The sequence below is a fragment of the Pseudarcicella hirudinis genome (assembly GCF_900115665.1).
Classification (GTDB): Bacteria; Bacteroidota; Bacteroidia; order Cytophagales; family Spirosomataceae; genus Pseudarcicella; species Pseudarcicella hirudinis.
This window is the reverse complement of sequence record NZ_FOXH01000017.1, coordinates 1-57,671: the sequence shown is the minus strand read 5'-3', so window position 1 is coordinate 57,671 and position 57,671 is coordinate 1. Positions and strand designations below refer to the sequence as shown.

50 protein-coding genes and 1 tRNA gene (1 of these 51 running past the window's edge) are annotated in these 57,671 nt (G+C 37.1%); 29 read left to right on the top strand and 22 right to left on the bottom strand.

The genetic code is table 11. The features are described 5' to 3' along the window. The 11 genes from BM179_RS21860 to BM179_RS21810 form a co-directional block, all read right to left on the bottom strand. Positions 1 to 968, bottom strand: partial view of a hypothetical protein gene (locus BM179_RS21860; RefSeq protein ID WP_143095294.1) — the 5' portion only. The gene continues 166 nt to the left of window position 1, outside the view; the window shows 968 of its 1,134 coding nt (coding positions 1-968); the start codon lies at positions 966 to 968; its stop codon lies off the left edge, out of view. Positions 969 to 1,128: 160 nt separating this feature from the next. Then, positions 1,129 to 2,373 (bottom strand): glycosyltransferase family 4 protein, encoded by a 1,245-nt coding sequence (locus BM179_RS21855; RefSeq protein ID WP_092019309.1) that lies wholly within the window; start codon positions 2,371 to 2,373, stop codon positions 1,129 to 1,131. After that, positions 2,370 to 3,362: a glycosyltransferase family protein gene (locus tag BM179_RS21850; protein ID WP_092019308.1), complete on the bottom strand. Its 993-nt coding sequence runs from the start codon at positions 3,360 to 3,362 to the stop codon at positions 2,370 to 2,372. The genes BM179_RS21855 and BM179_RS21850 overlap by 4 nt, the downstream gene beginning before the upstream one ends. A gap of 29 nt (positions 3,363 to 3,391) precedes the next feature. Next, positions 3,392 to 4,399, bottom strand: coding sequence for a glycosyltransferase family 2 protein (locus BM179_RS21845; protein ID WP_092019307.1), 1,008 nt, complete (start codon positions 4,397 to 4,399; stop codon positions 3,392 to 3,394). Positions 4,400 to 4,454: 55 nt separating this feature from the next. Continuing rightward, positions 4,455 to 5,492 carry a glycosyltransferase family 9 protein gene (locus BM179_RS21840; protein ID WP_092019306.1) on the bottom strand — a complete coding sequence of 346 codons (1,038 nt, stop codon included), beginning with the start codon at positions 5,490 to 5,492 and terminating at the stop codon, positions 4,455 to 4,457. Positions 5,493 to 5,511: 19 nt separating this feature from the next. Continuing rightward, entirely contained in the window at positions 5,512 to 6,483 is a 972-nt protein-coding gene (locus BM179_RS21835; RefSeq protein WP_092019305.1) for a glycosyl transferase, read from the bottom strand. A 63-nt stretch (positions 6,484 to 6,546) separates the two neighbouring features. Beyond that, complete coding sequence (locus BM179_RS21830; RefSeq protein ID WP_177219483.1) at positions 6,547 to 7,689, bottom strand: glycosyltransferase family 4 protein; 1,143 nt, start codon at positions 7,687 to 7,689, stop codon at positions 6,547 to 6,549. A 99-nt stretch (positions 7,690 to 7,788) separates the two neighbouring features. Then, positions 7,789 to 8,919, bottom strand: coding sequence for a glycosyltransferase (locus BM179_RS21825; protein ID WP_092019303.1), 1,131 nt, complete (start codon positions 8,917 to 8,919; stop codon positions 7,789 to 7,791). Between the two features lie 88 nt (positions 8,920 to 9,007). After that, positions 9,008 to 9,997, bottom strand: a complete 990-nt coding sequence (locus BM179_RS21820) for a glycosyltransferase family 2 protein (protein WP_092019302.1) — start codon at positions 9,995 to 9,997, stop codon at positions 9,008 to 9,010. Positions 9,998 to 10,068: 71 nt separating this feature from the next. Then, entirely contained in the window at positions 10,069 to 10,917 is an 849-nt protein-coding gene (locus BM179_RS21815) for a glycosyltransferase family 2 protein (protein ID WP_092019301.1), read from the bottom strand. A gap of 16 nt (positions 10,918 to 10,933) precedes the next feature. Beyond that, positions 10,934 to 11,914 (bottom strand): DNA/RNA non-specific endonuclease, encoded by a 981-nt coding sequence (locus BM179_RS21810; protein ID WP_092019300.1) that lies wholly within the window; start codon positions 11,912 to 11,914, stop codon positions 10,934 to 10,936. Positions 11,915 to 12,267: 353 nt separating this feature from the next. Between BM179_RS21810 and BM179_RS21805 the strand changes: the two genes are divergently transcribed. After that, positions 12,268 to 13,515, top strand: a complete 1,248-nt coding sequence (locus BM179_RS21805) for a BaiN/RdsA family NAD(P)/FAD-dependent oxidoreductase (RefSeq protein ID WP_092019371.1) — start codon at positions 12,268 to 12,270, stop codon at positions 13,513 to 13,515. Between the two features lie 60 nt (positions 13,516 to 13,575). Beyond that, positions 13,576 to 14,394, top strand: coding sequence for a purine-nucleoside phosphorylase (locus BM179_RS21800; protein ID WP_092019299.1), 819 nt, complete (start codon positions 13,576 to 13,578; stop codon positions 14,392 to 14,394). Between the two features lie 92 nt (positions 14,395 to 14,486). On the opposite strand, the gene BM179_RS21795 is transcribed toward BM179_RS21800, so the two are convergent. Further along, entirely contained in the window at positions 14,487 to 14,816 is a 330-nt protein-coding gene (locus BM179_RS21795) for an enzyme of heme biosynthesis (RefSeq protein WP_092019298.1), read from the bottom strand. A gap of 261 nt (positions 14,817 to 15,077) precedes the next feature. Between BM179_RS21795 and BM179_RS21790 the strand changes: the two genes are divergently transcribed. The 5 genes from BM179_RS21790 to BM179_RS21770 all read left to right on the top strand — a co-directional run bounded on the left by BM179_RS21790 (position 15,078) and on the right by BM179_RS21770 (position 20,397). Then, a complete protein-coding gene (locus tag BM179_RS21790) occupies positions 15,078 to 15,380 on the top strand; it encodes a hypothetical protein (RefSeq protein ID WP_143095293.1) in 303 nt (100 codons plus the stop codon). Positions 15,381 to 15,440: 60 nt separating this feature from the next. Beyond that, the gene (locus BM179_RS21785; RefSeq protein WP_092019296.1) at positions 15,441 to 16,175 is read left to right on the top strand and encodes an electron transfer flavoprotein subunit beta/FixA family protein; all 735 of its coding nucleotides are present in this window, start codon (positions 15,441 to 15,443) and stop codon (positions 16,173 to 16,175) included. Between the two features lie 98 nt (positions 16,176 to 16,273). Beyond that, positions 16,274 to 17,239, top strand: coding sequence for an electron transfer flavoprotein subunit alpha/FixB family protein (locus BM179_RS21780; protein ID WP_092019295.1), 966 nt, complete (start codon positions 16,274 to 16,276; stop codon positions 17,237 to 17,239). 321 nt (positions 17,240 to 17,560) lie between these two features. Next, entirely contained in the window at positions 17,561 to 19,120 is a 1,560-nt protein-coding gene (locus tag BM179_RS21775) for a type I restriction-modification system subunit M (RefSeq protein WP_092019294.1), read from the top strand. Between the two features lie 38 nt (positions 19,121 to 19,158). Continuing rightward, the gene (locus tag BM179_RS21770) at positions 19,159 to 20,397 is read left to right on the top strand and encodes a restriction endonuclease subunit S (protein WP_092019293.1); all 1,239 of its coding nucleotides are present in this window, start codon (positions 19,159 to 19,161) and stop codon (positions 20,395 to 20,397) included. A 55-nt stretch (positions 20,398 to 20,452) separates the two neighbouring features. On the opposite strand, the gene BM179_RS21765 is transcribed toward BM179_RS21770, so the two are convergent. After that, positions 20,453 to 21,619 carry a restriction endonuclease subunit S gene (locus BM179_RS21765; protein WP_262503438.1) on the bottom strand — a complete coding sequence of 389 codons (1,167 nt, stop codon included), beginning with the start codon at positions 21,617 to 21,619 and terminating at the stop codon, positions 20,453 to 20,455. Positions 21,620 to 21,698: 79 nt separating this feature from the next. Here BM179_RS21765 and BM179_RS21760 point away from each other — a divergent pair, with 79 nt between their 5' ends. Both BM179_RS21760 and BM179_RS21755 read left to right on the top strand, forming a co-directional pair. After that, the gene (locus BM179_RS21760) at positions 21,699 to 22,622 is read left to right on the top strand and encodes a tyrosine-type recombinase/integrase (protein WP_092019291.1); all 924 of its coding nucleotides are present in this window, start codon (positions 21,699 to 21,701) and stop codon (positions 22,620 to 22,622) included. Between the two features lie 102 nt (positions 22,623 to 22,724). Further along, positions 22,725 to 25,592 carry a type I restriction endonuclease subunit R gene (locus tag BM179_RS21755; protein ID WP_092019290.1) on the top strand — a complete coding sequence of 956 codons (2,868 nt, stop codon included), beginning with the start codon at positions 22,725 to 22,727 and terminating at the stop codon, positions 25,590 to 25,592. Positions 25,593 to 25,740: 148 nt separating this feature from the next. Here BM179_RS21755 and BM179_RS21750 read toward each other — a convergent pair whose 3' ends face one another. From BM179_RS21750 to BM179_RS21740, 3 genes are all read right to left on the bottom strand, one after another. Beyond that, positions 25,741 to 26,319 carry a DUF3347 domain-containing protein gene (locus BM179_RS21750; protein ID WP_092019289.1) on the bottom strand — a complete coding sequence of 193 codons (579 nt, stop codon included), beginning with the start codon at positions 26,317 to 26,319 and terminating at the stop codon, positions 25,741 to 25,743. 27 nt (positions 26,320 to 26,346) lie between these two features. After that, entirely contained in the window at positions 26,347 to 28,674 is a 2,328-nt protein-coding gene (locus BM179_RS21745) for a multicopper oxidase domain-containing protein (protein WP_092019288.1), read from the bottom strand. 144 nt (positions 28,675 to 28,818) lie between these two features. Further along, positions 28,819 to 29,244 (bottom strand): HYC_CC_PP family protein, encoded by a 426-nt coding sequence (locus tag BM179_RS21740; RefSeq protein WP_092019287.1) that lies wholly within the window; start codon positions 29,242 to 29,244, stop codon positions 28,819 to 28,821. A gap of 254 nt (positions 29,245 to 29,498) precedes the next feature. Here BM179_RS21740 and BM179_RS21735 point away from each other — a divergent pair, with 254 nt between their 5' ends. The 6 genes from BM179_RS21735 (at position 29,499) to BM179_RS21710 (ending at position 34,160) form a co-directional block, all read left to right on the top strand. Beyond that, positions 29,499 to 30,092, top strand: coding sequence for a bifunctional nuclease family protein (locus BM179_RS21735; RefSeq protein ID WP_092019286.1), 594 nt, complete (start codon positions 29,499 to 29,501; stop codon positions 30,090 to 30,092). A gap of 167 nt (positions 30,093 to 30,259) precedes the next feature. Further along, a complete protein-coding gene (locus BM179_RS21730; RefSeq protein WP_092019370.1) occupies positions 30,260 to 31,141 on the top strand; it encodes a cell division protein FtsX in 882 nt (293 codons plus the stop codon). Between the two features lie 52 nt (positions 31,142 to 31,193). Further along, positions 31,194 to 31,400, top strand: coding sequence for a DUF3098 domain-containing protein (locus BM179_RS21725; protein ID WP_092019285.1), 207 nt, complete (start codon positions 31,194 to 31,196; stop codon positions 31,398 to 31,400). Between the two features lie 76 nt (positions 31,401 to 31,476). Then, complete coding sequence (locus BM179_RS21720) at positions 31,477 to 32,271, top strand: undecaprenyl-diphosphate phosphatase (RefSeq protein ID WP_092019284.1); 795 nt, start codon at positions 31,477 to 31,479, stop codon at positions 32,269 to 32,271. Positions 32,272 to 32,454: 183 nt separating this feature from the next. Then, positions 32,455 to 33,147: a tRNA pseudouridine(55) synthase TruB gene (truB, locus tag BM179_RS21715; RefSeq protein ID WP_092019283.1), complete on the top strand. Its 693-nt coding sequence runs from the start codon at positions 32,455 to 32,457 to the stop codon at positions 33,145 to 33,147. A gap of 86 nt (positions 33,148 to 33,233) precedes the next feature. Next, the gene (locus BM179_RS21710) at positions 33,234 to 34,160 is read left to right on the top strand and encodes a bifunctional riboflavin kinase/FAD synthetase (protein ID WP_092019282.1); all 927 of its coding nucleotides are present in this window, start codon (positions 33,234 to 33,236) and stop codon (positions 34,158 to 34,160) included. Between the two features lie 76 nt (positions 34,161 to 34,236). On the opposite strand, the gene pheA is transcribed toward BM179_RS21710, so the two are convergent. Continuing rightward, positions 34,237 to 35,313: a prephenate dehydratase gene (gene pheA, locus BM179_RS21705; RefSeq protein WP_092019281.1), complete on the bottom strand. Its 1,077-nt coding sequence runs from the start codon at positions 35,311 to 35,313 to the stop codon at positions 34,237 to 34,239. 50 nt (positions 35,314 to 35,363) lie between these two features. Further along, positions 35,364 to 37,247 (bottom strand): DNA topoisomerase IV subunit B, encoded by a 1,884-nt coding sequence (locus BM179_RS21700; protein ID WP_092019280.1) that lies wholly within the window; start codon positions 37,245 to 37,247, stop codon positions 35,364 to 35,366. A 353-nt stretch (positions 37,248 to 37,600) separates the two neighbouring features. On the opposite strand from BM179_RS21700, the gene BM179_RS21695 reads away from it, so the two are divergent. The 12 genes from BM179_RS21695 to BM179_RS21640 all read left to right on the top strand — a co-directional run bounded on the left by BM179_RS21695 (position 37,601) and on the right by BM179_RS21640 (position 52,035). Beyond that, positions 37,601 to 40,084, top strand: coding sequence for an SLBB domain-containing protein (locus BM179_RS21695; protein ID WP_092019279.1), 2,484 nt, complete (start codon positions 37,601 to 37,603; stop codon positions 40,082 to 40,084). A gap of 30 nt (positions 40,085 to 40,114) precedes the next feature. Continuing rightward, complete coding sequence (locus BM179_RS21690) at positions 40,115 to 41,197, top strand: Wzz/FepE/Etk N-terminal domain-containing protein (RefSeq protein WP_092019278.1); 1,083 nt, start codon at positions 40,115 to 40,117, stop codon at positions 41,195 to 41,197. Positions 41,198 to 41,201: 4 nt separating this feature from the next. After that, entirely contained in the window at positions 41,202 to 42,029 is an 828-nt protein-coding gene (locus tag BM179_RS21685) for an ABC transporter permease (RefSeq protein ID WP_092019277.1), read from the top strand. A gap of 92 nt (positions 42,030 to 42,121) precedes the next feature. Then, positions 42,122 to 43,375 carry an ABC transporter ATP-binding protein gene (locus BM179_RS21680; protein WP_092019276.1) on the top strand — a complete coding sequence of 418 codons (1,254 nt, stop codon included), beginning with the start codon at positions 42,122 to 42,124 and terminating at the stop codon, positions 43,373 to 43,375. 85 nt (positions 43,376 to 43,460) lie between these two features. Beyond that, on the top strand, positions 43,461 to 44,540 hold the full coding sequence (locus tag BM179_RS21675; protein WP_092019275.1) for a DegT/DnrJ/EryC1/StrS family aminotransferase: 1,080 nt from the start codon (positions 43,461 to 43,463) through the stop codon (positions 44,538 to 44,540). A 21-nt stretch (positions 44,541 to 44,561) separates the two neighbouring features. Next, positions 44,562 to 46,601, top strand: a complete 2,040-nt coding sequence (locus tag BM179_RS21670) for a glycosyltransferase family 39 protein (protein WP_092019274.1) — start codon at positions 44,562 to 44,564, stop codon at positions 46,599 to 46,601. 115 nt (positions 46,602 to 46,716) lie between these two features. Then, on the top strand, positions 46,717 to 47,415 hold the full coding sequence (locus tag BM179_RS21665) for a WbqC family protein (RefSeq protein ID WP_092019273.1): 699 nt from the start codon (positions 46,717 to 46,719) through the stop codon (positions 47,413 to 47,415). Between the two features lie 31 nt (positions 47,416 to 47,446). Continuing rightward, positions 47,447 to 48,106, top strand: coding sequence for an acetyltransferase (locus BM179_RS21660; RefSeq protein ID WP_092019272.1), 660 nt, complete (start codon positions 47,447 to 47,449; stop codon positions 48,104 to 48,106). A gap of 51 nt (positions 48,107 to 48,157) precedes the next feature. Beyond that, a complete protein-coding gene (locus BM179_RS21655) occupies positions 48,158 to 49,033 on the top strand; it encodes a class I SAM-dependent methyltransferase (protein ID WP_092019271.1) in 876 nt (291 codons plus the stop codon). 74 nt (positions 49,034 to 49,107) lie between these two features. Next, positions 49,108 to 50,040, top strand: coding sequence for a glycoside hydrolase family protein (locus tag BM179_RS21650; RefSeq protein WP_092019270.1), 933 nt, complete (start codon positions 49,108 to 49,110; stop codon positions 50,038 to 50,040). Between the two features lie 134 nt (positions 50,041 to 50,174). Next, positions 50,175 to 50,990, top strand: coding sequence for a phytanoyl-CoA dioxygenase family protein (locus BM179_RS21645; RefSeq protein ID WP_092019269.1), 816 nt, complete (start codon positions 50,175 to 50,177; stop codon positions 50,988 to 50,990). 70 nt (positions 50,991 to 51,060) lie between these two features. Then, positions 51,061 to 52,035 carry a glycosyltransferase family 2 protein gene (locus BM179_RS21640; RefSeq protein ID WP_092019268.1) on the top strand — a complete coding sequence of 325 codons (975 nt, stop codon included), beginning with the start codon at positions 51,061 to 51,063 and terminating at the stop codon, positions 52,033 to 52,035. A gap of 52 nt (positions 52,036 to 52,087) precedes the next feature. Here BM179_RS21640 and BM179_RS21635 read toward each other — a convergent pair whose 3' ends face one another. Further along, positions 52,088 to 53,356, bottom strand: a complete 1,269-nt coding sequence (locus BM179_RS21635) for an asparagine synthetase B (protein ID WP_092019369.1) — start codon at positions 53,354 to 53,356, stop codon at positions 52,088 to 52,090. Positions 53,357 to 53,498: 142 nt separating this feature from the next. On the opposite strand from BM179_RS21635, the gene BM179_RS21630 reads away from it, so the two are divergent. Both BM179_RS21630 and BM179_RS21625 read left to right on the top strand, forming a co-directional pair. After that, positions 53,499 to 54,737, top strand: coding sequence for an ABC transporter permease (locus tag BM179_RS21630; RefSeq protein ID WP_092019267.1), 1,239 nt, complete (start codon positions 53,499 to 53,501; stop codon positions 54,735 to 54,737). Positions 54,738 to 54,934: 197 nt separating this feature from the next. Further along, positions 54,935 to 55,018, top strand: a tRNA-Leu gene (locus BM179_RS21625). A gap of 345 nt (positions 55,019 to 55,363) precedes the next feature. Here BM179_RS21625 and BM179_RS21620 read toward each other — a convergent pair. The 3 genes from BM179_RS21620 to BM179_RS25425 all read right to left on the bottom strand — a co-directional run. Next, positions 55,364 to 56,479 (bottom strand): hypothetical protein, encoded by a 1,116-nt coding sequence (locus BM179_RS21620; RefSeq protein WP_092019266.1) that lies wholly within the window; start codon positions 56,477 to 56,479, stop codon positions 55,364 to 55,366. Next, on the bottom strand, positions 56,479 to 56,964 hold the full coding sequence (locus tag BM179_RS21615) for a hypothetical protein (RefSeq protein ID WP_143095292.1): 486 nt from the start codon (positions 56,962 to 56,964) through the stop codon (positions 56,479 to 56,481). Before BM179_RS21615 ends, BM179_RS21620 begins: the two co-directional genes overlap by 1 nt. Positions 56,965 to 57,049: 85 nt before the next feature. Continuing rightward, positions 57,050 to 57,671: hypothetical protein (locus tag BM179_RS25425; RefSeq protein WP_177219481.1), on the bottom strand; the 622-nt coding region annotated here is incomplete at its 5' end.

Genomic DNA, 57,671 nt, shown 5'->3' with positions numbered 1-57,671 from the left:
AGGTTTTGCTCTTCTCTTTTCCGGTCAAAGGTTACGGTCTTCTCAGGGTTTGATTCTCTTTCCGGAGTGCTTCTGAAATTGTTAAAATCATCTGCCGGCTTACTGGCTGCTTTTGTCTTCGGAGGTTCCGATTCGGGTTTAGAAGCTTCTTTTTTAGGAGTTGTTACAGTGTTCGGAGAACTTGTTGTTTCTTCGGATAAATTCGAATTATCACTTTGAATTTTTTTCTTCTCCTCATCAAACTCTTTGGCAAGCATTTCACTGGCAATTTCAATAGAATCCTTTGGAATATAATTGATAATGGTATCCTTAGGCAGGTTTTCAGTAGTATTGGTACTGGCAAAAGTCTGGGATTTTGAGAACTCGTTTTTATTGATAATCCAGTAAATAAGTGCACCTATCCCGATAAACAACAATAAACCTAACAGTGGGAAAAGGATTTTACCTGCACTTTTACCGGATTCTGAAGCGGTTTTTTTTGACTTTACAGGTTCCAGATTGACTTTTTTGCTATTCACTACTTCCATCACTACAACGTTATAATTACTCGTTGAATTGGAAGCATAAGCTATTCTTAAAAGGTTCTTGCAACTTGATTCAACTCCCTGACTTTCTCTGAGAATTTCATCGATTTCGTTATCTGATAAATGTTCCCTCAGTGCGTCACTGCAAATAAGTAATTTATCTTTTTCCAATAAGTCAAAACCGATTGTTTCAAGTCTGGAAGGTTTAGATAAAAACTGTAGTTTATGGCCCGGTCTTGAAAGGTAACATCTGCTAAAACTAATCCAGTCAATTAAGGAGGTATCGCCCAGATCCCATGAAATCTGCACTTCATTATCTGCACTGGAGTCTTTTGATAAACGGGTGGCAAACTGATATATTTGAAGAACAGAATCTCTCAAAGCCCTGTAATTAGACTCGGTTTCTCTGTTATCCAAGGTATTTTCCAATGAATTGTTTTCCATAATGGGAGGCTTTTTCTGAATCATTTATATGGATTCAGGTCGCATAATAATCCTACTCACAAAAAATATGCCGAAATTAAAAAACGAGATAACCTGCCAGTCTGATCTGCGGGCTTATCAAGTATTATTTCAAAGAAGGTGGTTGGAATTTTCTTGAAAATCAAGAGATTATCTGGTAGGTTTCTACCGTTTTATCAATAAATTTTTGCCAGGTAAATAACCGGGCTCTTTCAAGCGATTTCTGAGAAAGCGATATCCTGTATTGAGCGTTGTGATAGATCTGATACATGGCATGGCTGATTGCATCCTGGTCAGTCGGTGTTACTAAAATACCCGCATCGCCAACCACTTCCGGTAAGGAAGTTGTATTAGAGGCGATAACCGGAACACCACACTGCATAGCTTCAAGCGGAGGTAATCCAAATCCTTCACAAATTGATACATAGACAAATGCCATTGCACCTGAATAAATAGAAGCCAGGTCTTCATCGTCAGCATAACCTGTAACGATAATTCTGTTTTTTACACTTTTAGCACCATCAATTTCTTCAAAAATTTTATCAAAATCCCAACCTTTTGTACCTACCAGAACCAGGTTTAAATCTTTGATTTTCTCCTGCTCCACAAGGTTAACAAAACTCCTGATTACACTATCAACGTTCTTTCGGGGTTCAAGCGTACAAATGCTCAGGAAATATGGATTTTCTTCCGGAATATGATATTTTTGGAGAGCTTTTCTGATCCGGGAAGGTTGTTTTTCCTGGTAAAAAATATCAGGAGAAGCTGCCAGGTGATTCACAAATATCCTGTCTTCGGTAATATCAGACAACTCACAAAGATCCGCTTTGGTAGATTCAGAAACGCAGAATGCAAAATCATCCGGACTGATACTCTCTACCACTTTTTTAATAACATGATCTGTTTGAAAGCTAAAGAAATGAGGATGCTTGACGGGAATCAGATCGTGAACGGTTACTATTTTTTTGATACCCGGATAAACAGATAAAGGTCTTGGAATGGGGAAATAGGGAGAATGAAAGATATTAGACCCATTAATCAGCGACTTAGCAAGCTGAAAGTCAGCCGGCTGTATTTTAGAGATGATTTTTCTGAACGCTTTTTGCGGAAATGAATTATGCGGAAAGTTCTTCATAATGATGTTTTTCACATTTCCCAGCATGATTTGGTCATTTCTATGGGCAAAGGGAGTTTCTTCATCATTAAGTGTTTCCCGGATATATCGAATCGCAGCGGGTAATTGCTGATTTGCCGAGAAAGTCAAATCAAGCTCATTTGAATCGGCCAGGCCCCCGGCAAGTTGTTCTACTACTCTGAAAACTCCTGTTCTGGATTTTTCATAATAATAACCCAAACCGAGGACTGAAACATCCAGAATTACTTTCATACTTCAAAATTTTCAATAAAATTAATGACCTTCCAACTTCCTTTATCTATTAACTTAGACACTAATCCTTTGGGTTTTGCCGGAGGAGTATAAATTCCGTAGGCCGGTACAATCCCTTTGAAAAAATAGTAATGATTTTCTAAAAGTACTCGCTGATACTCGTTAAATAACTCTTTTAAGACAGGATATCTCTGTATCTGAGTCTTTGGAAGATGTCTGGATATTAAGTTAGGCATTTCCGGACTAAATCCACTAAAATGAAAGAATTTTACGGGATAACCGGCGTCTGCCATATATTGACCTGCCGGATTCAATGAAATTTCCCTTTCATTCAGATTCCAGTAGGCGAGGTTATACCCCGGGTTATATTCCACTAAAACTTTCTCAAAAAATAAAGGGACAAAATTGAGCCAAAGCTGATCAGCTCCCATTCCTTTGCAGTAATCAAGATATCCTCTGTCAAATAGCCTGTTTTCCCACCAATCCAACATTTTTATGGTATTTTCTGTCTTTTTCAAGGCAAAGAATCCGGCATTATATAGTCCGGCATTCAGAAAATTTTTCTCAGACCACTCCTCCTGATCGCCGATTGGACGGGTGATATGTGGTGTAAGAATAATGTCGTAGTCTTTCTCAACCAGATTGGTTATTATTTCATCAATATTATTCATAACCCAAATGTCAGTATCCATGTAAATCAGTTCCGTGTTCGGGAAATAATTTAAAAAATACTTGGCAAAAACAGGTTTACAGGCACAATTCAATTCAATAATACTATATCGTTCGCTCATTTCCCGGAAGGGAGCGTGATGAAGTTCATCGATTGAGATTACTGAAAAAGGGTATTCAAAATCTGTTTGAGGCTTTTTATCGATAAGTCCTATAACAAACCTGTAATCAGGATTTGTTTTCTTTAAGGAGAATCCCAGCGCAAATGCCTGGTAAAGGTTATTAGCTGAACAGATTGTATAAATCAGGCTTGAATTCACAGTTTAAGAAAGAAAGTTTAAGAATTATTTCATTCGAGAATATCACCAAGGAATGCTTTATAAGGAGCAGCCCAGTTCGCACTTTGATCTTTGTAGTGGTGGTAATTTCCTGATAATAAAGCTTTAAGCGCCGGAATGACTCTTTTGAATTTATTTTCAGACAGAGTCCCTCTCATTTCGTAGAAACTTTCTGATTTCTCAATCTTGAGAAAATCAGCATTTCCTGTATCTACTTTTCCGCTTAATGCTTTTTTCAATAAACAAAAATAATCCCTTTTTTCGAGGAATGGTGCAAGTTTTTCTATTCTGGGACGGTTAAATCTGCCGGATAATTGTATTTTTTCACCTTTTTGCTGTGGTCTCGTGCCAACCTGCTGCTGACTATGCTGGCGGTAAGACATCAGAGGTTCGGCAATAAGCCCGACTTTGCCGACTAATGTTGCCAGTAAAGCCAGCCAGCCGTCATGAATCATTTTAGGAATGTGTGTCGGGAACGGTAATCCGTAAGTAAGCAATTCCTTTCTGAACGCAAACATACATCCTGCTACTCTGTTCCCGGCCAGTAATATTCCGGTGGCATCTCCGGCTTTCCATTGGGCAATCTGAGGTTCAAAAAAACGAACTTCCTGCCAGAAAGTACTTCCAAGCTCTTTCAGATTTTCATCCACAATCAGGGCATTTGAAAACACTGCAACAGAATCCGGATTTTTGTTGAAAAAGGAAACATATTCTTCAAGCTTATTCGGATGCCAGTAATCATCCTGATCGCAGGGAGCGATGATATCTCCCGTACATAATGAAATGGCCTTCTCAAAATTTTTGATTACTCCCAGAGATTCGCTGTTCCGGACGATTCTGATATTTAAATTGTGCTGAAAACTTTCAATTTTAGAGATGGTATGATCAGAGGAATTATCATCCACAATAATTACTTCAAACGGGAGATAACTTTGCTGTACGATACTTTCCAGCTGCTTTTCAATATATCGTTCCCCGTTGAATGTACACAACGGAATAGAAACATTTAAGGACTTCAAATTGTAAAAATTAAGGTGACGAGAGGAATGTTACAATACATTCTTCATGACTAATTTACTGAAAAGTTTTAAGTCTTTCAGAAATAGGGAGCCAAACTTCTTCAAAGGTCAATTGCGAGCAAGGCTGCCCTTTTTTGATAATTAACTGAGCATTCTCCTGGGTTTCATATTTACCGGAATAAGGCATATAACCATCAAAAGTATTTAGTTTACCCAGAAGAATGAAACCGAACGTATCAACAGCATTGGCAAAATGAGCCGGGCCACTGTCTATGCCTATAAAAGCAGCAGCATGCCTGATAATTTCTGCGGTCTCCAGCAAGGAGAATTTTCCACAGAAATTATGATAATGGTCGGAATGAATAGTAAGGTTACTTTTCAAACCGATTTCCACGACCTCATAATCGAAATATTCGATCAGGTTATTGATAAGATGTTCCCAATGATGTATTTGCCAGTCTTTGGGCGGGTAATTGGAATGACAATGAACAACGATATATTTAGAAGGCTTCTTCAGCGTTTCAATTTTATGTTTTACCGTTTCAGGAATATAAATTTTGGGAGCCTCGTTAATTTTTTCAAGTCCGCCCAGGAGTGAAAATACCTCAAGAATGTTCCCGAAATTGAAGTAATTTTCAATATTTATCCCAAGATGATCTGCAACAGGATTGATTAGTCTGAAAGGCTGAAAACGGTTAAAAAGTTTAAAAGTTCTGTTAGAGAGATGAAGGTTGTATAAATTGTCAAAAATGCTGCTTTTCTGAATCAGTACTGAATGTAAAACATTTTTTTCAATCAATATTTTATCGATTGCAGGGTTTGAAATCAGAACTTCCTGGAAAGGAGAGCGGACAATCCAATAAATAACAGCATTTGGGTGTCGCCGCCGGATTTCCCGTCCGATTGGTTCACAGGCCACAATATCGCCAAATTGTTCTGCCAGTAAAATACCTACTCTTTCCTGCCTGGGATTACTTAATTTTTGTAATTTAAAGTTTGATTTTTGTATCTGAAAGATTGTAAATGTCGAAACGGCATCCCATATTTTCTGAATGCGATTAGACCAGATTTTTATATTTTTCAGGGTTTTCAAGACTTATTCCAATTCGGATTTAAATTAATTCAATAAGTTTTTTAAAAGGTAGTTGCAGAACTTTTCTAACTCTTTTGTACCTCTTTATTTTGGGAGGCTTAATGTAAAAACATTTAATCTGGATATAGTATTCATTGAAATTGTCGCTGAGTTTCTGTGCATAATATCTAAACAAAGGCACAATATCCGGACGATTTTCAAAACTTGAACGATTCTGATATTTTGAAACTTCCTCCGGTTTTTTAAGCTCATACCCACTGAAATGAAAGAATATCAGAGGTACATTATTGATAAAAAACTTCCCGTTTTCCTGTGTTACTTTTCGTTCATGTAAATTCCAGTAAGCAACATTATAACCCGGATATTTTTCAACTAATACATTTTTATAGAACAAGGGTACAAAATTGATCCAATGCTGATCTACAAATAAGCCATTGCAAAGATCAATCCGACAATCCTTTTTCAGCTTTTCCTTCCACCAATCAATCATTTTTATGGTTTCCTCTCCTCTTCTGACTGCAATAAATCCGAGGTTATAAAGCCCGGTATTCAGATGATCGGTCTCATTAGTATCCAGCCGATCGTTGATCGGTGAACTGATATGCGGTGTAACAACAATTTCATAAGTTAAAAGGCTGTTTTGTAACTTATCAAGTTTGTCATAAACGATGATATCAGGGTCAAAGTATATAATATTGGTAATATCTGCCCTGTTTTTCAGAAAGTAATCGAAGAAAAAAGGCTTTACCGCTGTATTTAACTCTGTTATATTGTAATTCAGACACATTTCCTCAAAGTTCTCTATGTTGATTTTATCAATTTCCAACATTTGAAAAGGAGGAATTTTATCTGCTTCCAATTGTACTTTATCAAGCCTGTCTACCAGCCCGATAACAAATTCCACATCCGGATTCTGTTCTTTCAGAGATTGCCCTAAGGTTTGGGCCTGAGCAAGGTAATTGATAGAACAAATTGTAAAAGCTAAAGTCATACTAATTGCTGTAAAATGTTTTTCAGGTTCAGAATCTTCAGGTTCTGATAAAATTTAAGAATCTTAGTCCGACTTAACATTTGTATTTAGAATATCTGTAAATTTTTGAAAAGCCCTGTCCTGATTATGCAGGGTCAATACTTTTTTTCTTGAACTTGCTCCAAATTGCCGGCATATTTCAGGATTTGCTTTCAGATACAAAACTTTTTCAGCCATTTTATCAGCATCAAGATAATCAATCACAAATCCTCCGTCTTCCCCGATCAGGTCTTTTGCTCCTCCGGCCTGATCAAAACAGATGATAGGTTTTTCAAGCAAAGCTGCTTCCAGTACTACGAGCGGATAAGGATCTTCTCTCGATGAAAGCAGAAATATATCGAAAGCTGAGATATAATCAAGGGCATTTGATACAGATTCCTGAAATAGTATTTTTTTTAGCCCCAGTCTTTCAATATCTATCTTGAAAATCTGAAATTCCGGTTGATTTTTGTTACCGCCAACCCATAAAAACCAGATATCTTCCTGTTCGAGTTTTTGTGCAATTTTTAAAAAAATATCTACTCCTTTGCGAATATCTACAGTTCCCATCCCCCCGACAAGGAAAGCCGTTTCCGGAATGCCTAGTTCTCTTTTAATATACGCGGTATTCTGTGGATTTTTCTGATAGCTTATTGCCACTTCCGGCAATAAGGAAGGAAGTACTTCTATTTTGTTTGCTGAAATGCCGTGTTTGTTAATCAGATTCAGGCTGACTGATTGGGCACAGGCAATAAACAGCCCGGTATTTTGTAAAACCTTTTGAAAATGCTCAGGATAAGTGTACATCCTGATACCCATTTCAAGCTCATGTACATAGGTGAAAATCGGGCAGCCAAATGCTGTCAGGGTATCAAAAATATCCCCGTTTGTCAGTGTATTTGATACAATAAGGTCAAATTTTCGTGTAATGAGCTGATCGGTAACCTGCTTTTTTTCCGAAAACCTGAATTTGATCTTAGCTAAAATCCCGGTTGCTCCGGATTCATTATAAAAAATAAAAGTATCAGTAACTTTTTTGTATTCTTCTAACAGTTCTCCACCATGCTTTAACAATACTGTAAATTCAAAATCAGGATGGTTTTTCAGTAATTTCAGAAAACGGAGTAACAAAATCTGAGATCCGGCTCTGTTAGCGTCATGCCCTACAAATAGTATATTTTTTTTCATCTGATTAGAATTCATTTATAAGCAAAAGGGTATCAGATGGAACGCCATTATTTTCTTTAGATAGTTGAAATTCTTTAAAATTAGATCAAAAAGAACAAACTATAATGACCGTTTGATAAAACTATCAAGTATTTCTTCCCATACCGGAAGCTGATTGCTTATATCAAATTTAAGCGCCCGTTGCTTTGAAATATCTGAATTGGTGCCAGTCATTCCTTCATTTATCGAAACAATTCCTTCTTTTAATTCTTTGGTACTCATTGACTTGGTGACAATTCCCATGCCGGGCTGCATAAATTCTTCTATCCCCCCCGAATTGAAAGCAACAATTGGTTTTCCCAGAAAAGCAGCTTCAATCATCACTAAAGGAAAAGGATCTTCCCTTGAGGTCAGAAGAAAAATATCAGCCAAAGAAAGATAATTAAAATAATCATCTCTCTGAAGACCCGGCAAATGCACCTTTGTAGTCTTAATGGCTTTACATTTTTGTTCAATGTAATAAATTAATCCGCTTTTGGGCTTATTCCCCAGCCAGATCAGATGAGTATTCGGGTCATTAAAGCTTTCTGCAATGGCAGGTAAATAATCGATTCCCTTTCTGGAATTCATTGTCCCGGCCAATACATAGACCTTATCATTTTCCTTGATTCCAAGTTTTTTCCGGAGTGCCCGAGCTTTTTGAAGATCAGGGTTTATTAAGGAAGTGTCAATAAAAGAATAGAATGAAATGGCATTTTTACCGCCTGATTCTATAATTCTCCGGGTGGTAATCTCTGAGCAACCTATCAGTAAATCAGAATGATTTATGATTAATTCAAGGTCGTGGTATTTGAAAGACTCATAAGAAAGACTCAGCTCATGAAAATGTGTAATAAGTTTGATATTGAGCTGTTTAGCCAGAGGTACAATTTCAGGGAGCGTCATGGTATTCATATACCAGATATCGGCTTTGAACTGTTTCTGAGCCTTTTTTATCGATGCATCTATCGGAGCGTATCCTAGTTTAAAGAGAAATTTCTGTAACAAGCTAAAATCTCTGGGGGCAACCCAATAAGGAATATCTGCCGGTAATTCATGAAGTAATTCTCCATGAGCAAAACTTACCAGGCCAGCTTCGAATTTAGAACGATCAAAGTTTTTAAGAATATACCACAGCATCATTTCAGATCCTGTACGCCCGGCAGTGGGAGTAAAGAATAGAATCTTTGTTTTTTGCTGTTCATTTATCATTTGAAGTGCTTCTTTACTCTTTTAAGTTTTATTTTAGTGGATAAGTTAAAAATGTAATTTTATGTGTCTGATTTAATATATTTCAAACCTATTTTATGTTTTCGTGCGGAGAAATCTTATAAAAGTACTTCATTTTAAAGATAGTTTTGAAGAAATACTTTAAAATCACTTTTGTTTTCCGGGCAAAAATCAATTGGTTTTCCAGCTGGAAAAACGGATTCCTGAAACTTTTAATATTTACCATAATTTTCCAAATGAAAAACATTGGTGCAAGCGTCAGATAATGAATGATAAGTACTAAGTAGGCAGCAATGCCATATTGTTTTCTCACCCACAGAAAATTAGAAACCTGCATCTGAACACTAAAGCGATTTACCCAGGAAATGTTTTCTCTTCTGAAAGGATTTTTGTTTTCGAGATGGATAAATCTGATGTCATCGAAATAGCAGAGTTTTCCTGCTTTTCCTAATCTTCCGGACCATTCAACATCTTCTCCGTAAAGAAAGAAGTCCTCATCCATTTTTCCGGCTTTTTCAATAGTTTCTCCTTTTACCATCAGAAAAGCGGCAACAAGCCAGTCAACCTGATTTGGATCAGCATAAAGTGTTTCCGGAATGGTTTTGTGTAATATCTGCTGAAAAAACGGCTTATTGGGCAAAATGAAAAAAGTTCGCCTGATTTCAGCAAAACTTCTGTAAAAAGGCATGGGAGATTTATCTTCGTAAAGCTGAATCCCACCGATGGCAGCAATATCCGGATTTGTTTCCAATCTGTGAAAGCAACGCGAAATGACATCATCAAAAACCAGGGTGTCAGCATTAAGCAATAAAATATGTCTGCCCTGAGCTTCCTTCATTCCGGCATTATTTGCCCTTGAAAAGCCTGCATTACAGGTCATTTCAATCCATTTAATCTGCGGATATGAGCCGACTATCCGTTTTTTACTGTCGTCTTTCGAGTCATTGTCAACCACGATTACCTCAAAAGAAATTCCCCTGGTAAATTCGAATACCGATTTTAAGCAATTAAGCGTGAAATCAGCACATTTGTAGTTGATAATTACGATTGACAAATCCATTTTGCAAAATTACATCATTGATGCGGAAAAGTCATTTTTTATTGATAATTCGGTAAAATCTTTCGCTTTGTTCAGGAAAGGTGCTCCTCTATTTCCTGAATCAGCCTCTGATATTTCTGTACTGTCCGGTTAATTATTTCACTATATATCGGACCATAATCAAGATTAATGGCCTCAAACATCTCCATTCGGTTTTTAAGAAAGAATAAATTGCGGGGCGTATGAATATTCGTCATTCCTCCCTGATGTTTCCGGTAAGCACCCATTGTTTCGGGAATAAATCTGATTTTTCCGGTTTTGGCTACCTGAATAAAAATACCCAGATCGCCACTGGCAGATTTCCACCACCAATCTGTCATCCCATTCTTAAAAACGTTTCTGAAAACTGTGCTGGCGGTTCCTAAAAACCAGGTTTCATCCCTGAACAAATCTTCCAGAGAGGAGTTAAGAGCCTGTTCAGGAGTATTAAAAGGATGAGAAGGTGTATTATCCTCATAAATTACTTCCAGCTGATGATGTGTAAGAGCATATTCAGGATTTTTCGAGAGGAAATCCACCTGTTTCTGAAGTTTGAGCGGGTCGGTCCAGAAATCATCCCCTTCACAAAGCGCAATGTATTCCCCCCTGCATTTCTCAAAAAGAAAAGCTACATTATTTTTCCCGCCTAATTCTCTGGGATTTGAAGGGCCAAGGTTTTCCGGATGTAAAAAAGCCCTGAAAATCTCAGGGTGTTTTTCAGCATATTTTGCAATAATTGCAGCATTTCCATCCTTAGAGGCATCATCTCCGATGACAATCTCGAATGGAAAATCAGTTTTCTGCATCAAAACTCCGTCAAGGGTTTGTGCTATAAACTTTTCATGATTATAGGTTGGAATTAAAACACTTAACTTGGGAACAGCTTCTCCGGAATAGGTCATTTTGCAAGGTATTTACTCAAAACCAATCGTCTGTATTATTCTGAGTTTCAATTTTCTTTTCTAAACTATCAGGTAATTTGGCAAAAAAATCAATTTTTGTCAATTTCTCGATTTCATCAATGCTAACAGTGAACGACTTAATCAGTTCAAATGAAGGTTGATTGGCAATCAGGAAGGCAATGGCCTGTTCTTTTGCCGGATCATAAACTATTTTATAATACTGTTCAGGAACTGCTACCTGATTTCTTCTGCCTATGCTTGGTAAACCTTGTTTCAAAACAGGACCCGTAACCACAATCAGGTTTTGTCTCCTTTTAACCCAGCTCCTGATTTTGTTTTCAATATCGCTCCAGATGCCACGGTTAAAATCCGGTACCTGCGGACTCATATTTGACATATAAAAAGTTTCATCCTGTAAAACCTTATCATGTCTGAAATCTCCGGCCGGGCACAAATGACCTCTGTCATATCCTGATCTTGAATAATCCTGAGGAATAGCTGAACCTGATTCAACCAAAGGATCAGGCATAAATTCGTTAGAACGCAATTCACGTCCGAATGCTGCCTCTTTTACCAGCTTATGTAAAACCCAGGATGCCTGCTCATATTCTTCACAATAATTCAGAATATAGGCTTTATGTCTGACGATTTCTTTATTGGTAGAAGAAACCGGAATAAATTGTTCCAGTGAATTATCATCAGAGGCGACCTCTCCGGGTTCGTCTTTATCTTTAGATTTAAATATGTCAAAAAGAGAACTTTCTTCTTTATTCCCCTTCTCATCTGTCGCTACTGATTCTTCTGTCCGGGTTTTGTCATCTACCGCAATTGTATCACCCCGGCCTGCTCTGGTCCAAGGTTCTGCATTGTTTGATTTTTTATGATTAAAGATTTTTGAAACATCTTTTTTAAAACTGTTCAAAGGATTTGATTTTCCCAGATAATAGAGAAAAATGCCCAGGAAAATTAAAAATATCAGAAATTTGATTTTACTCATCAGGTCGGATTACTTACTGCGTGTTATTTATCAACATTACATTAAACTAATATGAATTATCAGAATCATATCCGGAAACCTCATGTTGTTTATCAGGTAATTTGGTTTTTGACAAAGAATAAGGTTGAGGAAAAAATTTAAGTTTTCGCATGTTTCAGTCAGAACTCGCATCTTTGCAAATTAATTGTGCTAATCCCGGTTTTTAATATGCGTCCGTTTACAAAACTACGCAAAAAACAGGGTTCAGGGTTTATAAATTAAGGGTAAGAATGAGATAAATAAGCCTTTGAATGTAGATGGGATTGGCAATCAATTCTTTACAAAGTTTTAAAAAACAAAGATTGTTTACTCATATGAGTCAAAAACGCATAGTTGTGGTAGGAGGAGGAGCGGCCGGTTTTTTCGGTGCTATTTCAGCAGGTAATTATTTTCCGGAAGCTGAAGTAACTATTCTGGAAAAAAACAGAACGGTTTTAAACAAAGTAAGGATCTCAGGAGGGGGACGTTGTAATGTTACACATGCTTGTTTTGACAATAAGAAACTGGCAAAATTCTATCCCAGAGGAGGGAATTTTCTGAGACCGCTTTTTAATCAGTTTAATGCAGAAGATACCGTGCAATGGTTTGAAAATCTTGGCGTTAAATTAAAAGAAGAGGCTGACGGACGAATGTTTCCAGTTACGGATCATTCTGAAACAATTGCTTCCTGTCTGGAAGAACAAACCAGAAAACTGAAAATAAGGGTACAGACTTCTGCCGGAGTAAAAAGCCTGATTATTGCAGAAGGTAAAGTAACAGGACTGGAACTTTTGTCCGGAGAAAAATTAAGCGCAGATAATGTGCTCATTACCACGGGCGGAAATCCTCAGGCGAGCGGATATGACTGGCTTAGCAGTCTCGGACATGGTATTTTATCTCCTGTTCCGTCTTTGTTTACTTTCAATGTGCCCGGTTCCGTATTTGTTCAGCTGGCCGGAGTAAGCGTGCCGGAGGCCACTGCAAGGATTGCAGGCAGAAAGTTGTCACAGTCGGGAGCATTATTAATTACCCACTGGGGATTTTCAGGCCCGGCGATTCTTAAACTTTCAGCCTGGGCAGCACGGGAGTTGGCTGAAATGGACTATAAATTTTCCCTGTTAATTAACTGGCTGGGAGAGACTTCTGAGAATGAAGCAAAAGAAACAATAGCACAGGTTAAAAAAGATCATCCGAAAAAGTTAATTGCCTCGAATCCATTATTTAATCTGCCATCCAGACTTTGGAAATTATTATGTTCCGTATCTGAGATTGAAGATAATCTGCGATGGATTGATATTTCGAATAAGCAAGGTAACAAACTGACCGAAAATCTGATTAATTGCCAGCATAATGTAAATGGTAAAAGTACCTTTAAAGAAGAGTTTGTCACCTGTGGCGGAATAGACCTGAATGAGATTAATCCTCAGACAATGGAAAGCAAACTGATTTCAGGCTTGTATTTCGCCGGAGAAGTAGTTGACATTGATGCCGTTACAGGAGGTTTTAACTTTCAGGCGGCCTGGACCACCGGATTTGTTGCAGGAAAGAACATGGCTTTATCACTTTCTTCCTCAGTTTCTTAAGTACTAAAGGGTTTTGAAACAGAAATTCAGAAACAATACATCTTTTAATAAAAAGCTATTATGTACTACCATCAAATCATTGAAACGACCAAATTTATTCAAAATCAGCTGCCGGATTTTTTACCGGAATACGGAGTGATTTTAGGTACCGGATTAGGAGCTTTGGTCAATGAAATAGAAATACATCATGAAATTCCTTATGAAGAAATTCCTCATTTTCCGGTTTCTACTGTGGAAACACATAAAGGGAAATTGATTTTAGGAACAATAGCAGGGAAAAATGTAGTTTGCATGCAGGGCAGATTTCATTTCTACGAAGGTTACAGTATGAAGCAGGTAACTTTTCCGGTAAGAGTAATGAAAAAGCTGGGAATTGAAAAACTAATTGTATCAAATGCTTCAGGCGGGTTAAATCCTGACTTCCAGGTAAGCGATTTAATGATAATTGAGGACCATATCAGCCTTTTTATGCCGGAAAATCCCCTTACCGGAAGAAACATTGATCAGATGGGAGATCGTTTTCCGGATATGTCGGAAGTTTATGACCCTGAAATGATCAGAAAAGCTGATAAAATCGCTTCTTCAAAAGGAATTAAAATCCGTAAAGGTGTGTATGTAATGGTTTCAGGCCCGCAACTGGAAACTAAAGCAGAATACAGACTGTTGAGAAATCTGGGAGCAGATGCCGTAGGAATGTCAACTATTCCTGAAATTATCATTGCCCGTCAAATGGAAATGGCATGTTTTGGAGTTTCGGTAATAACTGACTTATGTATTCCTGAAACTTTGGAAAAAGCAGAATTGTCACAAATTATCGCAAATGCAGCAAAAGCAGAACCTGCCCTTACTTTGATTATTAAAGAACTGATCAGTTCATAATTCCGGATAAATAATAGTCATTTTATAATACATTGTCTGAACAAAAGATGTTTTTCCGAAGACTGGGCATCTTTTGTTCTTTTAATGCTTCTTTAATCTTCCGTCAATTCATCCAGAAACAGTTGATAAGCTCCTTTCAATTCTTTTAAAGCTTTATCTTTTTTTTGTATCGTCGCTGTTTCTATTCCTTTCAGATAAGTTGTTTTTGCCAGTTCCATTTCTTCCAGGTCAAAATACAATTGGGCAGCATGATAATAAGTTGCCAGATAATCCGGATGATTTTGAAGAAGATTCTCAAACAACACTCTGGATTTAGTAAGATCTGATTTTAAATATTCTGTAGCCAGCGCATAAATGTTGAAAGGATCATCAGGGTCCTCTTCAAAAAAAGCCAATAAATGAGATAGTCTGTCGTTGTTCATTATTAAAAAATACAGGACCTGCAAAGCAAGACCTGAGAAGTAAGATTTTAAACAAAAGAACAAAGATAAATGAATAAAGACAAAGGGAAATGATTGATAAAAGATTGTGAGAGAAAAGGAGTATGGCCAAAACAGACATTCCGGCTCCATCTCCCTATGTGTCCTATGTGCCTATGTGGTTACAAAAGAGTGTGAACAAAGCAGACATTCCGGCTCCATCTTCACTATGTGCCCTATGTGTCTATGTGGTTACAAAAGAGTATGGCCAAAACAGACCTTGCAACTCCATCTTCCTATGTGCTCTATGTGCCTATGTGGTTACAAAAGAGTATGGCCAAAACAGACATTGCGACTCCATTTCCCTATGTGCCCTATATGCCTATGTGGTTACAAAAGAGTATGGCCAAAGCAGACATTCCGGCTCCATCTCTCTATGTGTCCTATGTGCCTATGTGGTTACAAAATAATCAATTGAAGAAAATAAATTTAGTATGCTTGCATACTATTTTGTTTTTTTTGTTAATATTGCTAAAAATATCATGCTTATTAAGAAAACAAGGTTAAACTTGATTTTTCAAAGGTATTTTTAGTTTTCAAAAGCAAATAAACTCAAATTATAAACAGATGAAAATTTTAGTTTGCATCACCAATGTTCCGGACACGACAGCCAAAATCTCGTTTACGGATTCAGATACAAAGTTTAATAAAGCTGGTGTAACATACATTTGCGGTCCTTATGATGACTATGCACTTTCCAGAGCGGTTGAACTGAAAGAGCAATCCGGTGGAACTGTAACCGTATTAAATGTTGGGGAGGCGGATTCTGAGCAGGTAATTCGTAAATGTCTGGCAATCGGCGCAGATGATGCGATCAGAGTTAACTGTGAGCCGACAGATTCCTATTTTGTTGCACAGCAAATCGCTGCTATCGCAAGTCAGGAAAATTACGATTTGATTTTAATGGGAAGAGAATCAATTGATTTCAATGGAGGAGTGGTTCATGGTCTGGTAGGTGAAATGTTGGGAATACCATCACTTTCTCCGGTTATGAAGCTTGATATTGACGGAAAAACAGCCAGAATTACCCGTGAAATAGAAGGAGGAAAAGAAGATATTGAGGCCACCCTGCCATTGGTTTTAGGTTGCCAGGAGCCAATTGCAGAATGGAAAATCCCGAATATGAGAGGGATTATGACGGCCAGAACAAAGCCTTTGAAAGTAGTTGAGCCGACAGGTGATGATTTAACCGTAACGCGGAAATTTGAACTTCCGGCACCTAAAGGTGCAGTTAAAATGATTGCAGCAGATGAGGTAGAGAAACTTGTTGACCTTTTGAAAAACGAAGCAAAAGTTCTTTAAAACGATCTGTTCCTGAAATTTTCAATTAATCTTTTGCTGAAACCGGAAAGCATATTCAACAGATCTTATCCGGCTTTAGCACTTAAATCCGACATAAAATGAGTGTTTTAATATTTGTAGAATTAGACAACGGAGCGATTAAAAAATCATCGCTTGAAGCAGTTTTTTATGGCTCTGAAGTTGCTAAAGCGCAGGGAACCTCAGCCACGGTTCTTGCCATTGGTGCTTCCTCTGATTCCGAATTATCGAAAGCCGGAAATTTTGGAGCTAAAAAAGTATTACACGCCAATGATTCTAAACTGGATCAGGCTAACATTCAGGCTTATGCTTCAGTGTTGTCTGCTGCGGTAGAAAAGGAGAGTGCCTCTGTTATTGTTTTAGCGAAATCTTCCCTGGGAGATGCTGTAGCTGCCAGAGTAGCCGGAAAACTGAAAGCTTCTATTGTTTCAAATATTACCGAATTACCTGATTTATCCTCTGGTTTTAAAGTAAAAAGAAGTATTTATACCGGAAAGGCATTTGCCGTGGTAGAAATGCTGAGCGACAAGAAAATTCTGGCGATCAAGAAAAATGCAGTTTCTCCGGTAGAAACTGCTGATTCAGCGCAGATTGAAGTATTTACTCCTGAGGTTTCTGAAGCTGATTTTACAGTGAAAATTACCGGAACACATAAAGCCTCCGGAACAGTTTCTTTGCCGGAAGCTGATATCGTAGTTTCCGCAGGAAGAGGCCTGAAAGGCCCAGAAAACTGGGGAATTGTGGAAGATCTGGCGAAAGCTTTAGGGGCTGCAACTGCTTGTTCAAAACCGGTTTCCGATTTAGACTGGAGACCTCATCATGAGCACGTAGGACAAACCGGAATCAAGGTTTCTCCGAATTTATATATCGCCTGTGGTATTTCCGGGGCGATTCAACACCTTGCCGGAGTGAACTCCTCAAAAGTAATTGTGGTAATTAATAAAGACCCGGAAGCACCGTTTTTCAAAGCAGCTGACTATGGTATTGTCGGAGATGTATTTGATGTTTTACCTAAATTAACCAAAGCTATTGAGGCTTCGAAATAATAGACATTGTTTAAAATATAAGGCTATCTCTTTCATCGCCTCCATAAGTTAGATACTTATGGGGGCATTTTTTATGAATAATTGAGCTGTTTGTGGAATATTAACAAACATTACTTGTGTCGACTATGAGAGTCAAACAGTATGGAACGGCTCGTAGTTAGGTAGAAATTATTCATCCAATGTTTTCAGTGAATGAATAATAGCAATTAATTGGTTATGCGCCATTTTTATACTAAGTATAATGTTTAGAAGCTAAAAGTTTACTATTTTAGTCGATTCTTAGGGATTTAAAATCCCTAATCCAAATAACACTTATTTAAAATGTCTGAACAACAAAAGAAAATATTAGAGCAACAGCTCTGGAATATAGCTAACACACTACGAGGAAAAATGAATGCTGATGAATTCCGGGATTATATTTTGGGATTTATTTTTTATAAATATTTGTCTGAAAAAATGGAAATTGAAGCCAATTTCATTTTGGAAAAAGACAATATTCAATTCAGAGATATACAAGAGAATACACCTGAAGGCGAAGAGTTTATTGAAGTAATCAGAGAAGACCTTCTTGAAACATTAGGGTACTTTCTAAAACCTTCAGAACTGTTTAGTGAAATCGCTAAACGAGGGAATAGTGATTCTAATACCTTTATATTAGAAGATTTACAAAAAATCTTGACTAATATCCAATTAAGTACAATGGGTACCCAAAGTGAAGAAGACTTTGACAACCTTTTTGAGGACATGGATCTAAATAGTACAAAATTGGGTAAATCAGCGGAGGCACGAAATGCTATTATTGCAAAAGTATTAGTACACCTCAACGAAATAGATTTCAAACTAGAACATACTGAGCTTGATGTATTGGGGGATGCTTATGAATACCTGATTGGCCAGTTTGCTAGTGGTGCAGGCAAAAAAGCCGGAGAGTTCTACACGCCTCAGGAAGTTTCTAAAATACTGGCAAAAATTGTTACTACAGGTAAAAACAGACTAAAATCAGTCTATGATCCTACCTGTGGGTCGGGTTCATTATTGCTTCGCGTAGCCCGAGAGGTAAAAGATGTCAACAATTTCTATGGACAGGAAATGAATCGTACTACGTACAATCTTGCCCGGATGAATATGATTCTCCACGGAGTACATTACCTCAAATTTGACATCAAGCAGGAAGATACCCTGGAACATCCGCAACATTTGAATGATATGCCTTTTGAGGCTATTGTGGCAAATCCCCCGTTTTCAGCCAATTGGAGTGCAAATCCTTTATTCCTGAATGATGACCGCTTTAGTCAGTATGGCAAATTAGCACCGGCAAGTAAAGCAGATTTTGCATTTGTACAGCATATGATTTACCATCTGGCAGAGAATGGTACTATGGCGATTGTATTACCTCATGGGGTCTTGTTCAGAGGAGCGGCAGAATTACACATTCGCAGGTATCTTATCGAACAGAAAAATTATTTGGATGCTGTCATTGGTTTACCTGCCAATATCTTTTACGGCACCAGTATTCCAACTTGTATTTTAGTATTTAAAAAATGTAAGGAAGACCCAGACCATATTTTATTTATTGATGCCAGCAGGGAATTTGAAAAAGTAAAAAATCAAAATATGTTGCTAGAGGAACACATTGATAAGATTGTGGATACCTATCGTAACAGAACAGTGATTGAAAAATATAGTCATTTAGCTACGCTAGAAGAAGTAGCAGAGAATGATTATAACCTCAACATTCCCCGTTATGTAGATACATTTGAAGAACAGGACGAAATTGACATTCAAGCAGTGATGCAGGAAATCAAATCTTTGGAGTGCAAAAGAGCTCAATTAGATATTGAAATCGATGTATATTTCAAGGAATTAGGACTTGTTTTTTAATTTTTTATATCCTTAATGTTTTTACTAACGAAATTTAAATGAGCAAGATGGAGAATGAAAAATTAAAAGTAGGTAATGTCCCTAATTTACGATTTAAAGGGTTTGAGGAGGAGTGGGAAAGTAAGAAGTTGGGGGAGGTAGCAACTGTTTCTTCTGGAGGAACACCAAATAGAGCTATTGCATCATATTGGAATGGTAGTATTCCTTGGGTATCTACAGGTTTAATAAATTTTAACTTTATTAATAAAGTAGATGAATATATAACAGAAGAAGGTCTTGATAATTCATCAGCGAAACTATTTTCGCAAGGAACTTTGCTGATAGCAATGTATGGACAAGGGAAAACTAGAGGTAAAGTTGCAATGTTAAATATAGAAGCAACAACAAATCAAGCCTGTGGGGCGATAACAACTAATAAAAATATTCTCAATCCTCTTTTTGCTTTTCAAAATTTAACAAAAAGATATGATGAGATAAGAGATTTAAGCAATCAAGGAGGTCAAGAAAACTTAAGTGCTGGAATTATTAAAGGAATTGAAATTAATTTCCCGAAAATTCCTGAGCAACAAAAAATAGCATCATTCCTATCACTAATTGATGAGAGGATAACAACCCAAAACAAAATAATTGGAGAGCTGAACGTACTAAAAACTACTGTTGCCAAAAAGATATTTTCACAGCAATTGAGGTTTAAAGATGATGTTGGAAATGATTTTCAAGAATGGGAATGTAAGAACCTACAAGACGTATGTACAATAATTGGAGGAGGGACGCCAGAAACAAATAAAATTGAATATTGGAATGGAGACATACAATGGTTTACACCAACTGAAATAAAATCAAACTTTGTTTCTAAAAGCGAAAGAACTATTTCTATATCAGGATTAAAAAACTCCTCTGCAAAACTTTTGCCAAAAGGGACAATTCTTTTAACAACAAGGGCTACAATAGGCGAAGTAGCAATCTCACTTGAAGAATGTGCTACGAATCAAGGATTTCAATCTTTAGTTGTTAAAAAAAACTATAACAACGTATTTCTTTTCAATTGGCTAAAAGTGAATAAGTACGAATTGGAAAAACGAGTAAACGGTTCTACATTTCCTGAAATTAGTAAGTCAGAGATTGAAAAAATCGAAATTGTAACTCCTTGTTTAGAAGAACAAACAAAAATTGCTAATTTTCTTTCTTCAATTGACCAAAAAATCCAAACCGAAAAACAAATCTTAGAACTGCTTGAAAAGCAAAAAAAATACCTCTTACAGCAAATGTTTATTTAAAAAGCTTACCAGCAAGAAATGAAAAATATCATTTTCTTGCTGGTAACGGCAAATTTTAAACAAAAAGATTTTGTAATAAAAACTTTTTCTGCTGAATTAATTTGTTCAGGACACCTTGCTCTGTACTACTTTTTTGAGCTATACTATTCAACAATAAAGAAATTGTTTTTATTTGATTTTCATCTGAGGGTAAATAGATTTCTTTATTCAAAAAATTCTGATTGGTTATATTTATAGTATTTTTAGCTCCCTTCTGAATTAAGCTATGGAGATAATTATTTGTGTTTACTGGATTGGAAAAATAGTAATGTAAAATATTAGCTAAATAGAAGCTTTTAGGTTTATAAACTCCATATAGTGGCGAAACAGCAACCATTTCCTTTATAAAACTTTGCTTTATAATCCCGTATGGAAATTCTCCAGTAGGGCTTTTGGTGTAAACAATATCACCATAATGCACTACATTATAATTTGAAGTATCTTTTGAGGCAAAAGCTCTTCCCAAATATTCAATTTGGTTGATAACTCCTTTACTTACTGAAACGGAATGCACAGAATAACTTGCTTTGTTTAATTCCTTTCTTTCGATTATTATATCTTTTAAGTAATGTTTTGACCAACTACTATTTTTCTTTTCATTAAATAATTCTTGACATAGCCCTTTAATTAAGGTTTCTAATTGTTCAATTATTTTGTTTTGGGTTGTTATCCTCTCATCAATTAGTGATAGGAATGATGCTATTTTTTGTTGTTCGCCAAGATTTGGATAATGTATTTGAATATTTCCTAAATCTGTTGAGTTTATGGCAGGGTAACTCGTTCCTGTACATCTTTCAATAACCTTATCAACAAATTTCTGATTGTGTAAGTGTTGGAAAATAAACTGAGAATTCTGATTTGTTCTAATTTGTGCATATCCTGTTGATGCTACATATTCTCCTTCTTTATCAAAAAACAGATTGTTTTTTTGATACGGTCTAACCATTTGGAACAAAATATCATTTCTTACTAATACTCTTTGGGCTCTACTTGGAGCTTCATCCTTATAAATATAATCTTCTTTTAGTAAACGTCCATTAGCTACACTTTCTAAATCTATATAGATAAATAAGTTGGATAAGCTTTCATTTTTAGGGTTTATCTCACATACCTCTCCCAACCTTTTACTTTCCCACTCCTCCTCAAACCCTTTAAATCGTAAATTAGGGACATTAGGATTAATGACTTTAAATCCTCTATGCTGCAGATGAAATATCCTTAATTGTTTTCCTTTGCGCCTTTACAACTTTAATTAAGATAAAATGAACAAAAAACAGCTTTCAGAAGTAATTGGTCTATGGAAAACAGACAAAAAACAGTATGTAAAAAAATCAAGCTTTTCGGCTTATATGCTCTTGATTGAAAATCATTTACTGCCAACCTTTGGGGACAAATATTCAATTGATGAAGCTGATGTACAAAGCTTTGTATTCGAAAAACTGGGAACAGGTTTAAGCCATAAGACCATTAAAGACATTTTAATTGTGCTGAAAATGATTCTAAAATTCGGTGCAAAACATAAATGGCTCGATTATACACCTTTTGATATACAGTTTCCAACCGAACGTGAAAAGCATAATATAGAAGTGCTTACTCGAGCTGATCAGAAAAGAATAATGAACTATATACAGGAACATTTTACGTTTAGAAATTTAGGCGTTTACATTTGTTTAAGTGCTGGGATGCGTATAGGGGAGGTATGTGCCCTGACATGGGAAGACATCGATACTGATAACGGTATTATCAACGTTAACAGAACAATTCAACGTATATATGTTATAGAAGATGGAAATAAAAAAACCGAACTCATTCTGGATACGCCTAAAACTAAAAACTCTATTCGTGAAATTCCGATAAGCAAAGATTTACTAAGAATACTCAAACCCTTTAAAAAGATTGTTAATGCCTCATTCTTTGTTTTAACAAATGATGCCAAACCCACTGAGCCACGGACCTACCGCAGTTATTATAAAAATCTGATGAAAGAGCTCAATATGCCCGATCTTAAATTCCATGGATTAAGGCATAGCTTCGCAACCCGATGTATTGAAAGTAATTGCGATTACAAAACGGTGAGTGTATTGTTGGGTCATTCTAATATCAGTACCACACTAAACCTCTACGTTCACCCGAACATGGAGCAGAAAAAGAAAGCTATTGAACAGATGTTTAAGGCGTTGAGATAAGTTCTGAATTATGAATTAGGAGAAATGAAATAAGAATACTTTATTTTGTTACATTTGTTTGTAAATAAAACTAACACCATTAACTCCTAATTCATAATCACTTTGAGCAAGCAATCTGAACAAATTCTAGAAGAGCAACTTATTGTCCAATTACAAAAACTGGGTTATAAATATGTTACCATAGCTAATGAAACAGCGCTATTAATAAACCTTAAAACGCAACTGGAAAAACACAATAATGTACAATTTAGCAATAGTGAATTTGAAAAAGTATTAAACATCATCAATAAAGGTTCTGTATTTGAGAAAGCCAAAGTATTGCGGGAAAAGAAGCATCATATTATCAGAGATAATGGAGACAATCTATATTTTGAATTGCTGAATGTGGAACATTGGTGTCAGAATGAATATCAGGTAACCAATCAGATTACACAGCAGGGGAAATATGAAAATCGTTATGATGTTACGCTTTTGATTAATGGACTACCATTAGTTCAAATAGAACTGAAGCGAAGAGGCTTGGAAATGAAAGAAGCTTTTAATCAGATTAATCGTTATCAAAAGCACAGTTTCGGAGCAGGACAAGGACTGTTTCACTTTGTACAATTGTTCGTTATCAGTAATGGCGTCAATACCAAATACTTCAGTAATTTCGGTACGCATAAACAGGAGTATCTTCAAACTTTTCATTGGACGGACGAACAGAATAATCAGCTAAGCAATATTCTGAATGATTTTACAGATGCATTTTTAGAGCCATGTCACGTAAGCAAAATGATATGCAAATACATTGTGCTCAACGAAACTGACAAACGCCTGATGGTACTTCGTCCTTATCAATACTATGCGGTAGAGAGTATTATCAAAAAGGTAAAAGAAAATGAAATTTTGAACGGGTATAACGTCGAAAAAAACGGTTATATCTGGCATACAACAGGAAGTGGAAAAACTTTAACCAGTTTTAAAGCAAGCCAGATTTTATCCAGAATTCCAGCTATAAAAAAGGTGGTTTTTGTAGTAGATAGAAAGGACCTGGATTATCAGACCAATCAGGAGTATGATAAATTTAGTAAAGGTTCTGTAAGTTCAGCTACCAATACAGATGACCTTATCAGAAAATTCACAGATCCAAGCGTTCGGATCATCGTTACTACTATTCAAAAACTGAACAATGCTATTTCAGGCAGGAATTTGTTTAAAATGAAAGCTATTCAAGACGAACGAATGGTCTTTATTTTTGATGAATGCCATCGCTCACAGTTTGGCGAAACTCATAGCAATATTGTTAAATATTTCAATAATATTCAATTGTTTGGCTTCACAGGTACACCGATTTTAGCTGAAAATGCAAATGGTGAAAAAACAACAACAAGTCTTTTTGGAAAATGCCTGCATAAATATGTGATAACAGATGCTATTCGAGATGAAAACGTACTGAAATTCTCAGTAGAATATATACAAACTTTCAGGAAAAAAGAACATATTATTGATTTGGAAGTAGAACAAATCAATGAATTGGAAGTCTTTGAAGCACCGGAACGGAAAGAAGCTATTGTAGATTACATCATTCAATACCACAACTCAAAAACCCAGAACAAAAAATTCTGTGCAATGATGTGCACACAGGATATAGATTCTATTATTCAATACTATGAAATCTTCAGACGAAAGAAATTAAATGGTGAACATAATCTGAAAATAACTACAATTTTCAGCTTCGCTCAAAACGAAGATGAAATAGAAGAACAGATTATACCTCAGCTTAATATGGCGGCTGAACCTCAGATAGAATACGGATATAAACCCCATCGCAGAGAATTATTAGAAAATTATGTAGAGGATTTCAATAACTTATTTGGTGAAAAGCAAAATATTAAAGACACAGAAGGTTTTTATAATTATTACAATGCTGTAGCAAAAAAATCTAAGCAAAACGAGACCGATATTCTTTTGGTCGCCAATATGTTTTTGACGGGATTTGATAGTAAGTTTCTGAATACGTTGTATGTTGATAAAAATCTGCAATATCATGGACTGATACAAGCTTTTAGTAGAACTAATCGCATTTTAGATAAGAATAAGACACAGGGAAATATTGTGTGCTTTCGAAATCTGAAAGATAAAACAGACGAAGCAATTGCATTGTTCAGTAACAAAGAAGCCATTGATGAAATTATTGTAGAGCCTTATGAAGTCTATGTAGAAAAATTCAATGAAGCAACACAAAAGTTATTAGAAATAGTTTCAAAAGTAGAGGATGTAGATGGTTTATACACAGAAGAAGACCAATTGGAGTTTATCTTAGCTTTTCGTGCTTTAATGCGCTTACAAAAAAAAATGAGCCATTATACCGAATTTACCTGGGATGATTTGAAAATAGATAAAGATTTGTTCGATGGATATAGCAGCAAATATCAAGATTTAAAAGATTCGATTAACCTTAAAAGTGATGTGCAGAAAACATCTATTCTGAACGATATAGATTTTGAGTTGGAATTGATACGACGTGATACTATCAATGTTACTTACATTCTTCAGTTACTGATTAAATTCAAATCAAAACACAGTGAGAAAGATAAAGAAAGTATTGAAAAAGAGATTTTCAATTTATTGAACACAGAAGTTTCATTAAGAAGTAAAAGAGAATTAATTGAGAAATTTATTCAGGAAAGTCTGCCACAAATTAAAGATACTGATACAATTCCTGATGAATTTGAAAAATTCTGGAATATAGAACAGGAAAATGCATTGCAAGAATTGGTTAAAACTGAGAATCTTTACGAAGAACAAACAAAAAGTTTAATCGATAATTATCTTTTTACCGAGCGTAAACCTTTAAAAAAAGATATTTTAGCACTTCGATTAGAAGGAAGACCCAAACTATCAGAATCTCAAGAAACCAGTGGACGAATCTTAAATAAGATTTTAGGATTTGTAGATACTTTTTTTGATGGTATATATGGGAGTTAATATTGTTTAAATAAGTATTGAGGCAACAATCGTTGATTTACAGTCAACGAATCTAAAAACTATATAGAAGACAATAATAAGGAAATCAACAAAGAAGGCTGTCCTATGCATTAGAGACAGCCTTCTTTGTTTTCTTACAGAATGTATTCTACAACGCCTCCTTTACAGAACCGCATTTCAGCATTTTGTTTCCGAAATAGGGATTGGCAATTTCTTTCTGCTCACTTACCCAATAGCCTCCTTTGTTATTAAATGCCATCGGACAGTAATCATAATAAACCGGGCTTGCATTTGCCTTAAAAACTTTGACCAATTGGAACATGTTTTTGGAAAGATCTGCAAAATGGTCTTTCTGATGTGCCACGTCCTCAGTTTCACTGATATGCTCTGCATCAAAAGCCAGCTCTTTACTTAGTTTTGCATATACCTGCTGCTGTTCCGCATTCAGTTTACTGCTTTCGATGGACTTCAATAATTGACTTAATGCTTTTGCTTTTTGTTTGGCCAGTTTACCATCAGTTGCAACCAAGGCATTTTTTACTTCAAAGTAAGATTGTAAAGCCTTGTCAATCTGTTCTCTGACAGCATTGTCCACTTTCCCCAAATCTTTGATTTCACGCTGAGTTTCTGCTTTTTGATGAGCGGAAGCATGGTGATCATGTTGACTGAAAGCCAGATTTGATAAAGAAATAAATACTATCGAGGCTGCAATTTTTAACGTTTTCATGTTTGTAAATCGGGGTTTATGTTAAAATTAGAATTTAAATGACAGACCGCCGCCAAAAGTGTTGTAACGGGTGTCGTAATTGGTAAAAAGAGAAGTATTTTTTGTCAGGACATAGTCGAGCCCAACGTGCACACGTGTGTAACCCTGAATAAGCCATTGGTATTCAAGTTCTAATCCAAGCTTGCGGGTTAATCTTTGCTGACCAGAGAGTTGAAATCTTACATTTCCTTTGGCATCAAGTTTTACTTCAGAATCGATCAGGAAAGGTAACAGATACCGAAACCCGATTACAGGCCGGATAATTCTGACATTATTGTCAACTCCAATTTCTGATTTTCTCAAAAACAACTCATTTCCGGCATCTAGCCCGCCGAAAACCCTGAAATATTGACTTAGATATCTTTCATAATCAATATCAAACTCATAATCTCCTTTCCAGTTGGCATCCCCGCCTATGATAAAAGCGTTTTTATTGTTTGACAAAGTGAGATTAAGGTAATTACTGGTTACTCCAATATTGGCCGTTCCCCAAAAGAAGAGCTTATTGTCGTTCATTGTTTTGAGGTGTTTATGATGATTTTCTGCCATGTCCGGATCCGGCTCATCACCTTCGTAGCTAACTACTCTGGCCATTCCGCTATCCATATGATAAAGTAAATGGCAATGAAACATCCAGTCTTTTTCATCATCAGCGAGAAACTCAATCGTTTGGGTTTCCATCGGAGCAAGGCTGATGGTATGTTTTAAAGGAGAATATTCACCTTGTCCGTTCAAAACCCTGAAAAAATGCCCGTGAAGGTGAATAGGGTGGTACATCATGGTGGTATTAATCAGGGTAAACCGGACAACTTCTCCTCTCCGGATTTTAATTTTATCTTCAACGGACATAGGTTTTCCATTAAATCCCCAGATATATCTTCGCATATCACCGGTAAGCTTTAAAGGAATCGTCTGTACTTTCCGGTCTTTTGGAAACACAATCGCTTCGGTTGATTTCAGTATACCATAATCCGAATTATTTAATGAATCTAAACCATGGTTCATAGAATGATTGACCGGAGCAGCAGGCTCATGAGTCATGCTCATCTGATGCCCTTCATGTTCGTTCATATCCATGTGTTTCATATCCATATTGCTCATGGCTTTGGTCATCCGGTATAAATCAGGTGCAGGGATTTTGGAAGTAGGTACATTATTACCTTTTCCAAGGAAAACGGAAGCAAATCCGGAACCGTCCTGTGCTGTTGCCCGGAACTCATAAGAATCGTTTTCAGGAATTGTAATCAGGAAATCGTAGGTTTCGGCCATTCCCATTAATCGGTGAGTGGTTTTTACGGGTTGTACATCCACGCCGTCTGCGGCAATTAGTGTCATTGGATTTCCTGCATATGTTACATGGAAATAGGTTGATGCTGAGGCATTAATTACTCTTAACCGTACTTTCTCCCCAGGTTTTAAATCTTCGATTTTATCAGTTTTTTTCCCGTTTATCAGAAAGGCATCGTAGGCAATATCTGAAATATCCATAGGGGGCATTCGGGTGGAAGATTGTTTCAGATAGGCTCCTAAAGCCTTATTTTTCAGGATTCTGTCAAGACTCTGGATATTGTTTTTCCGGATAGAATACCATTCATTCCTGCGTTTCAGATTCCTCAGCACATTGTCAGGATTTTCATTTGTCCAGTCCGATAGAACTAAGACAAGATCTTTATCCACAGGATGATTGACTTTTTGAGGCTGAATAGCAATTGAGCCATAAACACCTCGCTGTTCCTGAAAAGCAGTATGAGAATGGTACCAGTAGGTCCCGGACTGTACAATTGGAAATTCGAAAGTATGGGTTGTTCCGGCCAGAATAGGAGGAGTATTAAGGTATGAAACACCGTCCTGTCGGTTTGGAAGAAGTATTCCATGCCAGTGAATAGATGTTTCTGTGTTGAGTTGATTATGAACTCTGATTACTGCAATATCTCCCTCAGTGAATTGTAAAGTCGGCCCGGGAATCCCACCGTTTAGGGTTACTGATTTTATGGTTTTTCCGGTGAAATTTACCTCCTGTTCGCTGACATAAATATCATATTCTACTCTTTTTCCGGTAGGTTTTACGAATTTCTCAGCAAAAGGTCTCGAAAGCGGTAGGGTAGAGACCATTTTTTCGTCTACAGGTTTTTGCATCATCATTTTTGAATGATCGTGCTTCATTGTTCCGGCAGAATCTCCGGGCATTTTCATCCCTTCCGGCATGGCTGATTCCGTTTTCTTTTCAGCATTTGAGGGCTGATGATGGTGTTCATGCTGGGCAAATACAGTAGTAATGCTCAAAAAAGAACATAGTATGATTAGCAAGTTTTTCATGTTGATTTATCATAATAAGCAGGATTTTAAAAACGCTGCTGTTAATTAAAACATTAGAAATGTGCATTCCGGTGTAATGGAATTACAGCACTTTCGACAGTAATAAAAAGGCTTAATACTGTCTGATCTGTTTAAATTTTACGGCTAAATCAAAAAGGTCTGAATAAAGATCAGCAGATCTTTACCAGCCAGAATCGGAATCTTATTGGTGGGAGAAGTAAGGGATGAATTATAATGATTTATAGAAAGATAAATAGGGGAATTGATACATAATTCCTTAATTTCATGGAAATCCGGAGATTGGAGAATTAATTTATTATTAGAATTATTGGCAGAATTAACGGAAATTCTGGCATAACTCGAAAAATCCTGACAACACTTTGTCTGGTTAAAACCAGCTTTACAGCTTTTCTCTTTCAGATTGGAATGACAGGTTTCAGGCTTAGAGAACAAGTACGTCGTATCACCCGAAATACGGCACATATGCTCTGTTATTACAAATCCTGTACTTGCTATAAGTACCTGAATTGCGATAAAAAGAGACAATATGCGAAGAAACAGCGTTTTCATAAGACTGATTTACCGGATACAAAGGTCGGCATTAATTACAGAGATTATGCTTATATTTTTTTCATAGAATGTTATAAAATTTTCTGAAACAGGTTTCTGAGACAGTCATTTGTTTCTGGTATTCATTGATTTTTGAAAGTTTTGCTCCGTTTATCAAAAACATTTATTTCTGACAGTTTTTTAGAAGGGAAGAATAAAAACTTTTTTTAAAAAAAGTAGGTTTATATCTTTGCAGGAAAAGAAAAAAACAAAAAGTGGAGAAAATTAAATTAGAAATTCTGGGACTTTCACCAAGTTCATCACAAACAGGATCTTTTGCTTTGGTCTTAGGAGAAGAATATGGTAATCGTCGTTTACCTATTATCATCGGGATGTTTGAAGCGCAGGCTATAGCAATTGAAATTGAAAAAATTGAGCCTAACCGTCCGATGACACATGATTTATTTAAATCATTTGCCAAAACATTCCATTATACAATTACTGAAATTGTAATTACTGATATCAGGGAAGGAGTCTTTTTTGCTAAAATTCACTGTTCTGATGGCTTAAAGGATACCTCAATAGATGCCCGTCCGTCAGATGCCATAGCCATAGGATTAAGATTTAATGTACCGATTTATACCTATGAAAGTGTATTGTCGGAAGCAGGAATTTCAATTAATGAAACTGCTGAGACCCAGGAAACCAATGATGAATTTGAAGAAGATCTGGTTCCGCCTAAGTCTTTAAGCGAAGCTTTAAAAGAAAATCCGGTAGATGAATTAAATAAGATGCTGAAAGAAGCACTGGAAAATGAGGAGTATGAAAAAGCAGCAAAAATCCGGGATGAACTCGAAAGAAGAAATTAAAAGATGAAAGGCACGTTATGTAACGTGTCTTTTTTGTTAAAAAGCGTTAAATGGTTTAGCATTTTATGTCCTTTCCGATAAAAATTTAAATAAAATCGTATTTTTGCATCAGTCAATAACCGCTTACAGCCATATTGGCGACTTATCTTCTTCGAAAACCGGATAAAATGGCAAAACCTAAAAGACTTGGCAATTCGCCCAATGGAATGGTTATCGTGAGTCTCACGATTGCACTTTTTCTAATCGGACTTTGCGGCTTATTAACGCTCAATGCCCGAAAATTGACGGGACTTGTGAAGCAAAATGTTGAGATCCAGGTATATCTTGAAAATGGACTGACTTCTGCGAAACTGGATTCGATTTTTAAACAGGTTGCCAAAAACGATTTTGTACTGGTTGAGAATAATTCTCCCCAGATTAATTTTACCTCCAAAGAGGTGGCTGCCCGGGATTTTATCAAGGAGTCGGGAGAAGATTTCAGGAAACTTCTGGGAAATAATAACCCCCTGCATGATTTGTATTCTGTGAAAGTGAAAGAAGAATACTTTTCGGAAAAAAACCTGAAAAATATCAAAAACCAACTTGAGAAAATTTCAGGAGTTCATGAAGTGGGATATGTTGAAAATTTCGTGGATGAAGTAAACAGAAACATTTCCAAGATATATATGGTCCTTTCGGTTTTTGTAGGACTTCTGTTATTTATCATCATAATTCTGGTTAATAACACGATCAAACTTTCACTTTATTCACAAAGAATGCTGATCAGAAGTATGCAATTGGTTGGAGCTACAAATGGATTTATCAGAAAACCATTTGTCATAAAAGGTGCCATTCAAGGACTGATAAGTGGATTTATTGCCTGTGCTTTACTTTTTGCTTCCCAACAGTTTGCCGTGTATAAAGTTGCGGAACTGGCTGTTTTGCAGGAACCCGTAAAAATGCTGATGCTCACAGGTGTGGTATTGATTTTAGGACTTTTAATCGGAGTGGTAAGTACATTCCAGTCTGTAGATCGCTACCTGAGATTGTCGTTGGATGATCTTCACTGATTAAGTTATAACATTGATTCTTTTAAAAATATTTAATATTAAATTTTCAAACATGTCTGAGAAACAGAAACTTCCATTTGGCAAGAGCAATTATACCATGATGCTTATCGGAATTGCGATAATATTTGTCGGCTTTTTTATTATGACACTTGATAAAGAAGAATTTGGTTTTGGATTTTTGGGGCTAACATTAGGACCAATCGTAGTAATGGGCGGGTTTGTTTTTGAGTTTTTTGCTATTCTGAAGAAAAGTGAGTAATTATTGAAATTTGGTTTCTACATTTGACCTGAATTTCTGAAAATCTATCACACTACTTTTATTTCTGTATAAGTTAATGAACTTTATTCAAGCCATTATCCTAGCGATCATTGAAGGAATTACTGAGTTTTTACCGATTTCTTCAACAGGTCATATGATTTTATATTCCTCTTTTGCAGGCATTGCCTCTGATCCGTTTGTAAAACTCTTCACAGTTGCTATTCAGCTAGGTGCCATACTTTCGGTAGTTGTACTTTATTTCAGGAGATTTTTCCGTTCGATCAGCTTTTATATAAAACTGGTTGTCGCTTTTATTCCTGCTGCCATTTTCGGCGTGCTTTTCAGTGATAAAATTGATGCTCTCCTTGAAAGTCCGGTGGGAGTAGCGATCTCCTTGCTGGTAGGAGGAATTTTACTGCTGTTTGTAGATGGCTGGTTTAAAAAGGTAAGAATAGATGATTCTGATGAGATTGACTTTCTGACGGCTTTAAAAATAGGTTTCTTTCAATGTATCGCCATGATTCCTGGTGTTTCCCGTTCCGGTGCCACAATTGTAGGAGGAATGAGCCAGAAACTGAGCAGAAAAGCGGCCGCTGAATTTTCATTTTTCCTGGCTGTCCCGACTATGTTTGCTGCAACAGCAAAGAAATTGCTGGATTTTTACAAAGACGGAGGAAGCCTTACCGGAGAGCAGATTCAATTGCTGGCAGTTGGTAATGTAGTAGCCTTTATTGTAGCCATGCTTGCGATAAAATTCTTTATCGATTTTCTTACCAAATACGGTTTTAAGGTTTTTGGTATTTACAGAATCGTCGTAGGAATTATCATTTTAATTCTTTTGGTAAGTGGCTTTAAACTGGAAATAGTTTAGCGCTAAAAGATCAGGAAACTTTTGAAAGTTGAACACAGTTTAAACTATGAAAGTAAGTCTGAAATAAGGTTTCAATTCCCGTAATTTTCTGAGAGAAATCCGGGGTTTTTAATACATTTTCAACCTCACTGGTTTTATAACCTGTGAGGTTTTCATTTTTGGAAAAACAGATTTTTTAGTTGTATGGCAGAGGAAAAGAATCAGCCCGTTCAGGATCCGGGAGAAGTGATTTTAATTGATAAACCCCTGAGATGGACATCTTTTGATGTGGTGAAAAAGTTGAAATTTGCCGGAAAATTTAAGAAAATAGGCCATGCAGGAACACTTGATCCTTTGGCCACAGGCCTTCTTATACTTTGCACCGGAAAAATGACTAAGCAGATAGATAGCTATCAGGCTCAGGAAAAGGAATATTCAGGTATACTGGTATTGGGTAAAACAACACCATCTATTGATCTGGAAACGGAATTTGATGCTGAGTATCCGATAGACCATATCACTGAAACAGAACTGAATGAGGCGATAGCGAAACTTTCGGGTGTAATTACCCAGATTCCGCCGATTTATTCGGCTGTTTCAGTAGGAGGAAAGCGATTGTATGAAATGGCCAGAAAAGGACTTACAGAAGCTGATGTTGAAATAAAATCAAGAGAAGTTGAAATCAGAGCATTTGAAATAAATACTGAGAGGTTTCCGGAGATAGACTTTAAAATCGTTTGTACCAAAGGTACTTATATCCGCAGTCTGGTGCGTGATTTTGGCCTTTCTCTTAATTCGGGAGCATATTTAAAAGTATTGAGAAGAGAAAGAATCGGAGAATTTCATGTGAAAAATGCATTGACGGTAGAGCAGTTTGTGGAGGCCAGAAAAGTGTAGCAGGTTGGCCTTTTCGTGCCGATCTTTGCTTAAATTTGTTAATTTTACGGAAAATCACTCTTTTGAAAAGAGTAGAAATACAGATAATGATTGTATCACACGGAATTCAGGAATTTCAAAAATTAGAGAATGCGGTAGTTACCAGCGGAACTTTTGACGGAGTTCACCTGGGGCACCAGAAAATACTTAAGCGTCTTAAAGAAGTAGCAGATCAGAATGGTGGTGAATCGGTTGTTATTACCTTTTACCCGCATCCGCGTTCGGTGATTGCCTCAGAAGCACAGACTGTTAAATTACTTTCTACCCTGGAAGAGAAAATAGCACTGCTTGAACAGAACGGGGTAAATCATTTACTTATTATTCCTTTTACCAGAGAGTTTTCGGAGCTTACTTCAGAAGAATTTATCCAGAAAATTCTGATAGACAGTATCGGTACTAAAAAGCTGGTTATCGGATATGACCACAGATTTGGAAGAAATCGTGAAGGAGGATTTGAGTACCTGGAAAAAAACGCAGGTAAATACGGATTCAAAATCGAGGAGATTTCCCGTCAGGACATTGAAAATGTAGGTGTCAGTTCTTCTAAAATCAGAAAGGCTCTCAGCGAGGGAGATGTCAGGACTGCGGAACATTTTTTAGGAAGGAAATATGCCATTTCAGGACTGGTAGTGAAGGGTAAGCAATTGGGAAGAACAATTGGTTTCCCTACTGCGAATGTGCAGGTAAGGGAAATTTCCAAGTTAATTCCTGCAGATGGGGTTTATGCAGTAAAAGTAATTTATAATGAGCAGTCTTTCGGAGGAATGCTGAACATTGGTAACCGTCCGACTGTAGATGGTACTTTTCAAACCATTGAAGTAAATATTTTTGATTTCAACCAGGATATTTACGGAGAAAACCTGACCATTGAATTTGTTCAGAAAGTGAGAAATGAGCAGAAATTCAATGGATTGGAGGCACTGAAAGAACAAATCAATAAAGATAAAGAGCTCATTAAGGAAATTCTTAATTAAGTAAAAGAGCTGCAAAAAGAGCGGGCTGATTTTGTTTTGACACAGAATCAGCCCGCTCTTTTTAATCAGGTTTCGGTTAAATAGTTTTTACATAACTTCCTAACCATTTAATATCTCCGGCATGTTTTTCCATAATGGTCCGGACATTTTCGTCCATGAAATAACCATCAAATTCCATCAGAAACCAGAAATGGAATTTATCTCCCTCTTTAGCCGGGCGGCTTTCAATTTTAATTAAATTAATGCCCTGACTTTCAAAGTCCTGCAAAAATCTAACCAGGGTTCCCGGTTTTCCGTCATCAGTAAGTTTTACGATGATCGTGGTTTTATCATTTCCGCTTCTCTGGTTTACAAAATCTTTACCGATAATAAAGAAACGTGTTCTGTTCTGGGCGGAATCCTGAATATTGTCAAACAGAATAGGTACACCAAAAAGCTTTGCTGCAATATGCGAACAAATAGCAGCAGCTTTCGGATCCTGTTCAGCTAATTTAGCCGCTTTGGAAGTAGAATCAACCTGAATGAAAAACTCCTCGTCTTTTCCTCCGAAATAATCATTCAGGAACTTTTCACATTGTCCGAAAGCAATGTCTTTTGAATAAATTCTTGTAATCTCTGAAAGTTTCTCAGCTTTTGTTGCGAAAGTAAAATGTACCGGAATCGCCACTTCAGATACAATTTTGAGATCTGACTCATTCAGAAAGTCGATTGTTTCTTTCACAATACCTTCCTGGTTATTTTCAATAGGCACGACCCCGAATCTGGCACGGCCCGTATCAACACTTTCAAAAACCGATCTTATGCTGGGTAAAGCCAGGTAGTCGGACATTGCGCCAAATCTGCTTTCAGCAGCCTGATGCGTAAAACTTCCTTCAGGTCCTAAATAGGCAATTCTCTCAGGAAGCTCCAGATTTCTCGAAACGGCAAAAACCTCAAGATAAATGGCTTCAATGGCCGAGCGACTCATTAAGCCTTTGCTAAGCTCTGCCAGCCTGTCAATAATTTGTTTTTCTCTTTCAGGGCGATAAATAACAGTGTTGGTTGTTTTTTTGAGTTCCCCAACATGTTTGACAACCTCCATTCTTTGGTTGAGAATGTTCAGTAACTGATCATCCAAAGAATCAATCTGTTTGCGTAAATCTTCTAAAGTCACTTATTTTTTAAACGTTTTGGATTTTGGCCGGGCCATTATCGGGATAAAAACTAAACTTTTAATAATACATCTTCCATGTCTTTTTCAATGACAAGGTTTTCAATAATAAACCTCTGACGTTCAGGCGTATTTTTGCCCATAAAGTAAGTCAGTATTTTAGGAATAGTCGTGTCTTTTTCAAGAATTACAGGTTCCAGACGGATATTGTCTCCGATGAATTTTCCAAACTCATCAGGAGAGATTTCTCCCAAACCTTTAAATCGGGTAATTTCCGGTTTTGGCCCTAATTTTTCAATAGCCTCTTTTCTTTCTTCGTCAGTGTAGCAGTAACGGGTTTCTTTTTTATTTCTTACCCTGAACAAAGGCGTTTCAAGAATATACAAGTGGCCGTTTCTCACCAGATCCGGAAAGAATTGAAGGAAAAATGTCATCATCAGCAGGCGGATGTGCATTCCGTCCACGTCGGCATCTGTTGCAATTACAATTTTATTATATCGCAGAGATTCCAGACCATCTTCAATATTCAGGGCATGCTGGAGGAGGTTAAATTCCTCATTTTCATACACAATCTTTTTAGTAAGTCCGAAACAGTTCAGCGGTTTACCTCTTAAGCTGAAAACGGCCTGAGTCTGCACATTTCTTGATTTGGTAATTGATCCGCTCGCAGAATCCCCTTCCGTAATGAACAAAGTGGAATCGTAGCGGCCGTCATTTTTTTCATCATCAAGATGTACCCGGCAGTCTCTTAGCTTTTTATTATGAAGATTTGCCTTTTTTGCCCTTTCATTGGCAAGTTTTTTAATTCCGGCAATATCTTTTCTTTCCCTTTCCGACTGAAGAATCCTTTTTAGCAAAGCATCGGCAGTTGAAGGGTTTTTATGCAGAAAATTGTCGAGGGTAGTTTTGACAAAATCTCCGATGAATGAGCGAACTGTTTGAGAGTTCGTATCCGGCGACATGTTATTTGAACCTAACTTTGTTTTGGTCTGAGATTCAAAAACAGGTTCCTGAACCCTGATAACAATAGCTCCCACAATACTGGCACGCACATCTGAAGGGTCGAAATCTTTCTTATAAAATTCCCGGAGTGTTCTGACCAAAGCTTCTCTGAAAGCAGCCAGGTGAGTTCCTCCCTGTGTGGTATTCTGACCGTTTACAAAAGAATAATATTCCTCTCCATATTGATTAGCATGTGTTATAGCCAGTTCAATATCATTTCCTTTCAAATGAATGATAGGATAACGGATTTCATCTTCATTCGTTTTTTTACGCAAAAGATCAAGAAGACCATTCTGAGAAAAATACTTCTGACCGTTAAAATTAATTGTCAGACCCGCATTCAGATAGGCATAATTCCAGATTTGCGATTCCAGAAACTGAGGAATAAAGTGATAATTCTTGAAAATGGTATTATCAGGCTCAAAAAGAATATGTGTTCCGCTCCGGTTAGTACTTTCAGAGTTATCCGGAGATTCAACCAGTAATTCACCTTTTGAAAACTCTGCCCATTTTGTTTTACCATCTCTGAAAGACTGTACCTTGAAATAGGAAGAAAGAGCATTAGTCGCTTTGGTACCCACACCATTAAGACCTACTGATTTCTGAAAGGCTCCTGAGTCATATTTACCACCGGTATTAATTTTTGAAACACAGTCGATTACCTTACCCAAAGGGATCCCTCTGCCATAATCTCTTACCTCAACCCGATGATCTGAAATCTTAATTTCAATGGTTTTTCCATGACCCATCATATGTTCATCGATAGAGTTATCGACGATTTCTTTCACTAAAACATATATACCGTCATCAGCTGAAGAACCGTCTCCTAACTTTCCGATATACATACCCGGACGCAGACGGATATGCTCTTTCCAGTCCAGCGATTTGATACTATCCTCGGTGTATTGAACGGGATTATTGGATGATTCTGCCATAGAAAATTGAATGTAAAATTGAACTAACTAACAAAAATACAAAAAAACGCAGTTTTTGGACACTTGCAAAACATTTAAAAATAATAGTTACTTTTCAGGGTACTCCCGGGATCAGAAACAAGTCTGTAATCAGAAAGAATAAAGATGGAATTAAAGCCTTTCTAAATGTAAAAATTACAATAATCTCTTTACCGCTTAGTAATTTATATAGGGAACGGTCGTTATAAATAGCCAAAAGTTGCTTTACTTTGCATTTAATATTTAGTTCTTGTAAAGCTCATTTTTTTTAAAATGACAGGAATTATTTAATTTCGCAATTAGTGTTTTCTTCTCAAACCATAGACGAAAGTTGTATGTCCAACTACCAGTTATTTTTTAAGTATTTAAAAGTCAATCATATACGTTGTTTTGCCTCTAATTCATTCCATAAAATCTTAAGTATCCTCCTGATTTCGATATTTTCATGGAATAATGAGTTACTTGCCCAAAGCCTTCCGATAGATATCAACAGCATTAAACAACAGGTGAAAAGCTCAGGGTCAACCGGTGGTTCTCAGACTGTTACACCTGCTGCCGGAACTGCTACCGGTACCAGAACAGTGAAAGAAACAGCCAAAGGTAAAACTTTGACGGATTCATTAACTGCGGCAAGGAAAAGTACTATTGACAATGAAAAAACTGAATTGGATTCTGCCACTTTAAGTCTTCGCAAGAAAATATTTGGCTACAGTATTTTTAATAATAAGAACCTTTCTTTTGAAGCCAATTTACGTATGCCTTCCCCGAGAGGGTATATTCTGGGTGCTGATGATGAGCTTTTAATTGATATAAATGGCTATTCTGAAGCGCATTATAATCTTACAGTTACTTCTGACGGCTTCATTAAAATCCCACTGGTCGGTAACGTTTTTGTTTCAGGTTTAACGATAGAAGAAGCGAAAACAAGAATCATTAACCGTCTTTCACAGATTTATGTAGGATTGAAAAATTATCAGGGTGCCGCTTCAAATACAACGGCAACAGTTTCACTCGGAACAATCAGAACGATCAGAGTTACTGTTCAGGGTGAAGTAATAAATCCGGGCACCTATTCTGTTCCTTCTCTGGCAAAAGTTATGAATGTACTTTATCAGGCGGGTGGTCCGAATGAAAATGGTACATTCCGTGATATCAAGGTTATCAGAAATAAAAGAGTTGTTGCGATTCTTGACTTATATGACTTCCTGACGAGCGGGATTCAAAGAAACGATATTGCTTTACAGGATCAGGATATTGTGAAAGTCGGCGTGTATAAATCAAGAATTGAGATAGAAGGGAAAGTTAAAAAGCCGGCGATTTTTGAAATTCTGCCAAATGAGTCTCTTGAAAAAATCATCAATGAATATGCAGGAGGTTTTACCCCTGACGCATACAGGCAGTTGATTAAGGTGTTGAGATACACAGATACAGAACGAAAACTTACTGATTTAAGCGGAGATTTGCTCTCATCTTTTATGCCTAAAACAGGAGATTTGATTACTGTGGATGGCGTACTGGTAACTCGTTTTGAGAATGTAGTTACTTTGTCAGGAGCTGTTTTCCGTCCGGGTAAATATTCAGTAAGCAATAACCAGACGCTGGTGAAATTGATTAAACGCGCAGATGGCTTCCGGGAGGATGCCTTTCTGGGAAGGATTTCAATCACCCGCTTGAGCGAGGATTTACATAAAGAAGAAATTTCAATTAATTATCAGGACATCATCAGTGGAAAAACCCCTGATCTGGTATTGAAAAGAGAAGATAATATTGTAGTTTATTCCAAACTGGATTTAGAGGAGGATTTTACGGTTCGTATTCAGGGAGCAGTAAATATGAAAGAAAATGAAACCGGTTATTATCCTTATGTAAAAAATATGACGGTGGAAGATGTGATTTTGAAAGCGGGCGGACTATCTGAATCTGCTGCTACCGGAATCATAGAAGTAGTAAGAAGAAAGAAAAACGTCGATAAATATGATGTTTCTTCCATTACTCCGCAAATCGGAGAAAGAAAAGTCTTTGCAGTCAGCAAGAGCCTTTCTTTAGATGAGACAGCTTCTAAATTTGTCCTGGAGCCATTTGATGAGATTTTTGTCAGATCTTCCCCTAACTATGAAAAGCAGCAATATGTAAAAATGGAAGGTCAGGTAATATTACCGGGGCAGTTTGCTTTGATAAGTAAAGAAGATAAAATTTCCGACCTCATTGCCAGAGCAGGAGGTTTAAATGCTCAGGCTTATCCTGCCGGAGCTACTCTGATCAGAAAGGTGAAACTTTCAAAGGAGGAAGTAGAATTGAAGAGAAAGCAACAAAGTGAGTTGCAGGATAATTCAAATAAAGTTTCTGTAGAACTGGAACCAATTGCGGAAGAAACAGATCAGTCGATTGGTATTGACCTGATTGAGGTGTTAAAAAATCCTGACGGGCTTGCCGATCTTTTATTACAGGACGGCGATATTATCAGAATACCAAAAGAGCCGCAAACGGTCAGAATGCAGGGTGAGCTATTGTATCCTACGTCTACCAGATACCTTAAAGAAAAAACATTCAAAGACTATATCGCTGAAGCCGGAGGCTTTACTTCTATGTCTGCCAGAAAACGTGCTTATGTAATTTATGCCAATGGTTCTGTTGACAGAACGAGAAGTTTTCTGGGTATTTTTTCAAATTATCCAAAAATTGAACCAGGTTCTGAAATCGTAGTTCCTAAGTCAACCAGAGAGGTGACTCCGCAGCAGGTTCAGATTTTAGTTTCAACAATTGCAGGAACTTTAGGAACACTCTTTACAATCTACGGAATTCTTAGATTGAATAAATAAAGTTTTTTAGATAGAAATAAGACTATAAAAATGCCTTATACAGAACCCCAGATATTACCAGAAGACCAGATGTCGTTAAAAGATATTCTGGTTAAACTGATAAAGTTTAAGAATTTAATAGTAAACAACTGGAAGATCATCGTAATCTTCACCGTACTTGGAATAATAGGGGGAATTATTGTTGAATTTATCAGTAAAGAAGACCCTACTTATGCTGCCAAGATAACCTTTAATATGGAAAACGGAGGTGGTAATACGGCAGGAGGGCTCGCAGATCTGGCCAGTCAGTTCGGGTTTGGAGGGGGAGCTTCTTCCGGAAATACCGGACTTTTCAGCGGGGAGAATTTTAAGGAATTACTAAAAACCAAAGGGATTTATCGTAAAGCACTTTTGTCTGAGGTGAATATTAATGGTAAAAAGGTGATTTTTGCCAATTATTTCCTGAAAAAAAGCGGGGTACTAAAGGATGAATGGGAAGATGATGTTGAAGCAAAGACCTTTCAGTTTAAACATAATAATCCTAAATTACTTAATGTAAAAGAATTGGATTATCTTAACAGAATTTCTGAATTTTTGAAACCGCTTACAGTACTTGGTGCAGATAATTCAAAGTCTTCATTTACCACTTTAACAGTGACGACAAGAAATGATACTTTGTCTTATACCTGGGCAAATTTGTTTCTTAAAACAGTTACCAGTTTCTATATTGAGACCAAAACCAAAAAGACAAGAGAGCTGTTGGAACTGATTGACTCACGTGTGGATTCTCTTAGAAATGCCCTTTACCGTAATCAGGGGGCATTGGCAAGATATAATGATCAGAACCAGCAGATTATTATGCAGCAGGGCAGATTGCAGTCTGAACGCCTGAGTATGAACACTTCTCAAACTCAGAGTCTTTATTACGAGGCCGTGAAAAGCCAGGATAACTTAAGATTTTCAGTCGTAAAAGAAGCACCTTTATTTACCAGAATAGATGATGCGGAACTTCCGATTCCGGGAACACCGGTTAATTTTGGAAAATTTATAAAGATAGGAGCGGCGATTGGTCTGGTACTTTCTTTAATTTACATTACAGTAAGAAAGGCATTAAGAGATATTTTGAATAGTTAATTTTATGCAGGAAATAGTTATAGAGGCAGGCAGAACAGCAAAAAACTACTGGAAGGATCTTTGGAGATTCAAAGAACTTTTATTGATTCTGGCCCTCAGAGATGTTACAGTCAGATATAAACAAACTTCCATCGGGATTCTTTGGGCCATTATCCGCCCTGTTATGATGATGATGGTATTTGTATTTGCATATGATAAAGTTGCCAAAATAAAGGATGATTCGAATGTCAAGTACCAGGTAATTATTTTTTCAGGCATATTGCTCTGGAATTTCTTTGCAACGGCTCTTCAGCAAGTTAGTAACAGTATTACCGGGAATTCGAATCTTGTTTCAAAAGTATATTTTCCCAGATTAATCATGGCAATCTCATCTATTTCGGTAGCTTTGGTTGATTTTCTGGTAGGTCTGGTGGTATTGATTCCGATGCTTTGTTATTATGGCTATTATCCGGACTGGAATATGCTGATGATTCCGTTCTTTCTGGCTTTAACGGCAATGGCGGCATTTAGTCTGGGATTGATTTTTGCAGTTTTAAATGTTAAGTACCGTGATTTTCAGCAAATTGTACCACTTGTTGTGCAATATGGCTTTTTCGTTTGTCCGGTTGTTTATTCAGTTTCGAAATTCCAGGATGAATGGTGGTTTAAATATTATAGTATTTTGAATCCGTTATCGGGCATTATTGAAGGTTTCCGTTGGAGTACTATTCAGAATTATGCATATTTCCAATGGAGCAGTTTTGTGCCCTCTTTGGTATTTGTAATAATAACTACCTTTATTTCAATTGTTTTCTTCCGTAAAAAGGAAAACTCTTTTGTTGATTTTATATAAGAAATTGATTTTGGAAAAAAGGATTTCAGCATTTTAATCAGAAATCTTTAGCCCTGATTCTAAAATCGATGAGTAATCTGTAGGATGAAGTTATGTCAGTAATCAAAGCTGAAAATATAAGTAAGAAATACATCATTGACCACAAAAAGGGCAATGCACCAAAAAGTACACTCCGGGAAGTAATTACAGATACTTTCAGTGGACTTTTCTCTTCGAGAGACAGAGACCAGGAAACCCACGAGGAATTCTGGGCATTGAAAAATGTCAGTTTCGAAATCGAACAGGGAGATCGTGTTGGGATTGTAGGATCGAATGGTGCCGGAAAATCTACCATGCTTAAAGTGTTGAGCCGGATTACCGAGCCGACACAGGGACGAATCAGTATTACAGGACGTGTAGCCAGTTTGCTTGAAGTGGGAACGGGCTTTCATCCTGAACTTTCAGGAAGAGAAAATATATTCCTGAACGGTGCGATACTTGGCATGAAAAGAGATGAAATCAAGAGACATTTTGATGCAATCGTTGATTTCGCAGGTGTGGAGAAATTTCTTGATACACCGGTAAAACGATATTCTTCGGGGATGTATGTTCGCCTCGGTTTTGCCATTTCTGCTCACCTGGAACCTGAAATCATGATTATTGATGAGGTACTTGCCGTAGGTGATGCTGAATTCCAGCGAAAATGTCTGGGTAAAATGAAGGATGCTTCAAACGCCGGAAGAACGATTATATTCGTGAGCCATAACCTGACTGCAGTTCAGGGACTTTGTAATAAGTCGATATTCATGAAAAAAGGGCAATTGGTTGAAATAGGAGAGACAAATCAGGTTATTGCCAATTACCTGAGTCATATCCAGAAAACCGGATTATCCAGTTCATGGGAAACACCTGAGGATGCTCCCGGCAATGATAAAGTGCGCTTAAAGAGTGTTAAAATTGTTCCTAAATACATCGGAGATCTTAAACATATTGATGTAAGAACGCCGTTTAAAATTGAGATTGAGTTCTGGAATATGCTTGATTCTGCGAATCTTAATGTGAGTCTGCATTTGAATTCGTTAACAGGAGAATGTGTGTTCAATATCGGAACTCCTTCCAGAAAATTTGAGAAAGGTATTGTTAAGGCTGAATGTGAAATAGAGGGGAATTTCCTTAATGACGGTTCTTATTCCCTTTCCTTTATGGTGGTAAAAGATACGTCAACACCTTTAATGAATTTTGAAGAAAGCCTGATTTTTGAAGTAGAAGACTATAGAGAAGGGGTTTCCTGGTATGGAAAATGGCCAGGTTATGTTCGCCCTCAGATTGCATTTCCAATTACCCAGTTAGAGTATGAAAATGTTTAGTTAATCGTTGGCTATCAAGATTTATACAAATAATTATCGGTTTTGCCGGCTTGGGTTTCAACGAAATAACTAAAGCATTATTAAAATGATTAACGTTACCAAAACATATTTACCTGATATTGAGGAGTACCAAAGCTATGTTAAGGGCATCTGGGATCGTGTTCAGCTTACCAATAACGGACCTCTGGTAAAAGAACTGGAAGCAAAGCTGAGAGATTACCTCGGGGTAAAACACTGTTTATTTGTAAGCAACGGTACTATTGCTATTCAAATTGCCCTGAAAGTTTTGGGAATTTCCAAAGAGGTTATTACTACACCATTTTCATATTGTGCAACCTCACATTCAGTAATCTGGGAAAATTGTACCCCGGTTTTTGCGGATGTTTCTCCTAAAGATTTATGTATTGATCCTGCCAGAGTTGAGGCAGCCATTACTGAAAATACTCAGGCCATACTGGCTACCCACGTGTATGGAAACGCATGTGATGTGGAAGCTTTAGCCAGAATCGGTGAAAAATATAAGATTAAAGTAATTTATGACGGAGCACATTGTTATGGTGCTGATTTAGGCGGTAAAGCGCTTTTGTCTTATGGTGATATCAGTACCTGTAGTTTTCATGCTACAAAAGTATTCCATACCACTGAAGGCGGTGCGATAATTACTGATAATGATGATGTGGCTTGGCTGATAGACCGCTACAGAAGTTTCGGACATATTGCCGACAATTACCTGACGATTGGTATTAACGGGAAAAACTCGGAATTTCATGCTGCTATGGGACTTTGCGTCTTGCCAGATGTTCCGGAAATTATTCGCAGCAGAAAGGAAATATCAGAATTGTACGACAGACTTTTACCTTTCGGAGAAAAGCTGGGCAGTCCTGAATGGAAAGCTGATCTGGTCAGAAATTATGCTTATTACCCAGTCTTTTTTGAGTCGGAAGAAGCTTTGCTTAAAACCAAGGCGAATCTGGAAGCTCACGATATTTTCCCGAGAAGATATTTCTATCCTTCTTTAAGTACTTTGCCATTTGTTCAGAAAGAAAGCAATTGTCCGGTTTCTGATGATTTTGCACTGAGAGCTTTATCACTTCCGCTGTTCTATGATTTAGCCCATGACGATGTAGAGAAAATTTCAAGAATCGTCTCAGATTCAATACTTTAAAATTTAACCTATTTACCCTAGATGGAATTTATTTACAAAATATTCTTTGTATTATTCGTTGGCTTTGTCTTCCGGATTGCTTCGAGAATTTGTAATAAATCGTTAGTCGATATTATCATTACTGCTTATATGACATTTGCAGGAAGTATTATCATAACCGGTTTTGTCCTTTCTCAGTTTAATAAAATTGACGACCGCCGTTTTTGGGCTCTTTCTGTTTTTATTCCCGCATTCATTCTTTATGTTCAGTTTACCAAAGTCTTCGGCAGAGATAATCGGGAAAAATTCACCTTTTTTGAGATAGTTGGGAGTAGAATTCAGATTTTCTGGAATTGGTTTGGTTCACTTAGCCTGTTTCTCAAATTTGTTTTTTCCTTATTGTTTTCAAGTGTTATTATCATTGCGGTTACCAATTTGTTTCTGGTTGCTTATACCGTCCCGAATGAGTGGGATAGCATGACCGGGCATCTGAACCGGGTAATGTATTATATGAGACATGGAACAATGGCTCATTTCGGAGGAACAAACTGGAATATTGATACCTATCCGAAAAGTATCTGTACAATTCAGATTTACAGTTATCTGATGAGTGGAAAAGTTGAAAATTTCTTCAAACTTATTCACCATATGGCTTACTGGATCGTTGGAATCGGGGCATTTGGAATCGCACAGCGAATCGGAAAGAATTTAACCGCCAGTATTTTCTGCGGACTTGTTATGCTGTTGTTACCGGATGTGCTGATGCAATCTGTTACAACTGAGACGGATATCGTTCTGGCTTCGTACCTTACCTGTCTGATTTATTTCCTTTTTACTTATAAAAACCTTAAACGTCGTCGTTATTTATACCTTGCTGGACTTACTTTCGGAATAGCATTAGGGCATAAAATCACTTTTCTGTTTTCATTTCCTCCATTGTTTTTTATTGTATTGTATGCAGTTTTCTGGGAAGAAAAATGGGAACAGGTATTTTTCAAAAGGTTAAAACACATTGTTTTGGGGACTGTTATCGGAGTTTCTTTATTTACACTCCCGACAGGTTATCTTAAAAATGTGGAGGTTTTCGGACACCCGATCGGACCACCGACTGCTACTAAACATCAATCTGTTGAAAGAGCCGGAACGCTGAAAAATCTTATCAAACAGGGATCGAGAAATGTAGTGCGCTATAGTATGGACATGATCAATCTGGATGGATTGAGAAACTGGGAGGTGGGAGATTCATTGAATGAAAAAATGAAAATTCCGATTGAAAAAGCTGAAAAGGCGTTGAATCTCAGATTGCAGGAAGAAACGGATTTTTCGATTGTCCCCTTTACTTACCACCGCAGGTTCGAATTTTTTAATGCAAATCCTTATTGGGGCATTTTCGGATTTGGCTTGATTTTGCCGATTATTCTGCTGGTTATGACAGGTGTTATCAGATCAAAGCCGCATGTTTTCCTGGGAATAGCATTTATTCTCCATTTTATGGCATTGTCTTATTCGGCACCTTATGATCCCTGGAAAGGCCGGTATTTTATCAGTACTTCAGTTTATGCGGTTCCTTTCCTGATTTTATTGTTTACCAAAGAAAAATGGGCAATTTCCACTAAAACATTTTCAATTCTAAAAGTGTGGGTTGGGATTACTGTAATTATTGGTTCTGTTTCAGCGGTATCTGTTATTTATTTAAATGAAAGATGCCTTCCTTTTGCTGCTTTAGGCCGTCCTTCCGCTTTTGATACAGAAAGAATAGAATTGGAAACCTGGGCACGTCCGGATATTACGCCAGCCTATAAAAGGTTTAATGAGCTTGTTCCGCAGAATGCAGTAGTGGCATTGGGAACGATCAATGATGATTACGAATATCCTTTGTGGGGGGCAAAGCTGAGCAGGACATTAATTCCGGTAAATCCTTTTGAAAAAGGTGTACAGCCGATTCCGAAAGAAGCACAATACCTGTTTTTTTCTAAAAATGTGATTAAACCTAAACCCGGAGATATCCGCCTGGGAACAGATACAACCAGAACAGACCTGATTGTAAGAGGAGAAGATTATTATTTGAGAAAACTGAAATAAACCACAGGAATCTGATACTTTAACTTTTGAATTAAAAACTCATATTTTAGCTTTTAACCTCTTATTCCGGAGGAATTATAACGTTAAATAAGTTTTTACAACAGATAGAAAATTTATGCGTTTAGCAATAATGCAGCCATACATATTTCCTTACATAGGATATATACAGTTGATTAAGGCTGTTGACAAGTTTGTAATGTACGACGATGTAAATTTTATAAATCGTGGCTGGATAAATCGTAACAGAATTCTGGTCTCCGGAAAAGAGAATATGTTTACTGTTCCATTGAAGGATGCCAGCCAGAATAAACTGATTAATGAAGTTGATGTAATTAATGACGGGAAATGGCATGTAAAGATGTTAAAGACAATCGAACAAGCCTATAAGAAAGCCCCTTATTATCAGGAAGTTTTTCCGTTAATTTCAGAAACGCTGCATGCCGGAGAGCAGAACATCGCAGGATTGGCACTGGTTTCATTGCAAAAGATTTGTCAGTACCTTGAGATTAAAACTGAGATTGTTCCAAGTTCTGCCAGGTATTCAAATGCACACCTGAAAGCACAGGAAAGAATTATGGATATTTGCTTGCAGGAAAAAGCCAGTCAATATATTAACCCGATTGGCGGAACAGAGTTGTATGACAAAAAATACTTTGAAGAAAGAAGTATTCAACTTAATTTTATTAAATCAAGACCGGTTGTTTACCAGCAGTTTAACAATGAATTTGTTGCCTGGCTTTCAATAATTGATGTTCTGATGTTTAATTCCAAAGAAAAGGTACATCAGTTACTGGATGAATATGAGTTGGTTTAAATGATTTCATAATTGGTATAAATAGAAAAATATGGCGAAAGTAGTTGTTTTTGGTACAGCACTTGTCGGAGAACTGGCTCATTTTTATCTGACAACTGATTCTCCTCATGAAATTGTTGCATTTACGGTAGAACGTGAATACCTGAAAGAAGAAACTTTCAAGGGGCTGCCGGTAGTGCCATTTGAAGATGTGGTAAGTTTATATCCACCCTCGGAGTATAAGTTTTTTGCACCGCTGAGTGAGAGAAAAATGAACCAGATCAGAGCCAGAGTTTATGCTGATGCCAAAGAAAAAGGATACGAATTTATTTCGTATATCAGTTCCAAAGCAACAGTTTTAACTGATAAAATCGGTGAAAACTGTTTCATTCTGGAAGATAATACTATTCAGCCTTTTGTTGAAATCGGAAATAATGTTGTGCTTTGGAGTGGTAACCATATCGGACATCACGGAGTGATCAAAGACCATGTGTATTTCACCTCGCATGTTGTACTTTCAGGCCGATGCATCGTTGAACCGTATTGCTTTTTTGGAGTGAATGCTACCATCAGAGACGGCGTTCATCTGGGCGAAGGTACACTGATTGCCATGGGAGCTAACCTTACTGCAAAAAAGACGGAAGATTGGAGTATCTGGAAAGGTAACCCTGCCCAGAAAGCCAATGTTTCAAGTAAAGATATTAATTTATAGTTTCCGGACATTTCATTTGCAATTCGAACGAAACACTGAATCCAATACAAAATGAGTGATTTTTTTAATAATTTCATTTGTCCAAAGACAAAAACTAAACTTGTTTTATCCTCTGACGGAAAAACCGTACATAATACCTCAACCGAAGAACCGATTAGTTACGAAGTAAATGACATCGTGGATTTAGTTTTTCCGAAAGAGTTGTTCGAACAGGATCGTAAAGAGCAATTGGCATACAATGATGCTTATCAGCGCTATGATCGTGGGGTATCCTGGGTTTTTGAATCTCTTCATGCAGATGAAAAAACAACCCGCGAGAAAATGACTGCCATGCTGGGTTTAAAACCTGGTATGAAGGTCCTGGAAGTTGGTGCTGGAACAGGGAAAGATTCTGAATTAATTATTCAGGCTGTTGCTCCGGGTGGAGAAGCCTATCTTTCTGATTTATCTCCGAATATGTTGAGATTGGCCAAGCAGAGACTTGATCCGAAAGATGTAAAAGTTAATTACTTTATCGCAAACGGAACTTATCTGCCATTTGAAGATAATAGCTTTGACGCTGTTTTCCATTTTGGAGGAATTAATACTTTTTCTGAAAGAAAAGAAGCACTTGCTGAATTTACCCGTGTAGTTAAAGTCGGAGGTAAAGTGGTAGTGGGTGACGAAAGTGTTGCGCCATGGTTAAGAAATGAGCCAACTTATCAGACTTTAATGAAAGCCAATCCGATGTTTGCGGATGAAGTTCCTTTGCAGGATTTACCGAAAAATATTGACAATTTCCAGCTTAACTGGATTTTTGGTTTCGGATATTATGTCCTTGAATTTACCAAAACTGATGTGATTCCGGAAGTAAATGTAAATCTTCAGATTCCTGGAAAGGATTTTGAAGATAACTGGAGACTCAGAGCGGAAAAAAACACTAAATAATTAATGAATTAAATGAATGACAAGCTAATGAAGATGTTCTGCAATTCATTTGGTTGTCATTCTCTTTAGATACGATGTGGATTAAAAAAGGAGTAGTTTATAAGCCTGAAGGTAATCTGGCTCACTCAGTTTCACATGCTCAGGTTCCGTTTGCCTATAAGCATGCAGATTTCCTCAGAATTTATTTTTCTTCACGTGATGCACAAGGTCAGTCCCGCCCGACATTTATTGATGTTGAATATGATGATCCTACTAAGATCAGATACATTCATGATCGTCCGGTACTGGAATTGGGTGGACCTGGAGAATATGATGAAACGGGTGCTATGCCCTCATGGTTTGTAGATATGCCAAATGGTGACATCTGGCTTTATTATACAGGTTGGAACAGATCGCATAATTCTTACAGACTTTCAATGGGTCTTGCAGTAAGTCATGATGGCGGACTGACCTTCAATAAGATGTTCAGAGGGCCTATCATGGACCGTTCTATCAATAACCCGATCTGGGCAGCACAACCTTGTGTAATGAATGATAACGGGATATGGAGAATGTGGCATATTTCCGGTCAGAAATGTGAATATGTACATGGCTACCCTGAACCTTATTATGATTGTCGTTATGCTGAATCTAAAGATGGGATTCACTGGACTTCCACCGGAGATGTTTGTATTGCATTTGATGATTTTCTGCACGCAGTCGGCCGCCCGATTGTATTTAAGGAAGACAATATTTATAAAATGATCTATTCTTACAGACACTCGGTTGATTATCGTACCAACAGAGATCAGAGTTACAGAATCGGTTATGCAGAATCCAGAGATGGAATTAAATGGGACAGAAAAGATGACCTGGCCGGAATCGCTAAATCAGAAGATCCGGATTCATTTGATTATCACATGATTAACTATTGCCACCGCTATGAACATAACGGAAAAAAATATCTTCTTCATAATGGCAATGGCTTTGGTACATCAGGTTTTGCCTATGCAGTCTGGGAGGATTAATTTCTTTAATGACAATAATCATTTTGAAAGTGATTGATACGGCTTAGTTTTGATGTACTGAAAAATGAATTTTGTTATAGGTTTCATAAATAACAAATTCATAATTACTCGAAATGTTGTAAAATCGAAAAGAAATGGCAAATCAGAAAGAACAATATAATAAAGATGGTTATCTGCTGATAAAAGGATTTTTCTCAAAAGAAGAAATCGCACAGATTTACCAGGAAGCCCGTCAGATTTTTGGAATTCAGATTGAAAGAGTTCTGGGTAAAAAAGTTGATATAAATGATAAAGATACTTTTGAAAAGGCCATGTTTGAGTTTTTCGAAAAGGATTTCATGTCATTTGTAAATACCGGGAAACAGGTTCAGCATCTTATCTCTATGCATCGTTTAGGTACAGAGGAGAAGGTAACAAATCTGTTGAAAGAGCTCGGATATGAATTTCCGGTTATTGCAGTTCGCCCTGCGATGCAGTTCAACAGCAGATATTTGTCGAAAGACGGAAGTCATTGGAAACTGGGAGCTCATCAGGACTGGAGAACAGGACAAGGATCACTGGACAGTATTGTACTATGGTTTCCTTTGATTGACTGCGGAGAAGCTTTGGGTGCGTTGCAGGTTATTCCGGGTAGTCATACCTGGGGGCTTATGTCTGCTGATACTTCCGGATATACAGGAAGTATTCAGGAAAATCTGAAAGAAGAAGACTTTATCCAAACCGAATTTGAAGTAGGAGATTTGCTGATTTTCTCAGCATTCCTCATCCACCAATCCGGAAATAATGTTACTCAGAATATCCGCTGGTCTATTCAGTTGAGGTATAATAATATGAATGAAGAAACCTTTATTGAAAGAGGTTTTCCTATGCCATATATTTATCGGCCTGAGGCAGATTTGGTTACCCCGAATTTCCCTGTAAAAGAACAGATTGAGCAGGTATTTGCATAAAATTAAAAAATAAAAAGAAGCCTGTAAGGATTGGGTTTTCCCCTTAACCTTGCAGGTTTTTGTTTTTGGAATGATAAAGGTCAGCGTAATAATTCTAACATACAATCACGAGAGATTTATTCGTCAAACGATAGACAATGTACTCAATCAGCAGACTGATTTCGAGTATGAAATTATTATTGGCGACGACGCTTCAACAGATAGTAATCCCCGGATTATCGAAGAATATCAGGCCAGATTTCCTGACAAAATCAAGCCTTTATTGCATAAGAAGAACCTTGGAGGTTACGGTAAAAACAACACGCTGGCGGCTCTCGGGATCTGTAAAGGCCAGTATATCGCCGCACTTGACGGAGATGATTACTGGACGAATCCTTTAAAATTACAGATGCAGGTAGATTTTCTTGACAAGAACCCTGATTTTGTAGCCAGTTTTCATAATGCGCTTATTCATTTTGAAGATGGTTCTCATCCGGATTATTATGTGAATGACGAGAATCAGAAAGCAGTTGTGACTTTAGAAGACCTGATTGGAGAAGACGAAGTATGGTTTATGGCCACTTCTGCAGTAATGTTCAGGAATGGATTACTGAATGAATATCCCCAATGGTTTCATGATTCCAAAAGCGGAGATATTCCGAGGTATATTTTATTGGGAAAACATGGAAAGTTTGGCTATATCAATGAGGTAATGTCTGTCTACAGGAAAAATGGAGGAGGAATGAGTTTTACAGACGGGAAGCAGGATGCTGATTTTTTATTTAACCGGATTGGTATGTATGAGGGAATAGATGCTGAGTTGGATTATAGATTCCACAAAACCCTTTCTAAAAATATTGCAAGATATTATCTGATGCTTGCCAACAGTATTCAGTACGGAGATAACTTCTTCATAAGCCGGTTTTATGCCTTAAAATCGCTGATTTTATCCAGACCAAATTCTACAGAACACAGGAAAGCTGTTTGGCAGAAATACATTGTTCCTCATGGATTTATGAAATTCTATGCCAATACCAAATGGAAATTGGAGCAAATGATAAAATGAAAAAAGACCAGCTTTCAGGCTGGTCTTTTTGGTGATAATTCTAGACGAAATCCTAGGTTTTTTGTTTCTTTTTCTTGGCTGCCGGAAACAGGACATTGTTCAGAATAAGTCTGTAACCCGGAGAGTTCGGATGAAGGTTAAGATCTGTTGGCTCTTCATTTACAAAGTGCTGATAATCTTCAGGATCATGTCCTCCGTAAAAAGTCCAGAATCCTTTCAAAAAAGTTCCGTGAATATATCTTGCTTCATTCAGTGCTCTGTTTTCTCCCAGAATAATCACTTCGGGTTTCAACAGGTTCTTTCTGAAAGCAGTAGTTTGTCCCATAAAACCATGAATGGTTGTTTCATGATTTTGAGTCAGCATTGTCGGAATCGGGTCCCATTTCGCTGAAAACTGGAACAGATTAAAGAAATCATTTTGTTCGGAAACGGCTCTTGGTTCGTAATGAGGCGCTGAATCGATATTGGAAAATTCAACGATCTGCGGATGCATAATCAGGCTGAAATTATGAAAAGCAAAAGTATTCATGAAATTCAGTTTTTGATCCGCTGCCGGATCGTAGCCATCTCCGTCATAATTTGCATCAACAATATCAATTCCTTCTGCCGCAAGAGCAATATCATAGGTATCAGTTGCAGTACACATAGCGAACATATATCCGCCGCCGGCCACAAATTCCCTGATTTTCTTGGCAACACCCAGTTTGAGTTTTGAAACTTTATCATATCCGAATTTAGCCGCATTTTTCCGGTCTTCTCTCAATTGATCCTGATACCATTTCTGATCTCTCTGGCTTAAGAATTTACCCATTTGTCCGGTAAAATCCTCATGATGAAGATGAAGCCAGTCATATTCAGGAAGTTTACCGTTAAGCACTTCCTCATCAAATACCAGATCATAAGGAATTTCGGCATATTTCATGGCAAGTGTAACAGCATCATCCCAGGGTTGAGCAGTTTTGGGAGAATAGACCGCAACTCTCGGTGGTTTCTGAAGTTTTACAACATCCATATTTACATCAGGACTACTTACTTCAGTTCTGATTTGAGCAGCCTGACCCTCTGAAATGACCTCATAACTGACGCCACGAATAATCAACTCATTCTCAAACTTCTGAGATTGAGGAAACATAAACGTTCCGCCTCTGTAATTCAAAAGCCATTCTACTTCTGTATCATTAGCTTTCAGAATCCAATAGGCTATTCCATACGCTTTCAGATGATTCTTCTGGGTTTCATCCATAGGCACCAGAATCTGGGAAGCCATAATTCTAAGAGAAAGCAGGAAAAAAATGATAAACGGACAGATAATACGCTTCATTGGTTTGAGTTTCATGATAAGAATTCAGTACTTTGTCATAACGAATGTACGATAAAATTAGTGCAAAATTAATACCAAAGCCTGTTTAATTGAAAAGCCCCAGCGGTGTATCATTACTCCATTTGAAAGGAATAATTAGCTTATGAATTTACTTGAAAACATTAAAGAAGGACTTCGCTCCATTCAGTCGAACATACTCAGAACAGTACTTACTGCCTTGATTATTGCCATCGGGATTACTTCTCTGGTTGGTATTCTGACCGCGATTGACGGAATTCAGAGTTCGGTTGATAACAGTTTTGCCGGTTTAGGAGCAAATTCATTTGACATCAGAAACCGGGATGTTTTCAGAATCAGAAGAGATGGGGAGAAAGAGAAAAAACTACCGCCGATTGACTATCGTCAGGCGAAAATGTATAAAGCCCGTTTCGGGCATTCGGCTGTTATCACACTGAAAACCAATGTAACCTTTAATGCACAGATTAAAAACGGTTCAAAGAAAACCAATCCTAATTCAAGGGTTATGGGAATAGATGAGAACTTTATGGACATGAAAGGTTATAAAGTAGCAACTGGAAGAACATTTTCAAATAATGACCTCAGGCTGGCAACCAATGTTTGCATTTTGGGTGTAGATGTAATCAGCCAGTTATTCGAAAAGGAGAGTCCGCTGAACCAGGAAATAAACATTTTAGGACAGAAGTTTAAGGTAATTGGTCTGCTGGAAAAAAAGGGCAGTTTGATGGGAGGAGGAGATGACAGAGTTGTTTTCGTGCCTTTGGAAACAGGACGTAAGATTTCAGAAGGACGTAGTTTAACATTTGATATTACGACTTCTGTACCAAATATCACTGATTTGGAGGCTGTAATGGGAGAGGCGAGAGGTATCATGCGGGTGGTAAGGGAAGATAAACTGGGAGAAAATGATTCTTTTACCATCGAAAGATCTGATTCTATTGCGAAAAGCTTTGGAACCATAACGGATAGTTTAAGACTTGGAGGGTTTGTAATCGGTTTTATAACCCTGCTCGGAGCTTCAATTGCCCTGATGAATATTATGATGGTTTCTGTGACGGAAAGAACGAGGGAAATCGGGATTAGAAAATCATTGGGAGCTACTCCTTTGCGGATCAGACAGCAGTTTTTGATAGAAGCCATTGTCATTTGCATTTTAGGCGGGATAGGAGGCATTATTCTGGCGATTCCTATCGGCAATGTGATTGCACAGGGAATCAGTCAGGGAACGGCGAGTTTTATTATTCCCTGGTTATGGATGATGATCGGGATATTGGTTTGCGTCGCTGTGGGGCTTTTTTCCGGAATTTATCCTGCCTACAAAGCCTCGAAGCTGGATCCGATAGAATCCTTAAGATATGAATAGACCCGTTTTAAAGAATAATTAAGGAAATATTGCCTGAATGTGAAGAAATACAATATTTTTTTAATTTTTTTTCAGGTTTAAATTAATTCATAGTCAGAGAATTAGCTGATCAGAGGCTGTGAAAGCATAAATTATTTTCAGGGCATAGTTGGAGGGTTCAGAAAAAACGCCTAATTTTGTACCAGAATTTGAGAGTTGCCCAGATGGCGGAATTGGTAGACGCGCTGGTCTCAAACACCTGTGCCTTCATTGGCATGCCGGTTCGACTCCGGCTCTGGGTACAACAAACCCCTGTAATCTCTTGATTATCAGGGGTTTTGTTTTATAAGGGTGGCTAAACAGGTGATCAAATTTAAAATCAAGCAAAAAGTTATTTACCAACTTATAAACTCTTACTGAACGTCTTTGTTACTAAATTTCCAGCCTGAGTTCGTCCAGTTAAAACGAGACTCTCTTTCTTTTAAATTTGATTTTAATATAAGGAATGGGGTTAAATCAGTACCATAGTTGCCTGTAATTGATTTTTTCCAGACATCAAGTTCTTTATTGACATCTTTAAAAATACTATTAATCTTCTTTACCGGGTTTTTCTCCTTGAGCTAGTTCATATAGTAACGACTGAGTTACTACTTTCGCATCATTAATCTACCCCCACCTACGTTAACCCAAACCAAGGTCTTGTGTTGCTTTTTATCATGCAAAAAATAAGGATTATCGAAAATAGCTGAATAAGGCATGTTTTCCTCTGTCCATGTTTTTCCGCCATCCTGACTACTCATAAAATGATATTCAGGAAAAAACTTTACATCTGAATAAACCCAGATTTGTTCATCCGCATTTACATTCAGAAAATCAGAAGATAAGTAAAAATCTCCGCCTCCATAATTCACTCTTTTAACAAGATTATACTTCCCTTTGCCTTCACGCTCATACAAAACGGCATCTTTATCTTCTTTGCCAGCTATCCAAATTTTCCCTGTTGGACTAAGGGCTACTACTTCTCCACTAAAATTAAGTTCTTCAAGTCCTCCTGTGTTTTTTTCAAAATCAAGATGGCCGAGAAAACACTGCTTCCCTTTCCATGAAGTAAACCAACATTCATGCTCGCCCCAGTAAATGCTTCCGGGATTGATATCATAGGGGTTGAATGGGAATTTATGTTGAGCCCAAGTTTCTAATATTGACTTCGTATTATAAAAATTCTTGCTATCCGAACTAATCGCCATTCCCAAAAAACTGTACTGAAAATTCTTATTGTTAAAATTAGTCCAATCCAAGTTTTCTATTTTCTTTAAATCAAAAGATGCACCTTTTATCCATTTATCACTAATATCATACGACTCAAATATATTCATCATTTTGCCGTCAAAGGTTATCAATATAATTTTACCTTTTTCTCCATACACCGAATATGCGATTTCATTTTCTCCAAAATCATACTTAACCCAACTATATCCTCCATTCGTAGTTTTATAAATAATAGCTTTATCCAGCAATAATTTAGGATTTTTATCCCAATGTTTAGTTGTTTGGGTATTTCCACATAAAAATCCCACACTATCAGAAATAAAGAATGGAACAACTTTATCAGGATAACCCGGGTATCTGGGGTCTTTGGGATCTTTAATATAGTCATTTAAGCCCTTGGGGCTAATCATTTCCCATTTGGCATTGGGTTGGTTTTTTATAAAAAAACAGGCTACAAGGCTAACAAAAGCTATTAATATCATTATTGTTTTCATTATTTGAAAATATTTAAAGTTACCGTAATAATTTTACTTAGTACTTCTGCTGCATCACAAGGTATGCAATTGGTTTGTGGCTCACAGCCTGAGGGTTGCGGAGCATTTTGCTGTTTAACACAATAATCCGATGCCATTTGTGTGATTTCGTCCCAATGATCATAGGCTTCCTTTACCTGATCAACAGCAAAACCCGGATTGCTTAAATAATATTGAGCTTGCTTCAGTCCAACATCTTTGGCTTGTTCTGAACCTAACACTGAAAATAAATCCTTGCAGTCAGGTGTAAGGGCAATTTTCACTTTTTCCATTACATTCAGTTTTAACAAACCTGCATCAACATAAGCTTTCACATGGCTTTTGAATACGTACTGTTGGAATTCAGAATTAGAGTTTTCTAATTTAATATTTATATCAGGATCTCCCGCTTGTTTCGGCACTCTCCCCACCAACTTCAATTCAATGGCATCCTGAAGATTTTTCAAAGCCCCGTCCAACCAATTCTTCCCTTGTGGGGAGAGATTTGAGCGAAGCCCATCCTTAAAGCGATGTAAGTATTTGTCTCCATAACTAAAGATAATATTTGGGGGGTGTTACATTGGGGTATCTTCGTTTGAAATCTGCCAAACGCTGTAGATAATAATCATCCGACGGAATTATTGGCCATAAGGATTTAGGTTTATTGATAGCCAATATTTTATCAATACTTTCCTTTATTTTGCTGGCATTTGAACCTGCATCATTAAGTTTGCATGGACTGAAGAGAAAGTATAAACCTGGTTGAGTCGGAATAAGTTTATTGTTTGTACTTGCATATTGCGGAGTGTCAAAAGCATTATGCTGTTTTCTCCAAAAATTATATCCCACGCCTTCACAATCAACTTGGGTAAGTAGTGCTGTTTTAACTTCATCCAATTCATTAAGAACAGAAGTTACCTCATTTTTAAGGCTTGGGTCTGTAACTTTTTGATTGACATCATTTTTAAAAATGTCAATTCCTTTGTCGACTGCTTTACAAATATTATTATAGCTTTTATAATCATCAGGAGTTGGCTTGTCGCCATTCGCTATTTTATCCAATAGCTCCTGAGCTTTGGCCTTCATTGCTTCCAGAGCCTCTCCAAACTTACCTGAATAGCTGCCCGGCCCGCTGCTGAGTAATGATGTGATTTGTCTTTCGAGGTCATTGGTA

What these genes read in the sequence shown, in the direction of transcription:
- BM179_RS21855 (WP_092019309.1), bottom strand. Translation starts at nt 2,373, where the DNA reads ATGAAAGTAATTCTGGATGTTTCAGTCCTCGGTTTGGGTTATTATTAT.
- BM179_RS21835 (WP_092019305.1), bottom strand. Translation starts at nt 6,483, where the DNA reads ATGACTTTAGCTTTTACAATTTGTTCTATCAATTACCTTGCTCAGGCC.
- BM179_RS21830 (WP_177219483.1), bottom strand. Translation starts at nt 7,689, where the DNA reads ATGAAAAAAAATATACTATTTGTAGGGCATGACGCTAACAGAGCCGGA.
- BM179_RS21825 (WP_092019303.1), bottom strand. Translation starts at nt 8,919, where the DNA reads ATGATAAATGAACAGCAAAAAACAAAGATTCTATTCTTTACTCCCACT.
- BM179_RS21820 (WP_092019302.1), bottom strand. Translation starts at nt 9,997, where the DNA reads ATGGATTTGTCAATCGTAATTATCAACTACAAATGTGCTGATTTCACG.
- BM179_RS21815 (WP_092019301.1), bottom strand. Translation starts at nt 10,917, where the DNA reads ATGACCTATTCCGGAGAAGCTGTTCCCAAGTTAAGTGTTTTAATTCCA.
- BM179_RS21810 (WP_092019300.1), bottom strand. Translation starts at nt 11,914, where the DNA reads ATGAGTAAAATCAAATTTCTGATATTTTTAATTTTCCTGGGCATTTTT.
- BM179_RS21805 (WP_092019371.1), top strand. Translation starts at nt 12,268, where the DNA reads ATGAGTCAAAAACGCATAGTTGTGGTAGGAGGAGGAGCGGCCGGTTTT.
- BM179_RS21800 (WP_092019299.1), top strand. Translation starts at nt 13,576, where the DNA reads ATGTACTACCATCAAATCATTGAAACGACCAAATTTATTCAAAATCAG.
- BM179_RS21795 (WP_092019298.1), bottom strand. Translation starts at nt 14,816, where the DNA reads ATGAACAACGACAGACTATCTCATTTATTGGCTTTTTTTGAAGAGGAC.
- BM179_RS21790 (WP_143095293.1), top strand. Translation starts at nt 15,078, where the DNA reads ATGGCCAAAACAGACCTTGCAACTCCATCTTCCTATGTGCTCTATGTG.
- BM179_RS21785 (WP_092019296.1), top strand. Translation starts at nt 15,441, where the DNA reads ATGAAAATTTTAGTTTGCATCACCAATGTTCCGGACACGACAGCCAAA.
- BM179_RS21780 (WP_092019295.1), top strand. Translation starts at nt 16,274, where the DNA reads ATGAGTGTTTTAATATTTGTAGAATTAGACAACGGAGCGATTAAAAAA.
- BM179_RS21775 (WP_092019294.1), top strand. Translation starts at nt 17,561, where the DNA reads ATGTCTGAACAACAAAAGAAAATATTAGAGCAACAGCTCTGGAATATA.
- BM179_RS21770 (WP_092019293.1), top strand. Translation starts at nt 19,159, where the DNA reads ATGAGCAAGATGGAGAATGAAAAATTAAAAGTAGGTAATGTCCCTAAT.
- BM179_RS21760 (WP_092019291.1), top strand. Translation starts at nt 21,699, where the DNA reads ATGAACAAAAAACAGCTTTCAGAAGTAATTGGTCTATGGAAAACAGAC.
- BM179_RS21750 (WP_092019289.1), bottom strand. Translation starts at nt 26,319, where the DNA reads ATGAAAACGTTAAAAATTGCAGCCTCGATAGTATTTATTTCTTTATCA.
- BM179_RS21745 (WP_092019288.1), bottom strand. Translation starts at nt 28,674, where the DNA reads ATGAAAAACTTGCTAATCATACTATGTTCTTTTTTGAGCATTACTACT.
- BM179_RS21740 (WP_092019287.1), bottom strand. Translation starts at nt 29,244, where the DNA reads ATGAAAACGCTGTTTCTTCGCATATTGTCTCTTTTTATCGCAATTCAG.
- BM179_RS21730 (WP_092019370.1), top strand. Translation starts at nt 30,260, where the DNA reads ATGGCAAAACCTAAAAGACTTGGCAATTCGCCCAATGGAATGGTTATC.
- BM179_RS21725 (WP_092019285.1), top strand. Translation starts at nt 31,194, where the DNA reads ATGTCTGAGAAACAGAAACTTCCATTTGGCAAGAGCAATTATACCATG.
- BM179_RS21720 (WP_092019284.1), top strand. Translation starts at nt 31,477, where the DNA reads ATGAACTTTATTCAAGCCATTATCCTAGCGATCATTGAAGGAATTACT.
- truB (WP_092019283.1), top strand. Translation starts at nt 32,455, where the DNA reads ATGGCAGAGGAAAAGAATCAGCCCGTTCAGGATCCGGGAGAAGTGATT.
- BM179_RS21710 (WP_092019282.1), top strand. Translation starts at nt 33,234, where the DNA reads ATGATTGTATCACACGGAATTCAGGAATTTCAAAAATTAGAGAATGCG.
- BM179_RS21700 (WP_092019280.1), bottom strand. Translation starts at nt 37,247, where the DNA reads ATGGCAGAATCATCCAATAATCCCGTTCAATACACCGAGGATAGTATC.
- BM179_RS21695 (WP_092019279.1), top strand. Translation starts at nt 37,601, where the DNA reads ATGTCCAACTACCAGTTATTTTTTAAGTATTTAAAAGTCAATCATATA.
- BM179_RS21690 (WP_092019278.1), top strand. Translation starts at nt 40,115, where the DNA reads ATGCCTTATACAGAACCCCAGATATTACCAGAAGACCAGATGTCGTTA.
- BM179_RS21685 (WP_092019277.1), top strand. Translation starts at nt 41,202, where the DNA reads ATGCAGGAAATAGTTATAGAGGCAGGCAGAACAGCAAAAAACTACTGG.
- BM179_RS21680 (WP_092019276.1), top strand. Translation starts at nt 42,122, where the DNA reads ATGTCAGTAATCAAAGCTGAAAATATAAGTAAGAAATACATCATTGAC.
- BM179_RS21675 (WP_092019275.1), top strand. Translation starts at nt 43,461, where the DNA reads ATGATTAACGTTACCAAAACATATTTACCTGATATTGAGGAGTACCAA.
- BM179_RS21670 (WP_092019274.1), top strand. Translation starts at nt 44,562, where the DNA reads ATGGAATTTATTTACAAAATATTCTTTGTATTATTCGTTGGCTTTGTC.
- BM179_RS21665 (WP_092019273.1), top strand. Translation starts at nt 46,717, where the DNA reads ATGCGTTTAGCAATAATGCAGCCATACATATTTCCTTACATAGGATAT.
- BM179_RS21660 (WP_092019272.1), top strand. Translation starts at nt 47,447, where the DNA reads ATGGCGAAAGTAGTTGTTTTTGGTACAGCACTTGTCGGAGAACTGGCT.
- BM179_RS21655 (WP_092019271.1), top strand. Translation starts at nt 48,158, where the DNA reads ATGAGTGATTTTTTTAATAATTTCATTTGTCCAAAGACAAAAACTAAA.
- BM179_RS21650 (WP_092019270.1), top strand. Translation starts at nt 49,108, where the DNA reads ATGTGGATTAAAAAAGGAGTAGTTTATAAGCCTGAAGGTAATCTGGCT.
- BM179_RS21645 (WP_092019269.1), top strand. Translation starts at nt 50,175, where the DNA reads ATGGCAAATCAGAAAGAACAATATAATAAAGATGGTTATCTGCTGATA.
- BM179_RS21640 (WP_092019268.1), top strand. Translation starts at nt 51,061, where the DNA reads ATGATAAAGGTCAGCGTAATAATTCTAACATACAATCACGAGAGATTT.
- BM179_RS21635 (WP_092019369.1), bottom strand. Translation starts at nt 53,356, where the DNA reads ATGAAGCGTATTATCTGTCCGTTTATCATTTTTTTCCTGCTTTCTCTT.
- BM179_RS21630 (WP_092019267.1), top strand. Translation starts at nt 53,499, where the DNA reads ATGAATTTACTTGAAAACATTAAAGAAGGACTTCGCTCCATTCAGTCG.
- BM179_RS21620 (WP_092019266.1), bottom strand. Translation starts at nt 56,479, where the DNA reads ATGAAAACAATAATGATATTAATAGCTTTTGTTAGCCTTGTAGCCTGT.